48 protein-coding genes and 1 pseudogene (2 of these 49 cut by a window edge) are annotated in these 56,795 nt (G+C 62.4%); 31 read left to right on the forward strand and 18 right to left on the reverse strand.

All coding sequences use genetic code 11. The annotated features are described in order from the left end of the window. Both sucD and brnQ read left to right on the forward strand, forming a co-directional pair. A protein-coding gene (gene sucD / locus ACIOAU_RS03820) for a succinate--CoA ligase subunit alpha (protein WP_101318141.1) crosses the window boundary here: on the forward strand, nt 1-831 show its 3' portion. The gene continues 54 nt to the left of window position 1, outside the view; the window shows 831 of its 885 coding nt (coding positions 55-885); its start codon lies off the left edge, out of view; it ends in the stop codon at nt 829-831. Between the two features lie 310 nt (nt 832-1,141). Next, on the forward strand, nt 1,142-2,455 hold the full coding sequence (gene brnQ, locus ACIOAU_RS03825; protein WP_401180036.1) for a branched-chain amino acid transport system II carrier protein: 1,314 nt from the start codon (nt 1,142-1,144) through the stop codon (nt 2,453-2,455). A gap of 122 nt (nt 2,456-2,577) precedes the next feature. Here brnQ and soxR read toward each other — a convergent pair whose 3' ends face one another. Next, nucleotides 2,578-3,042 carry a redox-sensitive transcriptional activator SoxR gene (gene soxR / locus ACIOAU_RS03830; protein WP_401180039.1) on the reverse strand — a complete coding sequence of 155 codons (465 nt, stop codon included), beginning with the start codon at nt 3,040-3,042 and terminating at the stop codon, nt 2,578-2,580. Between the two features lie 167 nt (nt 3,043-3,209). Here soxR and ACIOAU_RS03835 point away from each other — a divergent pair, with 167 nt between their 5' ends. The 5 genes from ACIOAU_RS03835 to ACIOAU_RS03855 all read left to right on the forward strand — a co-directional run bounded on the left by ACIOAU_RS03835 (nt 3,210) and on the right by ACIOAU_RS03855 (nt 10,280). Further along, nucleotides 3,210-3,695: a DUF2165 family protein gene (locus tag ACIOAU_RS03835; RefSeq protein ID WP_150573383.1), complete on the forward strand. Its 486-nt coding sequence runs from the start codon at nt 3,210-3,212 to the stop codon at nt 3,693-3,695. 35 nt (nt 3,696-3,730) lie between these two features. After that, nucleotides 3,731-4,852 (forward strand): efflux RND transporter periplasmic adaptor subunit, encoded by a 1,122-nt coding sequence (locus ACIOAU_RS03840; RefSeq protein ID WP_401180043.1) that lies wholly within the window; start codon nt 3,731-3,733, stop codon nt 4,850-4,852. Beyond that, nucleotides 4,849-7,902: a MexW/MexI family multidrug efflux RND transporter permease subunit gene (locus tag ACIOAU_RS03845; protein WP_401180046.1), complete on the forward strand. Its 3,054-nt coding sequence runs from the start codon at nt 4,849-4,851 to the stop codon at nt 7,900-7,902. The genes ACIOAU_RS03840 and ACIOAU_RS03845 overlap by 4 nt, the downstream gene beginning before the upstream one ends. A gap of 50 nt (nt 7,903-7,952) precedes the next feature. Beyond that, nucleotides 7,953-9,389: an efflux transporter outer membrane subunit gene (locus tag ACIOAU_RS03850; RefSeq protein ID WP_401180049.1), complete on the forward strand. Its 1,437-nt coding sequence runs from the start codon at nt 7,953-7,955 to the stop codon at nt 9,387-9,389. Between the two features lie 126 nt (nt 9,390-9,515). Continuing rightward, on the forward strand, nt 9,516-10,280 hold the full coding sequence (locus ACIOAU_RS03855; protein WP_401180052.1) for a DUF599 domain-containing protein: 765 nt from the start codon (nt 9,516-9,518) through the stop codon (nt 10,278-10,280). Nucleotides 10,281-10,331: 51 nt separating this feature from the next. Here the strand turns inward: ACIOAU_RS03855 and ACIOAU_RS03860 are convergent, their stop codons facing one another. Then, nucleotides 10,332-10,598 (reverse strand): hypothetical protein, encoded by a 267-nt coding sequence (locus ACIOAU_RS03860; protein WP_101318157.1) that lies wholly within the window; start codon nt 10,596-10,598, stop codon nt 10,332-10,334. Between the two features lie 149 nt (nt 10,599-10,747). On the opposite strand from ACIOAU_RS03860, the gene ACIOAU_RS03865 reads away from it, so the two are divergent. From ACIOAU_RS03865 to ACIOAU_RS03880, 4 genes are all read left to right on the forward strand, one after another. After that, nucleotides 10,748-11,224, forward strand: coding sequence for a PaaI family thioesterase (locus ACIOAU_RS03865; RefSeq protein ID WP_150569693.1), 477 nt, complete (start codon nt 10,748-10,750; stop codon nt 11,222-11,224). Continuing rightward, a complete protein-coding gene (locus ACIOAU_RS03870; RefSeq protein WP_101318160.1) occupies nt 11,224-11,682 on the forward strand; it encodes a PaaI family thioesterase in 459 nt (152 codons plus the stop codon). The genes ACIOAU_RS03865 and ACIOAU_RS03870 overlap by 1 nt, the downstream gene beginning before the upstream one ends. Nucleotides 11,683-11,778: 96 nt before the next feature. Then, nucleotides 11,779-13,686 (forward strand): molecular chaperone HtpG, encoded by a 1,908-nt coding sequence (htpG, locus tag ACIOAU_RS03875; RefSeq protein WP_101318162.1) that lies wholly within the window; start codon nt 11,779-11,781, stop codon nt 13,684-13,686. 74 nt (nt 13,687-13,760) lie between these two features. Next, nucleotides 13,761-14,507, forward strand: a complete 747-nt coding sequence (locus ACIOAU_RS03880; RefSeq protein WP_101318164.1) for a dienelactone hydrolase family protein — start codon at nt 13,761-13,763, stop codon at nt 14,505-14,507. Here ACIOAU_RS03880 and ACIOAU_RS03885 read toward each other — a convergent pair. After that, the gene (locus ACIOAU_RS03885) at nt 14,496-15,359 is read right to left on the reverse strand and encodes a pirin family protein (protein WP_401180058.1); all 864 of its coding nucleotides are present in this window, start codon (nt 15,357-15,359) and stop codon (nt 14,496-14,498) included. The two genes, ACIOAU_RS03880 and ACIOAU_RS03885, sit on opposite strands and share 12 nt — an antisense overlap. Before the next feature lie 114 nt (nt 15,360-15,473). On the opposite strand from ACIOAU_RS03885, the gene ACIOAU_RS03890 reads away from it, so the two are divergent. Beyond that, complete coding sequence (locus ACIOAU_RS03890; protein ID WP_401180061.1) at nt 15,474-16,478, forward strand: amidohydrolase family protein; 1,005 nt, start codon at nt 15,474-15,476, stop codon at nt 16,476-16,478. Nucleotides 16,479-16,555: 77 nt separating this feature from the next. Here the strand turns inward: ACIOAU_RS03890 and fabB are convergent, their stop codons facing one another. From fabB to ACIOAU_RS03915, 5 genes and pseudogenes are all read right to left on the reverse strand, one after another. Beyond that, complete coding sequence (gene fabB, locus ACIOAU_RS03895) at nt 16,556-17,776, reverse strand: beta-ketoacyl-ACP synthase I (RefSeq protein WP_101318171.1); 1,221 nt, start codon at nt 17,774-17,776, stop codon at nt 16,556-16,558. 11 nt (nt 17,777-17,787) lie between these two features. Next, nucleotides 17,788-18,303, reverse strand: coding sequence for a 3-hydroxyacyl-[acyl-carrier-protein] dehydratase FabA (gene fabA / locus ACIOAU_RS03900; RefSeq protein ID WP_101318173.1), 516 nt, complete (start codon nt 18,301-18,303; stop codon nt 17,788-17,790). A gap of 227 nt (nt 18,304-18,530) precedes the next feature. Then, a pseudogene (locus ACIOAU_RS03905) lies at nt 18,531-20,039 on the reverse strand (ATP-binding protein); the annotation flags it as partial. Continuing rightward, nucleotides 20,036-20,926, reverse strand: a complete 891-nt coding sequence (locus ACIOAU_RS03910) for an ABC transporter substrate-binding protein (RefSeq protein WP_188035669.1) — start codon at nt 20,924-20,926, stop codon at nt 20,036-20,038. The pseudogene ACIOAU_RS03905 and the gene ACIOAU_RS03910, both read right to left, overlap by 4 nt. Continuing rightward, a complete protein-coding gene (locus ACIOAU_RS03915) occupies nt 20,926-23,040 on the reverse strand; it encodes a TonB-dependent receptor plug domain-containing protein (RefSeq protein WP_401180064.1) in 2,115 nt (704 codons plus the stop codon). The genes ACIOAU_RS03910 and ACIOAU_RS03915 overlap by 1 nt, the downstream gene beginning before the upstream one ends. Before the next feature lie 186 nt (nt 23,041-23,226). On the opposite strand from ACIOAU_RS03915, the gene ACIOAU_RS03920 reads away from it, so the two are divergent. From ACIOAU_RS03920 to ACIOAU_RS03985, 14 genes are all read left to right on the forward strand, one after another. Further along, nucleotides 23,227-24,252, forward strand: coding sequence for an NAD(P)H-dependent glycerol-3-phosphate dehydrogenase (locus tag ACIOAU_RS03920; protein WP_150569687.1), 1,026 nt, complete (start codon nt 23,227-23,229; stop codon nt 24,250-24,252). A gap of 26 nt (nt 24,253-24,278) precedes the next feature. Further along, on the forward strand, nt 24,279-24,626 hold the full coding sequence (locus ACIOAU_RS03925; RefSeq protein ID WP_401180067.1) for a DUF4389 domain-containing protein: 348 nt from the start codon (nt 24,279-24,281) through the stop codon (nt 24,624-24,626). Next, nucleotides 24,623-25,081 (forward strand): phosphohistidine phosphatase SixA, encoded by a 459-nt coding sequence (sixA, locus tag ACIOAU_RS03930; protein ID WP_220633346.1) that lies wholly within the window; start codon nt 24,623-24,625, stop codon nt 25,079-25,081. The genes ACIOAU_RS03925 and sixA overlap by 4 nt, the downstream gene beginning before the upstream one ends. A 96-nt stretch (nt 25,082-25,177) precedes the next feature. Further along, nucleotides 25,178-25,519, forward strand: coding sequence for a hypothetical protein (locus ACIOAU_RS03935; RefSeq protein WP_101318185.1), 342 nt, complete (start codon nt 25,178-25,180; stop codon nt 25,517-25,519). A gap of 102 nt (nt 25,520-25,621) precedes the next feature. After that, nucleotides 25,622-26,410 (forward strand): alpha/beta fold hydrolase, encoded by a 789-nt coding sequence (locus tag ACIOAU_RS03940; RefSeq protein WP_188035672.1) that lies wholly within the window; start codon nt 25,622-25,624, stop codon nt 26,408-26,410. After that, nucleotides 26,407-27,261, forward strand: coding sequence for an alpha/beta hydrolase (locus tag ACIOAU_RS03945; protein WP_401180072.1), 855 nt, complete (start codon nt 26,407-26,409; stop codon nt 27,259-27,261). The genes ACIOAU_RS03940 and ACIOAU_RS03945 overlap by 4 nt, the downstream gene beginning before the upstream one ends. A gap of 109 nt (nt 27,262-27,370) precedes the next feature. Beyond that, nucleotides 27,371-28,153, forward strand: a complete 783-nt coding sequence (locus ACIOAU_RS03950; protein ID WP_101318191.1) for a DUF4892 domain-containing protein — start codon at nt 27,371-27,373, stop codon at nt 28,151-28,153. 12 nt (nt 28,154-28,165) lie between these two features. Further along, nucleotides 28,166-29,215: an AI-2E family transporter gene (locus tag ACIOAU_RS03955; RefSeq protein WP_101322976.1), complete on the forward strand. Its 1,050-nt coding sequence runs from the start codon at nt 28,166-28,168 to the stop codon at nt 29,213-29,215. 114 nt (nt 29,216-29,329) lie between these two features. Beyond that, nucleotides 29,330-29,419, forward strand: coding sequence for a K(+)-transporting ATPase subunit F (gene kdpF / locus ACIOAU_RS03960; RefSeq protein WP_101318193.1), 90 nt, complete (start codon nt 29,330-29,332; stop codon nt 29,417-29,419). Nucleotides 29,420-29,428: 9 nt separating this feature from the next. Further along, the gene (gene kdpA / locus ACIOAU_RS03965; protein WP_401180076.1) at nt 29,429-31,123 is read left to right on the forward strand and encodes a potassium-transporting ATPase subunit KdpA; all 1,695 of its coding nucleotides are present in this window, start codon (nt 29,429-29,431) and stop codon (nt 31,121-31,123) included. 9 nt (nt 31,124-31,132) lie between these two features. Further along, nucleotides 31,133-33,187 (forward strand): potassium-transporting ATPase subunit KdpB, encoded by a 2,055-nt coding sequence (gene kdpB / locus ACIOAU_RS03970; RefSeq protein WP_401180079.1) that lies wholly within the window; start codon nt 31,133-31,135, stop codon nt 33,185-33,187. Nucleotides 33,188-33,197: 10 nt separating this feature from the next. Beyond that, on the forward strand, nt 33,198-33,776 hold the full coding sequence (gene kdpC, locus ACIOAU_RS03975) for a potassium-transporting ATPase subunit KdpC (RefSeq protein ID WP_150569681.1): 579 nt from the start codon (nt 33,198-33,200) through the stop codon (nt 33,774-33,776). 3 nt (nt 33,777-33,779) lie between these two features. After that, entirely contained in the window at nt 33,780-36,434 is a 2,655-nt protein-coding gene (locus tag ACIOAU_RS03980; protein WP_401180083.1) for a DUF4118 domain-containing protein, read from the forward strand. After that, on the forward strand, nt 36,431-37,120 hold the full coding sequence (locus tag ACIOAU_RS03985; protein ID WP_188035676.1) for a response regulator: 690 nt from the start codon (nt 36,431-36,433) through the stop codon (nt 37,118-37,120). The genes ACIOAU_RS03980 and ACIOAU_RS03985 overlap by 4 nt, the downstream gene beginning before the upstream one ends. Before the next feature lie 126 nt (nt 37,121-37,246). Here the strand turns inward: ACIOAU_RS03985 and ACIOAU_RS03990 are convergent, their stop codons facing one another. From ACIOAU_RS03990 to ACIOAU_RS04000, 3 genes are all read right to left on the reverse strand, one after another. Then, the gene (locus ACIOAU_RS03990) at nt 37,247-39,307 is read right to left on the reverse strand and encodes a TonB-dependent receptor (protein ID WP_150569678.1); all 2,061 of its coding nucleotides are present in this window, start codon (nt 39,305-39,307) and stop codon (nt 37,247-37,249) included. 79 nt (nt 39,308-39,386) lie between these two features. Then, complete coding sequence (locus ACIOAU_RS03995) at nt 39,387-39,791, reverse strand: DUF2946 family protein (RefSeq protein ID WP_150573066.1); 405 nt, start codon at nt 39,789-39,791, stop codon at nt 39,387-39,389. 265 nt (nt 39,792-40,056) lie between these two features. After that, complete coding sequence (locus tag ACIOAU_RS04000; RefSeq protein WP_401180088.1) at nt 40,057-41,979, reverse strand: ATP-binding protein; 1,923 nt, start codon at nt 41,977-41,979, stop codon at nt 40,057-40,059. Nucleotides 41,980-42,207: 228 nt separating this feature from the next. On the opposite strand from ACIOAU_RS04000, the gene ACIOAU_RS04005 reads away from it, so the two are divergent. Continuing rightward, nucleotides 42,208-43,992: a GGDEF and EAL domain-containing protein gene (locus tag ACIOAU_RS04005; RefSeq protein WP_224785559.1), complete on the forward strand. Its 1,785-nt coding sequence runs from the start codon at nt 42,208-42,210 to the stop codon at nt 43,990-43,992. A 90-nt stretch (nt 43,993-44,082) separates the two neighbouring features. Beyond that, nucleotides 44,083-45,411 carry a PAS domain-containing methyl-accepting chemotaxis protein gene (locus tag ACIOAU_RS04010; protein WP_310504241.1) on the forward strand — a complete coding sequence of 443 codons (1,329 nt, stop codon included), beginning with the start codon at nt 44,083-44,085 and terminating at the stop codon, nt 45,409-45,411. A gap of 28 nt (nt 45,412-45,439) precedes the next feature. Here the strand turns inward: ACIOAU_RS04010 and ACIOAU_RS04015 are convergent, their stop codons facing one another. The 7 genes from ACIOAU_RS04015 to gloB form a co-directional block, all read right to left on the reverse strand. Further along, the gene (locus ACIOAU_RS04015) at nt 45,440-47,050 is read right to left on the reverse strand and encodes an ABC transporter ATP-binding protein (RefSeq protein ID WP_101318214.1); all 1,611 of its coding nucleotides are present in this window, start codon (nt 47,048-47,050) and stop codon (nt 45,440-45,442) included. Between the two features lies 1 nt (nt 47,051). Further along, nucleotides 47,052-48,071: an ABC transporter permease gene (locus ACIOAU_RS04020; RefSeq protein WP_401180092.1), complete on the reverse strand. Its 1,020-nt coding sequence runs from the start codon at nt 48,069-48,071 to the stop codon at nt 47,052-47,054. A 3-nt stretch (nt 48,072-48,074) separates the two neighbouring features. Beyond that, on the reverse strand, nt 48,075-49,148 hold the full coding sequence (locus tag ACIOAU_RS04025) for a microcin C ABC transporter permease YejB (protein ID WP_101318219.1): 1,074 nt from the start codon (nt 49,146-49,148) through the stop codon (nt 48,075-48,077). Nucleotide 49,149: 1 nt separating this feature from the next. Next, complete coding sequence (locus ACIOAU_RS04030; RefSeq protein ID WP_401180095.1) at nt 49,150-50,997, reverse strand: extracellular solute-binding protein; 1,848 nt, start codon at nt 50,995-50,997, stop codon at nt 49,150-49,152. Further along, the gene (locus ACIOAU_RS04035) at nt 50,994-52,823 is read right to left on the reverse strand and encodes an extracellular solute-binding protein (RefSeq protein ID WP_150569672.1); all 1,830 of its coding nucleotides are present in this window, start codon (nt 52,821-52,823) and stop codon (nt 50,994-50,996) included. The genes ACIOAU_RS04030 and ACIOAU_RS04035 overlap by 4 nt, the downstream gene beginning before the upstream one ends. 122 nt (nt 52,824-52,945) lie before the next feature. Then, nucleotides 52,946-54,376, reverse strand: coding sequence for a lytic transglycosylase domain-containing protein (locus ACIOAU_RS04040; RefSeq protein WP_101318225.1), 1,431 nt, complete (start codon nt 54,374-54,376; stop codon nt 52,946-52,948). Between the two features lie 100 nt (nt 54,377-54,476). Continuing rightward, a complete protein-coding gene (gene gloB / locus ACIOAU_RS04045; protein ID WP_150569670.1) occupies nt 54,477-55,256 on the reverse strand; it encodes a hydroxyacylglutathione hydrolase in 780 nt (259 codons plus the stop codon). An 84-nt stretch (nt 55,257-55,340) separates the two neighbouring features. On the opposite strand from gloB, the gene ACIOAU_RS04050 reads away from it, so the two are divergent. The 3 genes in view from ACIOAU_RS04050 to dnaQ are tightly spaced (at most 58 nt apart) and all read left to right on the forward strand, a layout consistent with a single transcriptional unit that may run on beyond the window. Next, nucleotides 55,341-56,117 (forward strand): class I SAM-dependent methyltransferase, encoded by a 777-nt coding sequence (locus ACIOAU_RS04050; protein ID WP_101318228.1) that lies wholly within the window; start codon nt 55,341-55,343, stop codon nt 56,115-56,117. Between the two features lie 23 nt (nt 56,118-56,140). Then, nucleotides 56,141-56,593, forward strand: a complete 453-nt coding sequence (gene rnhA / locus ACIOAU_RS04055) for a ribonuclease HI (protein WP_101318230.1) — start codon at nt 56,141-56,143, stop codon at nt 56,591-56,593. A 58-nt stretch (nt 56,594-56,651) separates the two neighbouring features. Continuing rightward, nucleotides 56,652-56,795, forward strand: the 5' portion of a protein-coding gene (dnaQ, locus tag ACIOAU_RS04060) for a DNA polymerase III subunit epsilon (RefSeq protein WP_224785558.1). The gene runs 600 nt beyond the window's last position; only the first 144 of its 744 coding nucleotides appear in the window; the start codon lies at nt 56,652-56,654; its stop codon lies beyond the right edge, outside the window.

Here is a 56,795-nt window from a genome sequence, read left to right on the forward strand (position 1 = left end):
TCGCAGGGCACTTTCCACTCCGAGCAAGCCATCGCCTACGGCACCAAGATGGTTGGCGGCGTGACTCCGGGCAAGGGCGGCACCACTCACCTGGGCCTGCCAGTGTTCAACACTGTGAAAGAAGCTGTAGAAGCTACCGGCGCTGACGCTTCGGTCATCTACGTTCCAGCTCCTTTCTGCAAGGACTCGATCCTTGAAGCAGCCCTGGGCGGCATCAAGCTGATCGTCTGCATCACCGAAGGCATTCCTACCCTGGACATGCTGGATGCCAAGGTCAAGTGCGACGAACTGGGTGTTACCCTGATCGGCCCTAACTGCCCAGGCGTGATCACTCCGGGCGAGTGCAAGATCGGCATCATGCCAGGTCACATCCACTTGCCAGGCAAGGTCGGTATCGTGTCGCGTTCCGGCACCCTGACCTACGAAGCTGTCAAGCAGACCACCGACGCCGGCTTCGGCCAGTCGACCTGCGTCGGCATCGGCGGTGACCCGATCCCAGGCTCGAACTTCATCGACATCCTGAAGCTGTTCCAGGAAGACCCGCAGACCGAAGCGATCGTCATGATCGGCGAGATCGGCGGTTCGGCTGAAGAAGAAGCCGCTGCCTACATCAAAGCCAACGTGACCAAGCCGGTCGTTTCCTACATCGCTGGTGTTACCGCTCCTGCGGGCAAGCGTATGGGTCACGCTGGTGCAATCATCTCTGGCGGCAAAGGCACTGCAGACGAGAAGTTTGCAGCGCTGCAGGACGCAGGTGTTAAAACCGTGCGTTCGCTGGCCGACATCGGCAAGGCCCTGGCCGAGCTGACTGGCTGGGAAGCCAAGAAGTAATACGCTAGACCCCCCACGCGCACAGAGGCCACCTTCGGGTGGCCTTTGTCGTTTCAGCAGTACCGCAAGTCAGCTCACTGGGGCTGTCGTTCATAACCGCGACAGCCAATTGCATTGGCGAGACACCTCGTCAGCCAGCCGTGCAGTCGGGGTGCAACTTGGTTACACTGTCGCCCACTTTCGTGTCGGCGCCCCAAAAGGGTGCGGGTATGTCAAAAAGGTCTGTCCCACCCGGACGGTCCCATATTTCCCTCATCCAAGGGGAAATCCCTCTCTAAATCCCGATTTCAGTAGTGTGGTATTTCCTTAAATGAAAGTTCTCAAAGGCCAGGATATTCTGGCGCTTGGCTTTATGACGTTTGCGCTGTTCGTCGGCGCCGGCAACATCATCTTCCCGCCGATCGTTGGCTTGCAGTCAGGCCCGCACGTGTGGATGGCAGCCTTGGGCTTCCTCGTCACTGCGGTAGGCCTGCCGGTCATCACCGTGGTTGCCCTGGCCAAGGTCGGCGGCGGCATGGACGCGTTGAGCAGCCCGATCGGCAAGTTCTTCGGTGGCCTGCTGGCGGCGGTCTGCTACCTGTCGGTCGGCCCGCTGTTCGCTACCCCACGTACGGCGACGGTGTCGTTCGAAGTGGGCGTAGCGCCGTTGACCGGTGAAAGCCCGCTGGCGTTGTTCATCTACAGCCTGGTGTACTTCATCATCGTGCTGGCAGTGTCCATGTACCCCGGCAAGCTGCTCGATACCGTGGGCCGCTTCCTTGCACCGCTGAAGATCCTCGCCCTGGCGGCCCTGGGTATCGCTGCGTTTGCGCTGCCTGCCGGGACCATCGGCGAAGCACAGCCGGCTTACGTTGCCGCGCCGTTCTCGCAGGGTTTCATCAATGGCTACCTGACCATGGACACCCTCGGGGCGCTGGTCTTCGGTATCGTCATCGTCAACGCGATCCGCTCGCGTGGCGTCGAGTCGCCAAAGCTGATCACCCGCTATGCAGTCATCGCTGGCCTGATCGCCGGGTTAGGGCTGGCACTGGTGTACATCAGCCTGTTCCGCCTCGGTGCCGGCAGCCATGACATCGCCGCTGAAGCTACCAACGGCGCGGCCGTGCTGCATGCCTACGTGCAACACACCTTTGGCTCGCTTGGTAGCGGCTTCCTGGCGGTTTTGATCGCGTTGGCCTGCCTGGTGACTGCGGTTGGCCTGACCTGCGCCTGTGCCGAGTACTTCAGCCAGATTCTGCCGCTGTCGTACCGCACGCTGGTGGTGATCCTGGCCGGTTTCTCGCTGGTGGTTTCCAACCTTGGCCTGACCAAGCTGATCATGTTCTCGATCCCGTTGCTGACGGCAATCTATCCACCATGCATCGTGCTGGTGGCGCTGAGCTTCTGCAAAGGGATCTGGAACTCGCCGGTGCGTATCATGGGTCCGGTGATGGCGGTGTCGTTGTTGTTCGGCATGGTCGACGCGATCAAAGGCACTTCGCTCGCGCACATGCTGCCGGATGCCGTAGCGCATCTGCCGCTGAGCGAACAAGGCCTGGCGTGGTTGGTGCCTTCGGCGCTGACCCTCGGCGCGGCGATGCTTTGCGACTGGATGCTGGGCAAGCCGCGCGAGGTCCTGGCGTGAGGCACTGACAGCTTCTGGCGAGCGCTGGCCACAAGCCGCTTGGGCGTTTGCTGCAGCTGAATGACAAAACCCCGTGTCCGTCAGGATCCGGGGTTTTTTTATGCGTGGCTTACAATGTGCAACTAGGAGCGTTCCAGAATCTGCGGGCCAGGGCCTGCTTCACCGAGTACATCACCTGGGTTGCGCAACGGGCAGTCATCCAGCGATAGACACCCGCAACCTATGCAACTGTCCAGTTCGTTCCGCAATCTCGTCAGCCGTTCAATGCGCTCATCGAGGTTGGCCTTCCACTGCGACGACATCACCTTCCACTGCGCCGCGGTGAGTTTGCTGCCGACCGGGTACTGGCTGAACGCTGCGCGGATGGACTCCAGGGAAATCCCGGTGCGCTGTGCCACTTTGATGATGGCGATATAGCGCAACATGATCGCCGAGTAGCGGCGCTGATTACCTTCTCTGCGCGTGCTCGTGATCAACCCTTTGGACTCATAGAAGTGCAGGGTAGAGACCGCTACGCCGCTGCGCCTGGCCACCTCGCCGACGCTCAATGTCCGGTAGGGACCGGTCGATTCCAGTTCTTTGTCCATGGTGCTTGACCTCAAGATAACTTGAGGTATTAGAGTGCCTCGCGCTGCATTTGGCAAATCTGCGCGCGCGCCGTGGGATCGGCGCGTGCTCCCGTGCGGGCTGGCTGCAATGGCAGCCGTCTGCAGCGGCAACGGGTAATAGCGCTTCTACGGATAAAGGCACTTCTATGAGTTTGGATAGTTCTGTGTGGCTGTTTCAGTCGCTGTACGCAGTCGGCCTGGCCATTTGGCTGACGATCGCTGTGATCGATAACCTGCGCGGGTTTCGTGAGTTGGTCCACGCGGTGGGGGTGACGATGTCGATGACGTCGCTGCAACAACCTCCCGCTATCCATTCGATCCTGTCGGAGCGTGCGCTGACCTCCGTGCGCTGGCATCGCCTGGCCGTGTCCGTGCTGCTGGTGCTGAAGTGCGTTGCTTTGCTTGCGTGCTGGATCGGGTGTTACCTGTTGCTTATCGGCGGCGGCCTGGAGCAAGCCCGTCCTTGGCTCAACGTTGCCCTGAGTGCTTTCACTGGCTGCCTGTTGGCCATGCATCTGGGCGGCCTTTGGTTCGCTTACTGGATTCGCGAAGACGACCTGCAACGCGGTCACCTGGCGTTACTGATCTGGACGTTGGGCAGCTTTTTCCTGTTCAACGGCCGCTGGGCATGAACCGAACCAAGTCCGAGACCAAGAGCCTCTTCGCCATGCATACAAAAACGACCCGTGCCCTCGCCATCGCAGCGTGTGCCCTCATCCTGTGCGCTGCGCTCTATGCAGCGGGTAATTTCAAAGACACTGCAGACACAGCTGGAGTGACTGCATTGACCAAGGTCGCGCTCGCTACCGTCGAGCACGGCAACGCTTCGAGTAGCATCTCCGCAATCGCCGGGCTGGAAGCCGCTCGCCAGGTGCAGGTGCCGGCGGAGGTCGGTGGTCGGGTGACCATGATCTCGTTCACCTCGGGGCAGGCGGTTGCCGCGGGTCAGTTACTGCTGCAACTCAATGACGCACCCGAGCAAGCCGAGCGCATACGCCTTCAGGCACAGCTGCGTAATGCGCAGACAGCGCTCGCACGCACCCGCAGCCTGGTCGCGCAAAACGCCGCGACCCAGGAGCAGCTCGACGACGCAAGGGCGGCACATGACATGGCCCTCGGCGCGCTACGGCAGAATGAGGCGTTGATCGCACAAAAGGCTATTCGTGCGCCATTCTCCGGGGTGGTTGGCATCCGCCGTGTGCATGAAGGCCAGTACCTGAACGCTGGTGATGCAATTGTCAGCCTGGTCGACGCGCGCACGCTTCACGCCAACTTCTCGCTCGCCGAGCAAAGCAGCCCAGGCCTCTACGTCGGGCAGCCGGTCGAGCTACTGGTCGATGCTTATCCTGGTCGCAGTTTCCAGGCAAAGGTAAGCGCGATTGATCCGTTGATCGACCGCTCGCGTACGGTCCAGGTGCAAGCCACGCTGACCAACCCCGACAGCCTGCTCAAGGCCGGTATGTACGCGAGCATCCAGGTGGCGCTCGCCGAGACGCAGCCGGTGCTCACCATTCCGGAAACGGCGGTGACTTACACAGCCTATGGCGACACGGTATTCGTGGCGGAACGCAACGACCAGCAGATGCTGGTGGTCAAGCGTGTCGCCGTCGAGGCCGGCGAGCGGCGCGATGGTCGCGTGGAGATCGACAAGGGCCTGCGCGAAGGAGATCGGGTGGTCACCTCAGGGCAGCTCAAGCTCAGCGATGGCATGGCCGTCGACGAGGTCACGCATGACACCTTGGCCGCACCAGATCCGCTTGCCAGCGATATCGCACAGGTGTCGCCATGAAATTTACCGATGTTTTCGTGCGCCGCCCGGTGCTCGCCTTGGTGGTCAGCACGCTGATTCTGCTGCTGGGCTTGCTCGCAGTGGGCAAGCTGCCGATCCGCCAATACCCCATGCTGGAAAGCTCGACCATCACGGTCATGACCGAGTATCCGGGAGCATCGTCGGAGCTGATGCAAGGCTTCGTTACCCAGCCGATTGCGCAAGCGGTGTCGTCCGTCGAGGGCATTGACTATCTATCGTCCTCCTCGGTGCAGGGGCGCAGCCTGGTCACCCTCAGGATGGAGCTCAACCGCGACTCGACCCAGGCGCTGACCGAGGTCATGGCCAAGGTCAATCAGGTTCGCTACAAGCTGCCGGCGCAGGCCTATGACCCGGTGATCGAACGCTCGTCCGGCGACTCCACCGCCGTCGCTTATGTTGGTTTCTCCAGCGCATCGCTCGCTACGCCAGCGATGACCGACTACCTGGCGCGGGTGGTGGAGCCGATGTTCTCCACCATCGAAGGGGTTGCCAAGGTCGAGGTATTCGGCGGGCAACGGCTCGCGATGCGGTTGTGGCTGGACGCCGACCGCTTGGCTGCACGCGGGTTGACCGCTGCCGATGTCGCGCAGGCTGTGCGGCGCAACAACTTTCAGGCCGCACCCGGCAAGGTCAAGGGCCAGTACGTGGTGTCGAGCGTGCGGGTCAATACCGATCTTGCCAGCGTCGCCGAATTTCGCGAGCTGGTAATTCACAACGACGGCAACCGCCTGGTGAAGTTGAAGGACGTCGGCACGGTCGAGCTGGGAGCAGCAGCGTCGGAAACCAGCGGCTTGATGGATGGCACGCCCGCGGTACACCTGGGGCTGTTTCCGACCCCGGCTGGCAACCCGCTGGTGATCGTCGCAGGGATCAAGGAGCTGCTGCCGCAGATCCGCCAGACCCTGCCGCCCGGCGTGCAGGTCGAACTGGCCTTCGAGACTTCGCGGTTCATCGAGGCGTCGATCGATGAGGTCATTCACACCTTGCTCGAAGCCTTGCTCGTGGTCGTGGTGGTGATCTATCTGTGCCTTGGCTCGTTGCGCACCGTGTTGATCCCGGTGGCGACCATTCCGCTGTCGATGCTGGGCGCCGCAGGTTTAATGCTGGCCTTCGGCTTCAGCATCAACTTGCTGACGCTGCTGGCCATGGTGCTGGCCATCGGGCTGGTGGTGGACGATGCCATCGTGGTGGTCGAAAACGTCCATCGGCACATCGCGGCGGGCAAGTCACCGGTCGCCGCTGCGTTGATCGGCGCGCGTGAGGTGGCCGGGCCGGTGATCGCCATGACCATTACCCTCGCGGCGGTGTATGCGCCGATTGGGCTGATGGCCGGCCTGACGGGCGCATTGTTCAAGGAGTTTGCTTTGACCCTGGCCGGCGCGGTGGTGGTGTCGGGCGTGGTTGCCCTGACCCTGTCGCCGGTCATGAGCTCGTTGCTGTTGCCAGCCAGACAGCAGGAAGGGCGCATGGCGCATGCCGCCGAGCAGTTCTTTGCTGGTTTGACGCGACACTATGGCCAGCTGTTGAGTATTTCGCTGAGCCACCGCTGGGCCACTGCCGGGTTCGCGCTGCTGGTGTGCGTGAGCCTGCCCCTGCTGTATCAGTTGCCGCAGCGCGAGCTGGCACCCGCTGAGGATCAGGCCAACGTGCTGACCGCGATCAAGGCGCCGCAGCATGCAAATCTGGACTATGTGGAACGTTTTGCCCATAAACTCGATGCCGTCTACGCAAGCATCCCGGAGACCGTCAGCACCTGGATCATCAACGGCAGCGACGGCGTGGCCTCCAGCATCGGTGGCATCAACCTGTCGACCTGGGGCGAGCGCGAGCGATCAGCCGCGCAGATCCAGGCGCAACTGCAGGGCGCCGTCAATGAAGTCGAAGGCACCAGTATCTTTGCCTTCCAGTTAGCGGCGTTGCCCGGTTCTACCGGCGGCCTGCCGGTGCAGATGGTGCTGCGCAGTCCACAGGGCCATGCGCTGCTTTACCAGACAATGGAGGAGATCAAACAGCGCGCACGAGACAGCGGCCTGTTTGCCGTCGTCGACAGTGACCTCGATTACAACAGTCCGGTGGTGCAGGTGCGCATTGATCGCGCCAAGGCCAACAGCCTTGGTATAAGCATGCAGGACATCGGTGAATCGCTGGCGGTGCTGGTCGGTGAGAACTACGTCAACCGTTTCGGCCTGGAGGGCCGCTCCTATGATGTAATTCCGCAGAGCGTGGGCGATCAGCGCCTTACTCCGCAGGGGTTGGCGCGCCAGTTCGTGCGCACACAGGATCAAACGCTGGTGCCGCTGTCGACCGTCGTGCAGGTAGCGATGCAGGTAGAGCCCAACAAGTTGACGCAGTTCAACCAGCAAAATGCTGCTACCTTGCAGGCCATCCCTGCGGCGGGTGTATCACTTGGCGAGGCCGTGGCCTTTCTTGAGGGGGTGGCGAGCAGCCTGCCGGCCGGCTTCAGCCATGACTGGCAATCCGATGCCCGCCAGTACGTGCATGAAGGCAGCGCGCTGGTGTTCGCGTTCCTCGCGGCGCTGGTGATCATTTACCTGGTGCTGGCCGCACAGTACGAAAGCCTGATCGACCCGTTGATCATCCTGATCACCGTGCCGCTATCGCTTTGCGGCGCATTGCTGCCGTTGGCGCTGGGCTTTGCCACCTTGAACATCTATACCCAAATCGGCCTGGTGACCCTGATTGGTCTGATCAGCAAGCACGGCATCCTCATGGTCGAGTTCGCCAATGAGCTGCAGGCGCGTGAAGGGCTGAACCGGCACACGGCCATTCTGCGTGCGGCACAGATTCGCCTGCGGCCGGTGCTGATGACCACTGCGGCAATGGTGGTCGGGCTGGTGCCGTTGTTGTTCGCCAGCGGTGCGGGTGCCAACAGCCGCTTCGGGTTGGGTGTGGTGATCGTGTCGGGGATGCTGGTCGGTACGCTCTTCACCTTGTTCGTGTTGCCCACGGTGTACACGCTGCTGGCCCGCAACCACTCGGCCAGCGCCACGACCCTTCGCGCACGATAACTTGCCGAAGTCGATACTTGTGAGGGCGCAGCGGAGCAGGGGAGCGCATCATGAAAAAACTGTACCCATGGGTCTTGATGGCCAGTGTCAGCGCGGTGCTCGGCTGCGCGGTAGGACCGCAATACGTTCAACCTGTCACGCCGCCGATTGCAGTGCAGAGCAAGCAGGCGAGCCAGTTCAATGCGGCGCTGAGTCAGGCGCCGTGGTGGACGTTCTTCGATGAACAGCGGCTCACTCAGCTTATCTCCACGGCACTGACGCACAACCATGACATTCGCCAGGCCCAGGCCAACCTGCAGGCTTCTCGCGCGGTGTCCGATGAACGCCGCCTGGATCGACTGCCCACCGTCACCGCGCAAGCTGGCTATCTGCGCAGCATCGCGCAACAAGCCGACGCTGACGGTAAGGTCGAACGCAGGCTGAGCGAAAGCTGGCGGACAGGTTTCGATGCTCAGTGGGAGATCGATTTGTTCGGGCGTCTGAACCGCCTGAGCCAGTCGGCACAAGCTCGTTCGCAGGCAATGCAGGCAGAATTGGACTTGATCCAACTGACCATTGCCGCCGAAGTTGCGCGTGCCTATTACGAGGGCCAAGGCGCGCAGCACAGACTGCAACTGGCTCGAGCGCAGGCACAGAGCTGGCAAGAAACGCTGCAGTTGGTCCAGGCCCGCGTAATGTCGGGCAGCGGCTCCCCGGAGGATCTGGAGAACGCCCGCGCCAACCTGTTGCGCAGCGAGGCCGCCATTCCGCCGCTGGCAGTAATGCTTGAGCAAATGCGCTTACGGCTCGATGTGCTGACGGGTTATCGGCCAGGCCACCATTCAGTCAACTTCGACGCGCCATCATCGCCACCTCTGGTCAGGCAATTGCCGCTGGGCGACGTCGATCGCCTGCTCCGCGCCAGGCCCGACGTGGTGCGTGCCGAGCGCTTGCTGGCAGCGAGCACTGAAGACGTCGGCGCTGCGACTGCCGAACTGTACCCGCGTGTGGACCTGGGTGGCTTCATCGGGTTCATCGCCCTGGGCGGCAACACCATCGGCAGCGCATCACGCGCATTCGAGGTTGCGCCTGGCGTCAGCTGGCCTGCACTGCGCCTGGGCAGCGCGCGTGCGCGCTTGCGCGGGGCGCAGGCGCTATCGGAGGGCGCCCTGGCAGGCTACGAGCAGTCCTTGCTGCAGGCTCAGGAGGAGGTTGAGCACGCTGTTACCCAGCTCACCCAGCAACAAACGCGTGTGGCCAGGATGCTGCAATCGGCCACTCATGGCCAGGCAGCACTCGACATCGCGATGGCGCGCTATCGCGCGGGCTCGGGCAGCTACTTGGCAGTGCTGGAAAATCAACGCGCCCTGTTCGAGATCCAGCAGGAGCTTGCCCAGGCGGAGACAGCCTCGTATGTCCACGTCATCGCCCTTTACAAGGCACTGGGTTGGGGTGCAGCAGGCCCTGGTCATGCGCCGCAGGCGCTCACTGCAGGTGCAGGCGTGTGAGCCGAAGCGTGGCAACCTGGGTGGTTGGCGAGGGGGCGCAGCTTTTGTAGTTCAACGCGTGTCTTTTGCCACATTCGGGCGTCGAAACCGATATCCTTTTGTGCACCTGAACGGTCGAGAACCTGCATGAGCTTTATCCAAAGCAACCTGAGCAACCTGTTGGCAGTCTGCTGGTTTGCCCTGTGCTGGGGTGGTTACACCCGCTACGCAATCTGGAAGGGCCGCGATACGGCCTGCCTGGCCAGCGTTCTGCACCTCTATCGGGAAGACTGGATGCGGCGCATGCTGCTGCGCGACAACCGCATTGCCGATGCCAGTGTGATCGGCAACCTTGAGCGCAATGCATCGTTCTTCGCTTCCAGCACGTTGATCATCCTTGCCGGTATCCTCACGGTGCTGGGGGCGTCGGACCGCGCCGTATCGCTGCTGGCCGACCTGCCGTATGTGCAGGTGGCTTCGCAGGGCATGTCGGAAGTGAAGCTGTTAGGCCTGGCGGCGGTGTTCGTCTACGCCTTCTTCACCTTCAGCTGGTGCATGCGCCAGTACAACTTTGCAGCGGTGCTGGTGGGCTCGGCGCCGATGATCGGCGAGCGCCTGGTCAACGAGCTTGAGCGCAAGGCATTTGCCGCGCGGGCAGCACGGGTGCTGTCACTTGCGGCCAACCAGTTCAACTTGGGCTTGCGCGCCTATTACTTCGGCATGGCCATGTTGACCTGGTTCATCAACCCGTGGCTGTTCATGGTCGTCAGCCTGGGCGTAGTGCTGATTCTTTATCGCCGCGAGTTCCACTCCGATGTATTGGAAGTGATGGTGTTCACGCCGACTGAAAGTGTCCCTCCTGACGCGCCGAAAGAGCCGACCGCGGTGTTGACTGAAACGGTTAATCGTTAAACTTCAGGCATAAAAAAACCCGACAATGTCGGGTTTTTTAATGTGCTGCGATTACGGCTTGACTGGTGCAGTCGGGGCCGGCTCGCCTTTGTCAGCAGCTTCTTCAGCTGCTTTTTGCTGCGCTTCAGCCTGGTCTTTGGCAGCTTCGGCGTTTTCCTTGGCAGCTTCATTCATCTTATCCTGAGCTTCGCCCGCTTTTTCCTGGGCTTGCTCAGCGTGTTCCTGTGCATCTTGAGCCTTGTTTTCGCTTGCCTTGTCGCAAGCAGCCAGGCCCATGGCAGCAGCCAGCATCAGAGCAAAAGCAAAAGGTTTACGCATGGGGTGTCTCTCCTTGGGTGGAATAACTTACTTGAACCTTCGAGTTCAAGTGCGCGAAATTAGTTCCACAGAGATTACAGATATATAAGTGCGCGTCCACTCTGGAATTTTCAACGCGCTTGTGCTGTCACGCCAACGAGGGCTTAACGGTGATCGATTCGTCTCTGACGGCCATGGCTGAGCGCTTTCTGTCGGCACTCCGGCATTGCCAGTTATTGAACATGCGCGTGCATCAAGCTGATGCTGGCGGCATGACCCTGGTGCTGCCTTGGTCGCCGCTGCTGGTTGGCAATCCACAGACCGGTGCGGTCCATGGCGGCGCGCTGACCACGTTGATGGACACCACCTGCGGCATGGCCACTTTGTGTTCGTTGGCGCAGTTCGAAGTGTGCCCGACCCTGGACCTGCGCATCGACTATATGCACCCCGCCGAGGCCGGCAAGGATATCTACGGCCACGCACACTGTTATCGTGTTACCCGCGATGTGATTTTCACCCGTGGCATGGCGTATCAGGATGACCCCGAGCAACCTATCTGCCAGGTGGTGGGGACTTTCATGCGCCTGGGTCAGCAGGCCAGGGGTGGTATCCGCTTTGCTGGCAAGCTTGATGGAGGGCAGGGCTGATGATTCCGGCAGACGTTCGCCAGCGCCTCAATCAGGCCCACGCTGTGGGTGATTACGCACCACTGCTGTCATTGATTCCTTATGCAGGGCTCATCGGTATCGAGTGCGAGCGCCAGGGCGAGCAGCTGTTGTTCCGCTTGCCAGCCAGTGCCGACAATGTCGGCAATCCGCTGTTGCCGGCCATTCATGGTGGTGTCATCGCAGGTTTCATGGAGCTCTCGGCAGCGCTCTACCTGCTGGTCTATAGCGAAAGCGCGAGCATTCCGAAAATCATCGATTTCTCCATCGACTACCTGCGTGCCGGCTATCTGCGCGACACCTACGCCAGCTGCCAGCTCTGGCGCCAGGGGCGGCGGGTGACCAATGTCGCGATCAGTGCCTGGCAGGACGATCGCAACCTGCCGATCGCCATGGCCCGTGCTCATTTCAAGATCGAACCGGAAAAGCCCTTGAAATAGTCCGCCATGCCCCCATCTGTTGGACATCCCGCCGTAAACGCCGGCCACCGCGGCCTGCCAGGCGACCATTGCCATCAGATCGGAGTTTTGAAGACCATGAGTGTGGAGACACAAAAAGAAACCCTGGGCTTCCAGACCGAGGTAAAGCAACTGCTGCACCTCATGATCCACTCGCTGTACTCGAACAAGGAAATTTTCCTTCGCGAGCTGATTTCCAACGCCTCCGACGCCGCTGACAAGCTGCGTTTTGAAGCCCTGGCCAAGCCAGAGCTGCTCGAGGGCGACGCCGACCTGAAAATCCGCGTCAGCTTCGATGCCGAGGCCGGCACCGTGACCCTGGAAGACAACGGCATCGGCATGAGCCGTGAAGATGTCATTGCGCACCTGGGCACCATTGCCAAGTCGGGCACTGCCGATTTCATGAAAAACCTCAGCGGCGACCAGAAAAAGGATTCGCACCTGATCGGTCAGTTCGGCGTGGGCTTCTATTCGGCGTTCATCGTCGCCGACCAGGTCGACGTCTACAGCCGTCGTGCTGGTCAGCCAGCTGCTGAAGGCGTGCACTGGTCGTCGAAAGGCGAGGGCGAGTTCGAAGTTGCCACCATCGACAAGCCACAACGCGGCACGCGCATCGTTCTGCACCTGAAGAAGGAAGAACAGGAGTTTGCTGACGGCTGGCGCCTGCGCAACGTCGTGAAGAAGTACTCCGACCACATTGCCCTGCCAATCCAGCTGCCTAAAGAGCAGGCCGAAGCCGCTGAAGGCGAAGCCGCACCGGCGCAGGAATGGGAAACCGTCAACCGCGCCAGCGCCCTGTGGACCCGTCCGCGTACCGAGGTCAAGGACGAGGAATACCAAGAGTTCTACAAGCACATCGGCCATGACTTCGAAAACCCGCTGGCCTGGAGCCACAACAAGGTCGAAGGCAAGCTCGAATACAACTCGCTGCTGTACGTCCCGGCCCGCGCGCCGTTCGACCTGTACCAGCGCGAAGCGCCGCGTGGCCTGAAGCTGTACGTGCAGCGTGTGTTCATCATGGACCAGGCCGAGTCGTTCCTGCCGTTGTACCTGCGTTTCATCAAGGGCGTGGTTGACTCCAATGACCTGTCGCTGAACGTTTCGCGCGAGATCCTGCAGAAAGACCCGATCATCGACTCGATGAAAACCGCGCTGACCAAGCGTGTGCTGGACATGCTCGAGAAGCTGGCGAAGAACGAACCCGAGCAATACAAGGGCTTCTGGAAGAACTTCGGCCAGGTCCTCAAGGAAGGCCCGGCAGAAGATTTCGCCAACAAAGAGAAGATCGCCGGCCTGCTGCGCTTTGCTTCAACCCACGACGACAGCGGCGAGCAAAGTGTGTCGCTGGCTGACTACCTGGCCCGTGCCAAAGAAGGCCAGGACAAGATCTACTACCTCACCGGCGAAACCTACGCGCAGGTCAAGAACAGCCCGCACCTTGAGGTCTTCCGCAAGAAAGGCATCGAAGTGCTGCTGCTGACCGATCGTATCGACGAGTGGCTGATGAGCTACCTGAGCGACTTCGACGGCAAGAGCTTTGTCGATGTTGCCCGCGGTGACCTTGACCTGGGCAAGCTGGATTCGGAAGAAGACAAGAAAGCCCAGGAAGAAGTCGCCAAGGAAAAAGAAGGTCTGGTCGAGCGTCTGAAAGCTGCGCTGGGTGACAGTGTTGCTGAAGTGCGTGTTTCCCATCGCCTGACCGACTCGCCAGCCATCCTGGCCATCGGTGAGCAGGACCTGGGCCTGCAGATGCGTCAGATTCTCGAGGCCAGCGGGCAGAAAGTGCCGGATTCGAAGCCTATCTTCGAATTCAACCCGGCTCACCCGCTGATCGAGAAACTCGATCACGAGCAGAGCGAGGATCGTTTCGGCGAGCTTTCGCACATCCTCTTCGATCAGGCTGCCTTGGCCGCTGGCGACAGCCTCAAGGACCCTGCGGCGTATGTGCGTCGCCTGAACAAGCTGCTGGTCGAGCTGTCTGCTTGAGATAAGCGCTGAATAAGCCCGCTTCGGCGGGCTTTTTTATTACGGTCTTTTGTACCAGGACAAGGAGAAGCTTGATGAGCAAAGCAATCGTCGAATCGTTGGTCTATCACCACGCCGGCAAGGCTTACGAGAGCCGCTTGGTATACGCCCCAGGCGCAGAAGCAAAACCTGCTCTGCTGATGGCGCCGAACTGGATGGGCATCGGCGAAGGTGCCGAGCGCATTGCCAGGGAAGTCGCCGAGAAGGGCTATGTGGTGCTGATCGCCGACCTCTATGGACAGTCGGTGCGGCCGACCAATGCAGATGAAGCGGGCGCCGCCATGATGCCGCTGAAAAACGATCGTGGTGAGCTGCGCAAGCGCATGCATGCCGCCCTGGCCCAGTTGCTGGGGCAGTCCAGGGCGCTGCTGGCGCCGGGCAAGGTGGCGGCGTTCGGCTTCTGTTTTGGTGGTTGCTGTGCACTGGAGCTGGCCCGCAGTGGCGCTGATCTGAAAGCCACTGTCTCCTTCCACGGCACCCTCGACACACCTGATAGCGCCGATGCCGGCAACATCAAAGGTTCGGTACTGGTGCTGCACGGCGCCAGCGATCCACTGGTACCCCGCGAGCAGCTACCTGCCTTCGAGCAGGAAATGAACGCGGCCAAGGTCGATTGGCAACTGGTCAGCTACGGCGGTGCGGTGCATTCGTTCACCGACCCGGCGGCAAACGTACCGGGCAAGATGCAGTTTGACTGGCGCACCTCGCAGCGCGCGTTCAAGGCCATGCACAATCTGCTCGAAGAAGTGTTCAAACCGGATCCTGCTTCGCTAGCGGGGTAACTCGATCCGCTGGGTTTCTCCGGCTACCACTGGCCATTGCCCGGCTGCCCAGTTGGCCCGCGCCTGTTCGATCAGTGCCGGGTCGCTGGCAACAAAGTTCCAGTTCATCCGCCGCGGCCCATCCAGCGGCGCGCCGCCGATCAGTGCCAGTTGGCATTCACCTTGCGCGTACAGCGTCAGTTCCTCGCCTTCTGGCAGCACCAGCAAGCTGTGCGGCTCGACCGGCTCATCATCGAGTAACACCTCGCCCTCCAGCAGATACAGCGCACGCTGGGTATGTTCAGTGGGGATCAGCAGGCTGGTTGCCGGTTGCATGCCGATGTGCGCGTACAGGGTAGGGGAAAGCACCGGTACCGGCGATTCAAGGCAAAAGCCTTGACCGGCAATCAGACAGATACGCACCCCCAGGGTGTCGCTGACCGGCAAGCTCGCTGCGCAGTGATGGCTGTAACTGGGCAGTGCCTGCTCGTGTTCACGCGGCGCAGCCAGCCACACCTGCAGCCCATGCAGGCGTGAGCCGCTTGCGACCAGCTCGGCCGGCGTGCGCTCGACATGGGCCACGCCACGACCGGCGCTCATCCAGCTGACCTCGCCAGGCCGCACACGTTGATCAGAGCCAATGCTGTCCTTGTGCAGCAGTTCGCCTTCGAACAGGTAGGTCAGGGTCGCCAGGCCGATGTGTGGATGTTGGTGGATGTCCATGCCACTGCCCGCAGCGTAGTCGGTTGCCAGCATATGGTCGAAGAACACGAACGGGCCGACGCTGCGGCACTGCGCCGAGGGTAGCGGCCGCAGAATGGGCTGGCCTGCGATGGCTTCGGCGCGTGGGCGGATGATCAACGGGCGGCTCATGCATGGCTCCAGGCACAGGGCTGAGGCTGCAAGCATAGCGGTTTGCCAGCCATTGCTGAACCGTGGCCACCAGGCGCGGGTCTACTCTGTTCGAATCAGCTCAAGGAAACTGCCATGATCGCCAGAGCACTGGCTGCGGTGCTGGTCTCGGGCCTGCTGTGCCACGCGGCGCAGGCGCGCGACTACCGCTACAGCGATGCCCATCTGCATTACGTCGACTTTTTCCAGGAATCCGAGGGCATGCCGGCCCTGCTTGCGGCGATGGACGATGCCGGTATCGACCAGTCGATGATTTCCGGGGTGTCAGTGGCGAAGAAGTGGCACGAGGACGAACCCAAGCGCCCGCGCTACTACGCCGGTGATGATGCCGATGCCTACTGGTACAGCGCCACTGACGTCTATGTGGCGGCCGCATTGGAAAAGCTGCCGGCCGAACAGCGCAAGCGCTTCCATCCATTCCTGACCGGCTTCAATCCGGTCGACAAGAATGCAGCCAGCCACATCGAGCGTATGCTCGAGCTGTACCCGGGAATGTGGCAGGGCATCGGCGAGGTGTTCACCCGCCATGACGACCTTACTGCGCTGACCAGCGGCGATACGCCGAGGGCCAACAACGAGGCCATGACACGGATTTATCACCTGGCCGCAGAACGTGACCTGCCCGTGCTGATCCACTCCAACATCACCTCCAAGCGCGAGCGCAACCCACTGTACCTGGCCGAGCTGGAAGAGCCCCTGCGCAACCATCCGCACACACGATTCATCTGGGCGCATGCCGGTACCAGCATGGAGATTCATCGCCATCAGACGCAGATGGACTTTCTCTTGCCGGTAGTAACGCGATTGTTGAAGGACTATCCGAACCTGTACATCGACTTGTCCTGGAGTGTGCTCGAGCCGTATCTGCTCGACGATGCAGGCAAGCCGCGCAAGGCCTGGGTCGAGTTGGTCGAGCAGTACCCTGACCGGTTCATGTTGGGTTCGGATGTGGTTGGTCGGTTCGACAGCCTGGGCAAGGAGCTGCATGGCTTCGATCCATTCCTGGATGCCTTGAGCGAAGAGGTGGCGCACAAGGTGGCGCGGGACAACTTCCTGGCGGTGCTGCCCAAGGAGCACTGAGCCGCGCCAGGCAACGCAAACGCCGAAAACAAAACGCCCCGAACCAGTCGGGGCGTTTTCAGTGCAGCAGTCAGGCTTTATTTGCCTTCCCAGCGCTTGAGCACCAGGGTGGCGTTGGTGCCGCCGAAGCCGAAGCTGTTGCTCATGACGGTGTCGATCTTCGCGTTTTCGATGGTTTCACGCTGGATCGGCAGGTCAGCAACTTCCGGGTCCAGCTCATCGATGTTGGCGGAGCCGGCGATGAAGTTGTTTTCCATCATCAGCAGGCAGTAGATCGCCTCGTGCACGCCAGCGGCGCCCAGCGAGTGGCCGGACAGGCTCTTGGTCGAGCTGATCTTCGGTGCCTTGTCCTTGAACACTTCACGCACACCTTTCATCTCGGCGACGTCGCCGACCGGAGTCGAGGTGCCGTGAGTGTTGAGGTAGTCGATTGGTGTATCAACGGTCGACAGCGCCTGCTGCATGCAGCGGATCGCGCCTTCGCCGCTCGGAGCGACCATGTCGTAACCGTCGGAGGTTGCACCGTAGCCGACGATTTCAGCGTAGATCTTGGCACCGCGGGCGAGGGCGTGTTCCAGCTCTTCGACCACGACCATGCCGCCGCCGCCAGCGATGACGAAACCGTCACGGTCAGCGTCGTAGGCGCGCGAAGCCAGCTCAGGCGTTTCGTTGCGCTTGGTCGACAGGGCGCCCATGGCATCGAACAGGAACGACTGGCTCCAGTGCTCTTCTTCACCGCCACCGGCAAAGACGATGTCCTGCTTGCCCCACTGGATCTGCTCCAGAGCGGTACCGATGCAGTGTGCACTGGTGGCGCAGGCCGACGAGATCGAGTAGTTGATACCCTTGATCTTGAACGGCGTGGCCAGGCACGCGGAAACGGTGCTGCCCATGGTGCGGGTAACCCGGTACGGACCGACGCGCTTGACGCCTTTCTCGCGCAGGGTGTCCAGCGCTTCCATCTGGTTCAGGGTCGATGCGCCGCCGGAGCCTGCTACCAGGCCGGTGCGTGGGTTGGAAACCTGCTCTTCGCTCAACCCCGAATCCTTGATCGCGTCCTGCATCGCCAGGTAGGCGTAGGCAGCGGCGTGACCGACGAAGCGGAACACCTTGCGGTCGATCAGTTCTTCGAGGTTCAGGTCGATGGAGCCGGAAACCTGGCTGCGCAGCCCCATTTCCTTGTATTCCGGGTTGAAACGAATGCCCGGACGGCTCTTGCGCAGGTTTTCGGTGACGGTCTCTTTGTCATTGCCCAGGCACGATACGATGCCCAGACCAGTGATAACGACGCGGCGCATGCGAATAACCCTTAGAAATTGTCAGTGGAGGTGAACACGCCGACCCGGAGGGCTTCGGCCGTGTAGATCTCGCGGCCGTCGACACTGACCGAGCCATCGGCGATGGCCATGTTCAGCTTGCCTTTCAGGACGCGCTTGATATGAATGTTGTAGGTGACTTTCTTCGCAGTAGGCAACACCTGGCCGAAGAATTTCACTTCGCCAGAGCCCAGTGCGCGACCGCGACCCGGCAAGCCCTGCCAGCCGAGGAAGAAGCCGACCAGCTGCCACATGGCATCGAGGCCCAGGCAGCCCGGCATGACCGGATCACCTTCGAAGTGGCAGGCAAAGAACCACAGGTCTGGAGTGATATCCAGCTCAGCGACCAATTCACCTTTGCCGAACTTGCCGCCTTCCTCGCTGATATGCGTGATGCGATCAACCATCAACATGTTGGGGGCGGGCAGTTGCGCGTTACCTGGGCCGAACAGCTCACCGCGACTGCAGCGCAGCAGGTCTTCCCGAGTAAAGGCGTTTTGTTTGGTCATGCGAGCTCCTCAATAATCCCCATGCGGCAGGGGATGAATCTTCCCGGCCATCCCTGAGCACCAAAGGGCTCAAGGCGGCAGCCTACAGATAGACTATTGCGTTGTGGTGAAAGTCACAGTGATCCTGGTAAATGAGTACAGGTGTTCACTGAAACCGGTATTTTCAGGCCCAGCGGCGCGCCTGTCCAGCATTAAGACTGCCGCACTTTAACATTTATCGCCAGTCACGGCTGTCTGGCCGGGTGGCTCGCGGCCGCAAGCGTCAGCGGTATTTCCAGGGTGAACGTCGAGCCCCGCCCCGCGCGGCTCTGTGCGTGCAGGCGGCCGCCCATGCGCTCTGCCAGGGTTCGCGCGATGGCCAACCCCAACCCCGTGCCGCCGTAGCGGCGCGAGATCGAACTGTCGGCCTGCTGGAAGGCAACGAACATGCTTTCCAGATGCTGGTCGTCGATGCCGATGCCGGTGTCGCGAACCGCGCAGGTGAACCATAGCCCACCCGTATCGGCCAATTGCCAGCGCGGCTCGATTTCGACCCTGCCTTGCTCGGTAAATTTCAATGCATTGCCAATCAGGTTGAGCAGGATTTGGCGAATCCGCGTCGGGTCGCCATAGACGCGCATGTGCTCGGCGCCAGCGGGCAACTGCAGGTGCAAGCCCAGGCCACGCTGCTGGGCGCTGTGCTGGAAGGCTTGCACACTGCTGGTGATCAGTTCGCCAAGGCTGAATTCGATGTGTTCCAGCTCAAGCTGGGTGCGCTCGATACGCGAGAAATCGAGGATGTCGTTGATGACTTTGAGCAGATGCCCGGTCGATTCACTGGCGACAGAGGTGTACTCGGCCTGCTCGACGGTCATCTGGGTGGTTTCCAGTAACTGCAACATGCCGAGCACGCCGTTCATCGGTGTGCGCAACTCGTGGCTCATCATCGCTAGAAAGTCCGACTTGGCGCGGTTGGCCTGTTCGGCTTCCTCGCGCGCCTGGGTCAGTTGCGCGATTGCCTGACGCTGCTCCTGGCTGGCCTGCTCAAGGGCGCTGGCGAGGTTGTTGATGTGCCGCGCCAGGTTGCCCAGTTCGTTGTCATCGACCACCGGCACCGGGGTATTGAAGGTGCCTTGCTGAATCGCCTTGACGGCAAGCCCCATGTCGCTGATCGGCTCGGCCAGGCTGCGTGCCAGGCGCCGCGCCACCAGGAACGTGAAGAGCAGGGCAAACAGGGCGAGGATGCCGGCCTTGATCACAATCTCCTGCTGGCGCTGGTTGAAGGCATCGTCCGACATGCCGACGATGACCCGGCCCAGGTAATCATCGGTGATGCCCGGCAAGGTGGTCTTGGTGGGTGGCAGGAAGTCACTGTCCAGGCGGATCTGCTGCAGACGGATCGGCGCCTGGAACACCTCGACCCGCTGTGCGCGGTTGGCGCTCTCATCGGCCTGCTCGACATACACCAGAATATTGTTGCGGCCATCCTGAACCTCGAGGAAGCGCACATGGGGGATGCTCAAAGTGGCGCGCATCAGGCTGTCGAGCACTTCATTGTTGCCTGAGATAACCCCGTATTCGGAAGCCGGGGCCAGCTGATTGGCGATCAGTTGCCCGGTGTGATTTAGCTCCTGACGCAAATCCTGAATGCGCACGAAGGTGAAGAAGCTGATCAGCAGCAGCGTCAGCAGCAGGGCCGGCCCCAGGCTGATGATCTGGGTGCGGGTATGGATATCCCAGCTCAGGCGTTTACTCATGGGGTGGACTCTCCTGCGGCCAGGGCCAGTGCGGCGGCCTGCGGGTCGATCGGTTCGAGGCCCAGCGCGCGCGCCACCTGTTGGTTGCCGCTGACGCCGAAATGGACAGGGTACAAGCTGCGTGGCCAGCGAGCTGGCGGCTGATCGAGCAATTGGTCGAGCACTGCCAGCCAGTCGTCCTGGTCGCTATAGGTGCTGGCCAAGGCGCCGGCACGGACAAAACCGGCGTTGGGGCCGATCAGCGCCATTTGCCGGCCGTAGCTACTGAGCAAGACGTTTTTCGCGGTCTTGGCGTTATACAGATCAGGGTCATCCAGGCCGAGCAGTACGTCGCTGTCAGCCAGCACTTGCTGTAGCGGGCGGCTGTCGCGCAGGTCTGGCCAGGGCTGGGCAACGATCTCAAGCCCCAGCGGCCGTGCGGCCTGGCGCAACTCATTGAGCAAAAAGTGGCTGTGCTGGCCATAGAGCACGCCGATTCGTCGTGCCTGCGGCATCAGCAAGCGGGTCAGGCGCAACTGCCGGGCCAACGGCGGATCGTTCCAGAGCAGGCTCAGGTAGCCCGGGCGATCTGCCCCCAGCAGATGTTCGGCCTCGACGCGGCTGACCCGCATGAGCAATGCGCGCGGCCCGGCGGATTCGCTCATGCGCCATTGCAGCGCGGCGCGGTCGAGCAGGATCAGGCGCAGGTCACGCGGCAGTTGGCTGGGGGGCGGCAAGCTTGAGACGGGTTGGAAGTGCACCTGATCATTGCCACGGCGAACTTGCAGTGCCTGGGCGAAGCTGCGCATTCCAGCCTGGTCGCTGGCGCCGACCACCAGCACCTCATTGGCCGACAGTGTCGCCAGTGGCCACAGGCAGATCAGCAGCAGACCGAGCAAGCGCGCCATCAGAACTCCAGCTCCGCGCTGACGCTCAGGCGCTGACGACTGTCGTAGCGGTTCTGCGCGAGGGTGATCGGTTCATCGTCCAGACGCTGCTGCCACAGCGCGGCCAGCTCAAGGTTGCTGCGCCGAATGCGCAAGCGCTTGGCCAGGCGCAGGTCAACCCGCTCATAGCGATACTGGTTAAGCGCGTCATCGCCGTAGTAGAACAGCGCACTCGACCAGCCATCGCCCCAGTCGCGCAACCAGCCGGCAGAGCCGCTATTGCGCGCACTGGCTTCGCTGTCGTTGCGGTTGCTGGCCCAGGCGTCGACATAAGCGTAGGTCAGGCGCAGCCGGTCACGCTGGCCAAGGTGCCAATCGAGTTGCAGCTCACTGCCGCTGAAACGGGCCTTGTTGCTGTTGCTGGCGATGTACTGGTTATTGCGCAGCGGCTCGCTGATCATGCCGCTGATTTCGTCGTAGAAGACCTTCAGGTCAAGGTTCAGACCGATTTCGCTGAAGCTGCCGTTGTAGCCCAGTTCACGCGAGCGCATCCGCTCCTGATCGAGATCGCCCGGGCCGCGGGTCTTGACGAAGTACTCGCCCCTGCCCAGGCCAGGCTGATAGGGGCTGAGGTTATTGACCGTATAGCTCCAGTTGACGTTGTTCTCGAACATGTCGGGTGAGCGCACTGCTTCGGAATACACCGCGCGCAGGCCATGACGCGGGGTGATCAGGTAGTTGACCGCCAGGCGCGGCGTCAGCGAGCTGCCGGACAGGCGGCTGTCCTCGAACATGGTTCCGCCCTGGATGATCCAGTGCTCGTCGGCGCGCCATTCCAGCTGGCCGAACAGGCGCCAGGTGTGGTCGCTCAGGGTGCCATTGAAATAGGTCTGCGAGTCAGCCTGGTCATAGCGAAAGTTGGCGCCGCTGAGCAGGCGCAGGTTGTCGGTCAGGCTCAGGGTGTCCTGGATTTCCAGGTCGTAGCGGGTTTCCCGGGTGCTTTGGTCGACATCACCGCACACGACCTGGCTGCCGCCCTGGCTGTCCCACTGGGTCTTGACCTGATCGCGCAGTGCCTGCAGCGCAGGATTGTTGTTGGCCGGCGGGTTGACGATGTTGCGGGCGACCTGCTCGGCGTAGTTCGAGTCGAGCTGCCACAGTCGAGTCAGGGCTGGGCTGAACGACAATGCCGCATCGCAGGCACGCCACACTTGCTGGCGGTCGAAGTGCTGCGCCGAGCCCTGTACATAGAGACTGTGCTGGTCATTGAAATCAATGTTCCAGCGCAGCGAGCCAGCGTAGTCCTTGGCCTTGACGTCTGCATTGTTGCCACGGGCGGTGACGTAGGGAAACACCGGCTGATAGGTGTAGGGGCGCTGATTGCTGCCTTCCTTGGCCGCCAGTTGCCACTCCAGCGTCTGGTTGCTCGCCAACTGCTGCAGCACGCTCAGGTTGATCCGGTTGAGCCGGCGGCTGTCGCGGTAGTCAGCGCCCGACTGGTCGTGATCGAAGCCGTCATCCTCCTGGCCGGACATTGACAGACGCAGGTCGCCGCCCTCCCAGCCCAAGCCCTGGCTGGCGTAAAAGTCGTTGACGCCATCCGCCCCGCGGCTCAGCTTGAGGCGCGTGCCCTGGCTGTCGGCAGGGCTTCGGGTGAGGATGTTGACCACCGCCATCAGGGCATTGGCGCCATAACTGACCGTGTTTGGCCCGCGAAACACCTCGATCCGCTCAATATCCTCAAGTGCTACCGGGATATCGCTCCAGTCGACGGTGGCCAGGCCTGCGCGGTACACCGAGCGGCCGTCGATCAGCACCTGCATGCGCCGCGCCTCGCTGACGTTGCTGCCATGGTAGTTGACCGTCGGCTGGTTGCTGGCGCCGTAGCCGATCATCATGCCCGGCACCAGCCGCAACAGCTCGGGGATGTCGCGGGCGCCGCTGGCGCGGATCAACTGGCTGTCGAGCACAGTCATGCTGCCCGGTACGCCGGCTGCAGATTGTTTAAGTCGGGTGGCGGTGAGAACTTGCGGCAGGTCCTGGTTGTCAATAAACAGGTCGTCGGCCACAGCTGGCCCGCCAAGCAGGGCAGTCAGTAATAGCAGGCGAGGGAAGGGCGGCGTGCCAGACAACACGTTACAGCCTTGTTTCAGCAGGAAACGCGCATGTTAACCGACCGCAGAGGTTTTTCCAGCAGCCCCATCCATGCTGGCTACGCCGTCGAGCGAGTAACAGGCTGACACCGCGTGCCTCTGGTTATGCCGCATCTGGCCCGTATAATGCGCCCGTCGCCACTCAACTTTGGCTTTAACGGACTGGATATGACTGAACAGCAACCTGTTGCAGTTCTTGGAGGCGGCAGCTTCGGCACCGCCGTGGCCAACCTGCTGGCCGAAAACGGCAACCCTGTGCGCCAGTGGATGCGCGATCCGGACCAGGCGCAGGCGATGCGCGTCAACCGCGAAAACCCGCGCTACCTCAAAGGTATCCGCTTGCAGGACGGCGTCGAGCCGGTCAATGACCTGCTGGCCACCCTGCAAGCTGCACAACTGATTTTTGTTGCGCTGCCATCCAGCGCCTTGCGCAGCGTCCTGGCGCCGCATGCCGAGCTGCTGCGCGGCAAGTGCCTGGTGAGCCTGACCAAGGGCATCGAGGCGCAGAGCTTCAAGCTGATGAGCCAGATTCTCGAAGAAATCGCCCCCGAGGCGCGTATTGGGGTGCTCTCCGGGCCCAACCTTGCGCGCGAAATCGCCGAACACGCACTGACCGCCACGGTGGTCGCCAGCGAAGACGAAGCGCTGTGCCTGAGCGTGCAAGAGGTACTGCATGGGCGCACCTTCCGCGTCTATGCCAGTGCCGACCGCTTCGGTGTCGAACTGGGCGGCGCACTGAAAAACGTCTACGCGATCATTGCCGGTATGGCCGTGGCGCTGGGCATGGGTGAAAACACCAAGAGCATGCTGATCACACGCGCGCTGGCCGAAATGACTCGGTTCGCCGTCAGCCTGGGCGCCAACCCGATGACCTTCCTCGGCCTTGCCGGGGTCGGTGACCTGATCGTCACCTGCTCGTCGCCGAAAAGCCGCAACTACCAGGTCGGCTATGCGCTGGGCCAGGGTTTGTCGCTGGAAGAAGCGGTGAGCCGGCTGGGCGAAGTGGCCGAGGGCGTGAACACCATCAAGGTGCTCAAGGCCAAGGCCGATGACGCCCAGGTGTACATGCCACTGGTAGCCGGGCTGCATGCGATCCTGTTCGAAGGGCGCACCTTGAATCAGGTCATCGAACACCTGATGCGCGCGGAACCGAAAACCGACGTCGACTTCATTTCCACCAGCGGCTTCAACTAAACGCTGAGCACAGCAAGGAGCAATACATGAGCGATACCCCCGAGCGCGTGGAGCGCGAATCGATCATCCTGCGGGTGCTGTGGATGCTCGTGTTCCTGGTGGTCTGGCAGTTGGCCGAATTGCTGCTGGCCGGCCTGGTGCTGGTGCAGCTGATCTACCGTCTGGTCTACGGCGCGCCGAGTGCCAGCCTGATGAACTTTGGCGACAGCCTGAGCCAGTTTCTGGCGCAGATCGGTCGCTTTGGCACCTTTCACAGCGATCGCAAGCCGTGGCCGTTTTCCGATTGGCCAACCCCACGCGCACCCGAGGGTGAGGCGCCACACGTTGTAGAGGCCGCGCCCCATCCGGTGCGTGATGAGGAGCCCAAGCTGTGAAACTGTGGATCCTGCGTCACGGCGAAGCCGAGCCACGTGCTAATAGCGATGCCGAACGGCGCCTGACCAGCCACGGCCGCGAGCAGGTCCTGTACAGCGCAGCGCGGCTGCTGGGGCAACCACTGCAGGCGATTCTGGTGAGCCCTTACGTGCGTGCTCAGCAAACCGCTGCATTGGTGCAGGAAACCCTCGATTTTCCTCAGCCGCTGCGTACGGTGGCCTGGCTCACCCCAGAAAGCAGCGTGCGTGAAGCCATCACCGAGCTTGAACAATTGGGCTTTGAGCACGTCTTGCTGGTCAGCCACCAGCCGCTGGTAGGCGCATTGGTCGGCATGCTTGAGCACGGCCATTTGCAACAGCCGGCAGCCATGAGCACCGCCAGCCTGGCCGAGCTGGAAGGGGACTGGCCGTTGCCTGGTTTGATGTCACTGAAAGCCTTGAGTCATCCCGGCTAGCCTGCGGCAACTGGCATTTCTGCCAGTTGCCTGGGCGTTCGGCTGATTGCTAGCGTTGATCGCGTGAGAGTCGAACCGTGTAACAGGGAGTAGTGGATGAGTAGTCGACGTCTTGAATTGGTGAGCTCGGTGAGCCCACAGCGGGTGCTGGACAAACTGAACGAGCATGGCGTGCCGGACTTTGCCGAGCACCGTTTGCTGCAGGATTGCGCGGATGCCAGCTTCAATCGCCTGCTGGGCAAGTGCGAAGGCCAATATGAGCTTGAGCAACTGCGCCAGGCGAGCATTCGTATGGCGCATCTGCTGCAGACCAGCTGCCTTGCGCTGCGCCGCTCCAAGCTCGAAGAAGCGGACAAGGCCCAGGCTCGCGAGGCACTCGAGTATCAATTGGCCTACATGCAGGCGTGCCTGCGCCGGTCGATGGCCAGCTTCGATTGAACCGGCGATGACCTGAACGCCCTTGGCGATGACCTATCCGGACGTTGCCGCGGCCGCTGCGCTTGCCGACAATGGGCACTCTATTCGTGAGAGCAGGCGGCCATGTCGCAGCAAATCTTCTTCGCCCACGCCAATGGCTTCCCCTCGGCCACCTACGGCAAGCTGTTTGCTGCGCTCGCGCCGGACTATCAGGTTCAGCATCTGCTCCAGCACGGCCACGACCCGCGCTTCCCGGTCGATGACAACTGGCTAAACCTAGTCGATGAACTGCTCCACCACCTGGCACAGCAGCCAGGGCCGGTGTGGGGTGTTGGCCATTCTCTGGGCGGGGTATTGCACCTGCACGCGGCGCTGCGCTGCCCGCACTATTACCGCGGCGTGGTCATGCTCGATTCGCCAGTGTTGACCCGCGCCGATCAGTGGCTGCTGCGCACGGCCAAACGTTTTGGCTTCATCGACCGCATTACCCCGGCCGGGCGTACCCTGAACCGCCGCGCTGTGTTTGCTGATCGGGACAGTGCGCGGGGCTACTTCACTGGCAAGACGCTGTTCCGTCATTTTGACCCAGACTGCCTCGAGGCCTATCTGGAGCATGGCTTGGAAGCAGCTGAGGGCGGCCTGCGCCTGCGCTTCGATCCCGCCACCGAGATCAGCATCTATCGCAGTATCCCGCACTTGAGCCCGGCACCGGCGCGCCAACTGCAGGTGCCGCTGGCCATGGTTCGCGGCGATCGCAGCCGGGTGATCCGCCGTCATCACGCCTTTGCCGTGCGCAGCATGCCGCTGGGCGAATACCACAGCGTGCCGGGCGGGCATATGTTCCCGCTGGAGCGCCCCGCTGATACCGCCAGCTTGATCAAAGGACTGTTTGATCGTTGGGGGCAGCCATGAGCGCGCAGGTCGAGGAAATCCGGCTCAATCTGGGCCACATCGAATTGGCGGCTCATCTGTTTGGCCCGGAGAATGGCGAGCCGGTGATCGCGCTGCACGGCTGGCTGGACAATGCCAACAGCTTCGCCCGGCTGGCGCCGCTGCTGCGCGGGTTGCGTATCGTTGCGCTGGACCTGGCTGGCCATGGCTATTCAGAGCATCGCCCGGCGGGTGCCAGCTATGCGCTGGCCGATTATGCCCACGATGTCGTGCGGGTTGCCGAGCAGCTCGGCTGGCAGCGCTTTGGCCTGCTCGGCCATTCGCTGGGCGCAATCATTTCGGCGCAGCTGGCCGGAGCGCTGCCAGAGCGGATCAGTCGTTTGCTGCTGATCGACGGCGTGCTGCCGCCTACCGGCGCCGAGCAGGATGCTGCGCAGCGGCTGGGCATGGCCCTGCAGGCGCAGTTACGCCTGGACAGCAAACGCAAGTCGATCTATCCGAGCCTCGAACAAGGCATCGAGGCGCGTATGAAGGGTATGGTCGCGGTCAGCCGTGAAGCTGCCGAACTGCTCGCTCAACGCGGCCTGATGCCGGTGCCGGGCGGCTATAGCTGGCGCAGCGACAGTCGTCTGACCCTGCCGTCGCCAGCGCGCTTGAGTGAGGCGCAGGCCATGGCCTTTGTTCAGCGCATCGAATGCCCGACCTGCCTGGTGGTTGCGGCGGATGGCATGCTCGCGCGCCACACGGCGCTGCTGGAGCAGCTACCCTTCGAGCAGGTGCGCCTGCCTGGCGGTCATCACTTGCACCTGAACGACGAGCAGGGCGCGACCATTGTCGCAGACTGTATCAATCGCTTCTGCGGGTTTTCTTGACTTGCTCCGGACAAGTGCCGAGGCTTGGCAGGTTGAACAGGGAGACAACCATGGACATGCCTGACATTTACCCCCTCGCCACCCACGCCGCCAGCGGCAAGGGAGGCCGATGAGTATTCGAATTCTGGTTGCCGGCTGCCTGGGTCTTGCCAGCCCGCTGCTGTGGGCCGGCAGCCTGCCAGTGCCGCTGGACGCCAAGATAGTCGATCAGCGCCCGGCGCTGGAGCAGGAGCGGGTTTACCCCCTCGGCCCGTTGCGCAAGATCAGCGGCCGGCTGCGAGTTGACGACAAGGTCGAGAGCCGCGGCCAGGTCAGCTCCGTGACCTACCAGCTGCCCGCCGAACGCACCGCACGCGAAGCGTTTACCAGCGCCCGCGAAGCACTGCAGGAGGAGGGCGGTTATCCGCTGTTCTGGTGTGAAAAACGCGACTGCGGCGAAGCCAGCCTGTGGGCCAACGAGGTGTTCAAGAACGCCAGGCTCAACGGTGGCGATGAGCAGCAGGCGTTTATCCTGCTGCGCCGCTCGGCCGAGGAAGCCGATACGCTGGTTGCCTTGTACAGCGTCACTGCGGGTAACAAGCGGGTTTACCTGCATGTCGAGGAATTTATTGCCGAGTCGCCGCTGGGCGAGCTGCTGCCGACCTCGGCCACGGTCATGCGTGAGCTGCGCGACACCGGCAAGCTTGACTATCCTGACCTGACGGCACCGTTGCCGGCCTGGGTGACCCTGCTCGGTCGCAGCCTGAATCTGGACAGCACTTTGCGCGTCAGCCTGAGTGGCGAGCAGGCTGAAGATTGGCGCGAGCAGTTGGTCAAGATGGGCGTACGCGCTGCACGGCTGGAGGTCGGCACTGCCGAGACCGAGGGGTTGCATCTGGAATTGATTCGTTAAGTGAGTGCACCTGTGGCCAACAATGATCGCCTGCTGGTACAGATTCTGCTGTTGGCGCTGCTGGGCGCCGGCTTGTGGGTAATGGCGCCGTTCATCTCGGCACTGCTGTGGGGCGCAATCCTGGCGTTTGCCAGCTGGCCGCTGATGCGCCTGCTCACCCGTTGGCTGGGCGGACGTGAAACCCTGGCTGCGGCAGTGCTGACCACCCTGTGGATTCTGATCGTGGCGCTGCCACTGGTGTGGCTCGGCTTCAACCTGGCTGACCATATTCGCGATGCCACGGCGTTTATTCGCGATGTGCAGGTCGATGGCCTGCCCGAGGCACCGGCCTGGCTGGGCAGTATTCCGCTGGTCGGTGAGCGCCTGCTGACCTGGTGGAACTCCCTTGACCAGCAGGGTGCGGCGCTGCTGGCATCGGCCAAACCTTACTTCGGCCAGGTCGGCAACTGGCTGCTGGCGCGCAGCGCGCAAATTGGCGGCGGCGTGCTCGAGCTGTCGTTGAGCCTGGTCTTTGTATTCTTCTTCTACCGCGACGGCCCGCGGCTGGCGGCATTTGTCCTGCGCCTGCTGCAGCGGCTGATCGGCGAGCGCGCCGAGTACTACCTGGAACTGGTCGCCGGCACCGTGCAGCGCGTAGTCAACGGCGTGATCGGCACGGCGGCGGCGCAAGGCCTGCTGGCGATGATCGGTTTCCTCATCGCTGGCGTGCCGGGGGCGATTGTGCTCGGTCTGGTGACCTTCATGCTCAGCCTGATTCCGATGGGGCCGCCGCTGGCGTGGCTGCCCGCCACCGCGTGGCTGGTGTGGCAGGGGCACTACGGCATGGCAGTGTTTCTCGGTATCTGGGGCACCTTCGTCATCAGCGGCGTGGACAACGTGCTCAAACCGTACCTGATCAGCCGTGGCGGCAATCTGCCGCTGGTGATCGTGCTGCTCGGGGTATTCGGCGGCCTGATCGCGTTTGGCTTCATCGGCCTGTTCATCGGCCCGACCCTGCTCGCCGTGGCCTACAGCCTGTTGCTGGACTGGAGCCGCAGCACTCAGCCGAGCGTGCAACCCTAGCAGGCTTTACGCTTTCTTTATGCGCTGAACCAGCGCTCGCTCTCGTTCCTTTACGGCCATCCCCCGGACAATCCTTGCAAAGCGGCCCACGCCGCATTCCGGGGAGATTGGCTCATGTACATGCTTGAAGGCGTGTCACTGCTCTTGGCAGTGGCGTTGGCGGTTTACCTGCTGGTCGCGCTGTTGCGCGCCGACCACAGCTAGGGAGCGGCCATGCACAGTTATGATTTCGCCTTGCTGCTGGCGTTTTTTGCCATCGTGCTGCTGCCCGCGCCTCGGCTCGGGCGCTTCTACTACAAGGTCATGGAAGGCCAGCGCACCTGGCTGTCGCCGGCGCTCGGCCCGCTGGAGCGCGGCTGCTACCGGCTGGCGGGCGTCCAGGCCGAGCAGGAGCAGAGCTGGAAGCAGTACGCGCTGGCCCTGCTGACGTTCAACCTGGCCGGGTTTGTCCTGCTGTTCGCCGTGTTGATGCTGCAGGGTTACCTGCCACTCAATCCGCAACGGTTGCCGGGCCAGGACTGGTCATTGGCATTGAACACGGCGGTGAGCTTTGTCACCAACACCAACTGGCAGGCCTACAGTGGCGAAGCGTCGCTTAGTTACCTGAGCCAGATGCTCGGCCTGACCGTGCAGAACTTCGTCAGCGCCGCGACCGGCCTGGCCGTGCTGGTCGCGCTGTGCCGCGGGATTGCCCGGCGTTCGGCGACAACGGTCGGCAACTTCTGGGTCGACATGACCCGCGCCACCCTCTACGGCCTGTTGCCGCTGTGCCTGCTGCTGGCGCTGTTGCTGGTGTGGCAGGGCGTGCCACAGACCTTTGCCGATTACGCCCATGCCGTGACCCTGCAAGGCGCTGACCAGACTATCCCGCTCGGGCCGGCCGCAAGCCAGATCGCAATCAAGCAACTGGGCACCAATGGCGGCGGCTTCTTTGGTGTCAACTCGGCCCATCCGTTCGAAAACCCCACGGCCTGGAGCAACCTGTTCGAGCTGGCGTCGATCATCCTGATCCCGGTGGCGCTGGTGTTCACCTTCGGCCACTACGTCAAGGACCTGCGCCAGAGCCGGGCGATTCTCGCCTGCATGCTGGCGCTGTTCCTGATCGGCGGGGCTACTGCGCTGTGGGCCGAGTACCAGCCCAATCCAGCGCTGATCAGTGAGCAGGTGCAGCAGTCGGCACCGATGGAGGGCAAGGAAAGCCGCTTCGGCACCACCGGCTCGGTGCTCTGGACAGTCACCACTACCGCCGCTTCCAACGGCTCGGTCAACGCCATGCACGACAGCCTCAACCCGCTGACCGGGATGGTCGCGATGCTCAACATGATGGTCGGCGAGGTAATCTTCGGCGGCGTGGGTGCGGGCCTCTACGGCATGCTCCTGTTCGTCTTGATTGCAGTGTTTCTGGCGGGGCTGATGATCGGTCGCACGCCTGAATATCTGGGCAAGAAGCTGCAAGCGCGGGAAGTCCAACTGCTGGTGGCGACCTTGCTGGTGATGCCGCTTGGTGTGCTGGTGCTCGGCGCCCTCGCAGCCAGCCTGCCAGGCCCTGCCGGTGCTGTCAGCAACCCCGGCGCGCACGGCTTCAGTCAGCTGCTCTACGCCTACACCTCTGGCACCGCCAACAACGGTTCGGCCTTCGCCGGCTTTGGCGCCAACACGGTGTACCACAACGTCATGATCGCTTTGGCCATGCTCATTGGCCGCTTCGGCTACATCCTGCCGGTGCTGGCCCTGGCCGGCAGCCTGGCGGCGAAGAACCGCGCACCGCAAGGGCAGAACAGCTTCCCCACCCACGGCCCGCTGTTCACCGGTTTGCTGCTGGTGATCATCCTGCTGATGGGCGGCCTGACCTTCCTGCCAAGCCTGGCCCTGGGGCCGATTGCCGAACAACTGAGCCTGGGTTTCTGAGGAATCAACATGAACATGCCTATTGCTCAAGTCCAGGCGCCACGCCCTGGCACTGATCAGACCCGCTTCGCCGCACTGTGGCGGCCCGCCCTGATACAGGCGCTGGTCAAGCTCGACCCGCGTCAGCTCAAGCGTTCCCCGGTGATGCTGGTGGTGGCGCTGACGGCGCTGCTGACTACGGCGCTGTGTTTTGCGCCAGAGAGCGGTGTCAGCACTGCGGTAGCGATCCAGATCGCGCTGTGGCTGTGGTTCACCGTGCTGTTCGCCAACTTTGCCGAAGCGCTGGCCGAGGGTCGCGGCAAGGCACGCGCCGACAGCCTCAAGGCCGGCAGCCAGGGCTTGAATGCGCAGCGCCGGCGTGGCGATGGCAGCTTCGAAACGGTTGCCGCCAGCGCGCTACGCAAAGACGATGTGGTCAAGGTGGTGGCCGGCGAGCTGATTCCTGGCGACGGCGAGGTGCTCGAAGGCATCGCGGCGGTCAATGAGGCGGCCATCACTGGCGAATCGGCGCCGGTCATCCGCGAGTCCGGTGGGGACCGCTCCGCCGTCACCGGCAACACCCGGCTGGTCTCCGACTGGCTGCTCATACGCATCACCAGCAACCCGGGCGAATCGACCCTGGACCGCATGATCGCCCTGGTCGAAGGCGCCAAGCGACAGAAGACCCCGAACGAGATTGCCCTCGACATCCTGCTGATCGGCCTGACCCTGATCTTCTTGATCGTAGTGGTGACCTTGCAGCCTTTCGCCCGCTTTGCCGGCGGCAGCCTGCCGTTGATCTTCCTCGCCGCGCTGCTGGTGACGCTGATCCCGACCACCATTGGTGGCCTGCTTTCGGCTATCGGCATCGCCGGCATGGACCGGCTGGTGCGGCTCAACGTGATTGCTCGCTCCGGGCGAGCAGTGGAGGCGGCCGGTGACGTGCATACGCTGATGCTCGACAAGACCGGCACCATCACCTTCGGCAACCGCCGCTGCAGCGCGCTGCACACAGCGCCGGCGGTAACGGCCAAGGAGCTGGGCGAGGGCGCCTTGCTGGCGTCGCTTGCCGACGACACCGCCGAGGGCAAGTCGATTGTCGAATACCTGCGCCAGTTGCACGACTTCAACGAGCCGGGCGCCGATCAATTCAGCCCGGTGGCGTTCAGCGCCGAGACACGGTTGTCGGGCGTCGACTTCGAGCAGCGCCGCTACCGCAAGGGCGCCGTCGATGCGGTGCTGGGCTTTGTCGGTATCGAGCGCTTGCAGATGCCATCGGCGCTGGCCAAGGAAGTCGAGCGCATTGCCCAGAGTGGCGGCACGCCGCTGCTGGTGTGCGTCGACCAGCGCCTGCTCGGCGTGATCCACCTCAAGGACGTGGTCAAGCCAGGCATCCGCGAGCGCTTCGCCGAACTGCGCAAGCTTGGCATCCGCACGGTGATGGTGACCGGCGACAACCCGCTGACCGCTGCTGCCATCGCCGCCGAGGCCGGCGTCGATGATGTACTGGCCGAAGCCACCCCGGAGAAAAAGCTGGCGCGCATTCGCCAAGAGCAAAACGACGGCCGCTTGGTCGCCATGTGCGGCGACGGTGCCAACGATGCGCCGGCGCTGGCCCAGGCCGATGTCGGCATGGCCATGAACGACGGCACCCAGGCCGCGCGTGAGGCGGCCAACATGGTCGACCTCGACAGCGACCCGACCAAGCTGCTCGACGTGGTCCAGGTCGGCAAGGAGTTGCTGGTCACCCGCGGTGCGTTGACCACCTTCTCGATCGCCAACGACGTGGCCAAGTACTTCGCCATCCTGCCGGCGCTGTTTGCCGCGATTTACCCGCAACTGGGCGTGCTCAACCTGATGCAGCTGGCCAGCCCGCAGAGCGCGATCCTCTCGGCGATCGTGTTCAACGCGCTGATCATTGTCGCGCTGATCCCCTTGGCACTGCGTGGGGTGAGGGTGCAGGCAGCGAGTGCCGCCCATCTGCTACGGCGCAATTTGCTGATCTACGGTGTCGGCGGCCTGATCGTGCCGTTTGCCGGGATCAAGCTGATCGACATGCTGCTCAATGCCCTGCACCTGGTCTGAGGAGGCCGTTATGACTACTTACCTTCGCCCGGCCCTGAGCCTGGTTGTATTGATGACAGTGATCACCGGCGCGCTTTATCCGCTGGCGGTGACGGCGGTTGCGCAAGTGGCCTTCCCCACGCAGGCCAACGGCAGCCTGGTGCACGACGAGCAGGGCCAGGTGCGCGGCTCGGCGCTGATCGCCCAACCGTTCACTGGCGATGGCTGGTTCCACCCACGTCCGTCTGCGGCGGCGTATGCCACCGTGGCCAGTGGCGCGAGCAATCTGGCGCCGAGCAATCCGGCTCTGGCCGAGCGAGTCAAGGCAGACGCAGGCACGCTGTATCGCGCCGAGTTGGGACCGGTACCGCAAGCCCTGCTGACCACCTCGGCCAGCGGTCTCGACCCGCACCTGTCGCCGCAAGCGCTGGCGTATCAGATCCCCAGAGTGGCGGCGGCGCGCAAACTGCCGGTAGAGCGCTTGCAAGGGCTGATCGAAGAGGCCACCCTGCAGCCATTGATCGGCCCACCGGTGGTCAACGTGCTGGCGCTGAATCAGGCGCTGGAGCAATTGACCCGCTGTGCTGATCACCGCAACTGTGAAGGATGAAACATGAGTGACTCTGCCCGCGCCGACGCGCTGTTGGCCAACCTGCCGCGCGCCGGGCGTGGCCGGCTCAAGGTATTTCTCGGTGCAGCGCCCGGCGTGGGCAAGACCTACGCCATGCTCCAGGCCGCCCACGCCCAGCAGCGCCAAGGGGTGCAGGTGGTGGCCGGGGTGGTCGAAACCCACGGCCGGGCCGAGACCGAGGCGCTGCTCGGCGGCTTGCTCCAGCAGCCGCTGCTGCGCAGCCAATACCGGGGAGTCACTCTTGAGGAAATGGACCTCGACGGCTTGCTGCGCGCCAGTCCCGAGCTGGCTCTGGTCGACGAACTGGCCCACAGCAACGCCCCCAACAGCCGCCATGCCAAGCGCTGGCAGGATGTGCAGGAGCTGCTCGCGGCCGGCATCGATGTCTACACCACGGTCAACGTGCAGCATCTTGAAAGCCTTAACGACAAGGTTCGCGACATCACCGGTGTGCAGGTCCGCGAAACCCTGCCCGACTGGGTGCTGCAGGAAGCCTTCGAACTGGTGCTGATCGACCTGCCACCGCGCGAACTGCTGCAGCGCCTGCGCGAAGGTAAGGTCTACGTGCCCGAGCAGGCCCGCGCCGCCATCGATGCGTTCTTCTCGCAGACCAACCTCAGTGCCCTGCGGGAGCTGGCCATGCACACCGCCGCGGCGCAGGTGGATGCCGACCTGGCCCACGGCTATCGCCAGCTTGGCCAGGAAGCGCCGGCCCTGCGTGGTCGCTTGCTGGTCGGCGTCGACGGCGATCAGCAAGCCGAGCGGCTGGTCCGCCACGCCTGCCGCGTGGCCCAGCGCCGGCATTTGCCGTGGAGCCTGGTGCATGTCGACAACGGCAAGCTGCGCGACGAAAGCGCCCGCCAGCGTCTGCAAAGCGCGCAGCAACTGGCTGAGCGGCTGGGCGGCGAGGTAGTGCTGTTGCGCGCCGGCGAAGTCGCGAGGACCTTGCTCCAGCATGCCGCCGAGCGCCGTGCCAGCCTGGTGCTGGTGGGGCAGTCGCGTGATCGTCTGCGCCGGCGCCTGTTCGGTGCCGGTGTCGCTGCGCGGCTGCTGCGCGAAAACCACGGCCTGGAAATCAACGTGCTCGACCGCGAGGCGCAGCCACCCGCACCGCGCACGGCGGCGAAGCGGGTGTGGATCTGGCGGCACTATCTGCTGGCGCTGCTCGCCACTGCGCTTGCCGCAGGGCTGGCCTGGGCGGTGTCCAGCGTGCTGGCGTTGCCGAATATCTCGCTGGTATTTCTCGCCGCCGTGCTGCTGGTGGCGGTGCGCAGCAGCCTCGGCCCGGCGCTGGCGTGCGCGGTGCTGTCGTTTGTCAGCTATGACTTTCTGTTCATCCCGCCCAACTTCTCTCTGAGCATTCAGCGCGAAGAGGATGTGCTGACGCTGGTGTTCTTCCTGCTGATGGCCGCGCTCACCGGCAACCTCGCCGCGCGCCAGCGGCGCCAGTTGCAGGCCTTGCGCGAGACCCAGGCGCAGACCAGTCAACTGCTCGACCTGTCACGCAAGCTCACCGTCGCCACCGACCGCCAGGCAGTATTCAGCGCCGCCAGCCAGCACCTCGACGGCTGGCAGGATCTGCACGTATGTCTGCTCGAGCGAGGTAGCGAAGGCCTGCTGCAAGCTGCCAACGGCCAGTTGCCCGACTTGAGCGACACCGAGCGCGCTGCCGCTGACTGGGCCTGGCAGCACGGCCAGGCCGCTGGCCACGGCAGCGACACCTTGCCCAATGGTCGCTGGTGGTGGTGGCCGCTGTTGGTCGATGAGCAACCGCTGGCCCTGCTCGGCGTACGCCCACGTGACAACGCGGCCCTCACAGCCCAGCGCCGACGCCTGCTGATGGCGCTGGCCCAGCCGCTGGCGCAGGCTCTGGCCCGTGCGCGCCTCGGCGAACAACTCGAAGCTGCGCGGCTGCACGGCGAAACCGAACAGCTGCGCAGCGCCTTGCTGGCCTCGGTGTCACACGACCTGCGCACACCGCTGACCGCTATGCGCGGCGGCATCGATAGCCTGCTTGCGCTCGGCGATGCGATCCCGCCCGACGACCGCCGCGAATTGCTCGAAGGCACCCGCGATGAAGCCGAGCGCCTCGACCGCTACATCCAGAATCTGCTCGACATGACCCGCCTCGGTCACGGCAGTCTCAAGCTTGCGCGTGACTGGGTGGCCCCGGCCGATATCGTCGCCAGCGCCCTGCAGCGTCTGCGCGCGGTGCTGGCGCCGCTGCGGGTCAGCACCGATGTGCCGAGCGAGCTGCCGCTGCTGTTCGTGCACGCTGCCTTGATCGAACAGGCGCTGGTCAACGTGCTGGAAAACGCCGCGCGCTTTTCACCCCCAGCTGGCCGCCTGCAACTGCAGGTCGACGTGCGTGATGAGCAGCTGTGCCTGGCCGTCAGCGATCAAGGCCCCGGCATCCCCGAAGCTGAACGCGAAAAGATCTTCGACATGTTCTACACCGCCGCCCGCGGCGACCGCGGCGGGCAGGGCACAGGCCTCGGCCTGGCCATCTGCCAGGGCATGATCGGCGCCCACGGCGGCAGCATCCAGGTGGCTGACGGCATCGATGGCCACGGCACCTGCATCACACTATGCTTGCCATTGCCACCTCAGCCCACCGCCGAAAGCCAGGACTCATGAGCCAAACTGCCACCTTGCTGGTCATCGACGACGAACCGCAGATTCGCAAGTTCCTGCGCATCAGCCTGAGCTCGCAAGGCTACAAGGTCATCGAAGCCGCCACCGGCGGCGAAGGCCTGGCCCAGGCGGCCTTGGCCAAACCCGACCTGATCGTGCTCGACCTCGGCCTGCCAGACATGGATGGCCAGCAGGTGCTGCGCGAATTGCGCGAGTGGAGCTCGGTGCCGGTGATGGTGCTGTCGGTGCGGGCCAGCGAGCTGCAAAAGGTCGATGCCCTGGATGGCGGCGCCAACGACTACGTCACCAAACCGTTCGGCATTCAGGAGTTTCTCGCCCGCATTCGCGCCCTGTTGCGCCAGGTGCCACAGGGTAGCGCCGCGCTGGCCAGTGCCAGCTTCGGGCCGCTGCTGGTGGACTTCGCCTACCGCCGCGTGACCCTCGATGGCAGCGAAATAGCGCTGACCCGCAAGGAGTACGCACTGTTGGCGCAACTGGCCGGGCACCCCGGGCGAGTGATCACCCAGCAGCAACTGCTCAAGGATATCTGGGGGCCGAGCCACGTCGACGATACGCACTACCTGCGGATCGTGGTTGCGCATGTGCGGCAGAAGCTGGGCGATGACCCTACTGCGCCACGGTTTATCGTGACTGAGCCTGGGGTGGGGTATCGGTTGTTGGTGCCGTAAGCCCGTACTTTGCAACACCGCTTCGGCGCTTGATCGCGATTGAGTAATACGAGTTGTGGATACTCGTGAACCGCATTTGCATGCGGTCCCGAGCATTCCGATTCAATTGTGGCGAAGATGTGCAGCCTAGAAGTCGACCGTCAACCCCGCATACAACGCTCGCCCATCACCAGGCGAGTGCAGTGAGTCTTTAGCCCCATCCGGGTCATACCAGGCATATTCGTAATAACGGTCGGTGAGGTTCTTGAGCTGCAGGTCAACGCTCAACGTCTCGGTGAACGTGTAAGTCGCTCCGATATTCATCAACACATAACCGCCATACGTACCTTGAGTGTTTTCCCGCTCAAGATAGTAGTTGGTCTGCCCATTCATCCACGCAGTCAACTGCAATGCTTGCGTCGCCTGGTAACTGATACCGGTATTCCACAAATGATGCGGAACATGGTCAATTTCCTTGCCTTTACTCTGTGGCAAGGCGCTACTCGGCTCGAGGATTTTCGAGTATTGCCATGAATACGAAGCCCACACTTCGGTACGTTCGTCCGGGTGCAGGTTGACCTGCAGGTCGTAACCCCAGCGCCGCGTCTCACCGACGTTGTCGGACTCCCCGCTGGGGTCGTTGAGGCGGCGGCTGACTTCGCCGGTGGCGTCCTGGCGCCAGTAGGCGACGCGGCCATCAACCCAGCTGGCGGGGGTGAACTTTATGCCGGTTTCCCAGCCTTCGTTGATCGACGGTTGCAGGTCTTCATTGCGCGGCGGCACCTTGTAGGCTGCAGCGCCGCTGCCGACCTGGAACGTGCGGCCCCAGTTGGCGTAGACGCTGGCATACTGCCAGGGCGAATAGACCACACTGAGCTTGGGTTGCTTGATCAGCCCGTAGTCGTTGATGTCGGAGGTTTGCCCGGTGAGTTGGTTGGTGAAGTCGCCGCTGATCTTGTCGACGCGATAGGCCGGCACGATCTTCAGCGACTCGATCGGTTCGATCTCGGCCTGTACGTAAGCGCCGACCGTGTTGAAATCGAAGGCCTGGTCGCGGGTCTGTGCCTGGCGTACGCGCTGGACGGTGCGATAGCGCTCGCTGCGGTTGTCCTGCTTCTGCACGTCGCTGCCGCCTTCCAGGGCAAAGCCGTGCAGCCAATCTACTTCTGGCCGCCAGGTCAGCGAGGTGAGGGCGCCGTACTGGGTTTCATAGGCATCGCGCTCTTGCTGCGCGCTGGTGCGCCAGTACTGGGTCCAGCGCCGATCATCGAAGGTATTCAGGTAGGTCTTGGCCGACCAAGCGAGGGTCTCGGCCAGGTCGGTGTCGAAGTGCACGCTGAGCTGGTTCATGCGCCGGGTGCCTTTGTCGCTGGCGTTGAAGTCGTTGCTCATGCGCGGGTGCTGGCGGGCATCGGCTTCGCTCAAGTAACCCGCTTCCTGTGCGTCGGCTTCGTAATGGCGGGCGCTAAGGCCGAGACGGTAGCTGCCGTCGTCGGGGGTATAGAACCACTTGCCGCTGAAGCTGTAGCGCTCGGTATCTGCATGCTCGCGATAGCCGTCGACCTGCTGGCGGGCGAAGAAGTAGTTCTGCGTCCAGTTACTGGTTTCGATGCCCTTGGCCAGTTGCACTTCACGGGTGTTGAAGCTGCCGTAGCGCAGGCGTGCCTTGTTGTAGTTGCCGCCACTGCGGGTATTGATATTGACGTTGCCGGCGATGTTGTTGAGGCCATAGCGCGGATCGCTGGTACCGCGCACGACCTCGACGCTGTCGATGTCCAGCGGGAACACCGAGTCGATGAAGGGCATGTTGCCGTCATTGGTATTGCTCGGGATGCCGTCGATCAGCAGCTTTACGGCGTTGACTTCGCCTTCCCCATTGAAGCCGCGAAACGACAACTTGCCCGAGGTGGTGCCTTGGTTGAAACCGGTGAGCATCACGCCCGGTGCACGGTTGAACAGCTCCCAGCTGTAGGCAACGGGCATCTTCTCGAGAATGTCGCCGCCAAGAATATCTACTGAACTGAGCACACTGCTGGTCGCCAGCGGCCCGCTACCGGTGCCGGAGACGGTAACGGCGCCGAGGGTCAGGGTGGAATTGTCGGCAGGCACAGCCTGAGCAATGGCTTGGGACAGTGGGCAGAGCGTGGCGGCACAGGTAATGGCAAGCACGGGCACGACGCTACGTGCAGTACGAAGGTACGCAGGCATGAATAAAGGTTCCTGACAGAAAAGCCGGAGACGACTGTGCTGCGCAGTTCGCGCGCACGATCATTTGCTTGGCGACGATTCAGGTCAGCGGCGGGGCGCGTGGGGTGAGGTTCGGCCACTGCTGGCGCGGCAGCGGCAACTCCGGGCGCTGGCCGAGCAACAGGGCGTCTGGCCAGAAGCGCGGCAACAGGTGTTTGAAGTAGGCGCCTGGCAGCGCCGCTTGGCCGGTATGGCCACAGCAGCAATCACCGGCCTGGGGCTTGATCTCGCCGTGCCCGGAGAAGTCTGGCAACTCCAGCTTGAGTTGCGCCAGCACCGATTTGGGCAAACTCTGCCCGCCATGCAGGCTGCAGAAGCTGCCGAAGATCAGCGATTCATCCAGGGCGGGCTCACGCAGGGCACGGTCGAGCGGCATCGCCAGCAGGTTGAACAACACTGCGCAACAGGCGAGTAGCAAGAGGTAAGGGTGCAGGCGTGACCGCATCGGCGTTACCAGAAAAGTAGGCGCGCATTAAGCCGCATTTGGCTGGGCCTGTAAAAGTGTCTTGATGCGCTATGTTGTCACGGGTGAGCGCGATTGGTGCCGGCTGCTCCAGGCAAAGCCAGGCGTCGAGCGCTCGACACAGGCGACCACTGCGCAGACAATCATGCCTGCCGGCATCGGCTGCGCCCTGCAAACGCCAGGTGCCCAAAGCGGCCGTCAACCACGCCTCTCGCAAGGTTTCGCTAGCTCGACAGCTGCGAACAGGCTAAGCGCCAGCCGGTGAGTTGAGCAAATCCTCAACGCTGGCCCTAAGCTGCTCGATGGTGAACGGTTTGGCCAGCAACTGCGACTGATCCTGCCGCTCAGCGCTGCCGTTCGCGGTATCGACGCAGCCTGAGATGAACAGCACCTTGAGTGTTGGCCGTACTGCCCAGGCGGCTTCGGCGATTTTGTGACCACTGCTGCCGCCGGGCAAGATCAGGTCAGTAACGATCAGCTTCAGATCAGGCAACTCGGCGATACGCTGCACGACCTGATCAGCGCTGGGCATTTCAGCCACTTCAAAACCTGCCTCGTGAAGCGTTTCCGCAACCAGCTCACGAATAGCGGCTTCGTCGTCGATAACCATTGCCGATCCGCGGCTGCCGCCAGGCGTTGCTTGCAGCAGGTCTGCCTGCTGCTTTTCCGCTACACGGGCGCTGCCTTGGTAGACCGGCAGGAACAGGCACACCGCGGTGCCTTTGCCCAGCTCTGACTCAATACGAACAGCCCCGCCGGCCTGGCGTGCGAAGTCCTCGACCATCGACAGCCCCAGCCCGGTCCCGGAGCCCAGCGGTTTGGTGGTGAAAAACGGCTCCAGCGCGCGCTCGACAATGCTCGCCGGCATGCCCATACCGGTGTCCGCCACGCAGATCCGTACATAGTCACCCGCCTGCACATGCAGAGTGCCCGGGTCGGTCACCGCCAGCGTACTGACCTCGATTCGCAGCCTGCCGCCTTGAGGCATTGCGTCACGCGCGTTGATGCACAGGTTGAGCAGGGCGTTCTCGAGTTGGTGGGCATCGCAGTGGCACAGCGTGGGTGCGCCAGGGGCGAGCAGTTCGATGTTGATCAGCGGCGTCAGCGTGCGTGCAATCAACTCTTCCATGTTCTTTATCAACACCGCCGGATCGACGCTAGCTGCAACCAAAGGCTGTTTTCTGGCATACGCCAGCAGCCGATGGGTCAGTGAACTGGCTCGTTGCGTGGCGTTTCGGGCGAGGGTGACATAGCGCTCGATCCCTGCCAGGCGGCCTTGGGCGATGCGTTGTTCGATCATGTCCTGGCTACCGCTGATGATCGTCAAGAGGTTGTTGAAGTCATGGGCTAAGCCTCCGGTCAGTTGCCCCAGCGACTCCATTTTCTGACTCTGCTGCAGCTGCGAACGGACTTGATCGAAGGCCAGCTGGCGCTCGCGGTACAATGTGACATCGCGGGCCACGGCAAAAAACCGACCCTGGCTGCCGGTGATACGCCAGTTCAGCAGCAGAGGCTGGCCGTTGTTGCGTACGCTTTGCGTGTCGAGCTCGGCAATCTGCCGATCATGCAGGTTGCGCACGGAGTCGGATAATTGCGCAGGCGAAATATAGCTGTAGAACGCGCCATCTTTGAGCTGCTGCTCGGTCCAGCCGGTCTCGGCCTGCCAGGCCGGGTTCATCGCCAGCACTTCACCCTGTGCCGACAAGGTGCAGATCAGGTCGGGTGACAGTTTCCAGATGTCATCGCGCTCATCGGTACGCCGCTCGACTTCGTCCTCAAGGTTTTGATTGAGCCGGTCCAGTGCCCTGATGCTGCGCCGAAACAGCGCGCACACCACTGCCATTGCCAACGTCACCAGGCCAAAACTCAGGCTGTTGATCCAGTCGGTCCAGTCGGCGCCAAAGCCGACCGGCCCGATGAAGAAATATTGTGCCGTCAGCACCGCCATGATGCATCCCAGTACCGCTGGCCCCGCGCCGAACCAGAAGCCGATGAACATCAGCCCCGGAATGAAGAACAGGTAGGGCAAGGCTGTAGCGGGCAGTTGCGCTCGCGCGAAAGCGCACGCCACGACCACCACTACGGTGCCCAGATAGCGCAATGCAGGCGAGAGCTGCTTGCGCTCCAGGCGCAGCAGGGCAGCGGCGGTCAATCTAGGCAAACGGGTCAAAAAACACTCCGAACAGTGGTAGCCAGGCATGCAGGTACAGGGCGTATATAGCGCTAAAGCACTGCTTTAGGCGCTTTCCCGGACTGATAGGCTAGTTACGCCTGGTCGTCCAATAGTTTTTTTTACGGTCGGCCGGTGCGAGGTTTGATTGTCCTCGCGCGCTCGGGCTGACTAAGCTGGCAATGTGCCTCATAGGTAAGTCTTTTGGATAGTGCTACAGGAGTTACGGTGGGTAATTCGTCAATTATGCACGATGAGCGGTTGCGTCTGGCCGAGGTCGATCGGCTGACGTCCAACCTGGTCAGTGGCTCGGACCCGGTGCTGAACAGTGTCGTGGCGATGCTCTGTGCCCATTTTCAAGTGCCTACCGCGCTGGTCAGCATCATCGACCGCAACTATCAAGTGTTCAAGGCGCGGGTAGGCATGGTCGCCGAGCGCACGCCCAGAGAGATGTCGTTCTGCGCCCTTGAACTTGAGCAGGATACTGTACTGGAAATCTGCGACGCCTTGACCGATGCGCGCACTGTCGATAACCCGCTGGTGCAGGGTGACCCCTACATTCGCTACTACGCTGGCGCACCGCTGGTGATCAAGCCAGGACTGAACCTGGGGCGGCTGTGCATCATCGACCAGGCGGCACGTCCGTCGTTGTCCGAGCGCGACCAGGCGCTGTTGCGCAGCGCGGCGCAGATTGTTGTATCGCGGTTGCAGTCGATCCATGATCAATATTTCTACGACAGTATGACCGGCTTGCCCAACCGGCGCCGTTTCGAAGCCGACTTCGCCGACTGCGCCAGCGTCGCTGGCCAGGTCGCAGTGTTCATCGAGCCTATTTCAGCAGCCGGCATGGACCGCCTGGTGAAGGCACTGGGCATCGAGTTTTTCGCAAGCTTCATGCTGGCCGTGAAAGAGGCCTTGCTGGCAGCCCTGCCGCCGGGGTCGCGCCTGTACCGCCCGAGCACGCTGGGTTTTCTGACCCTGATCGAATGCAATGACGTGGCCTCATCGCCGGCCAGGCTTGACGCTATCGTTGCGGCGCTGAGTGGGCCGTTGCACAGCGGCAATGTGCCGGTGTTCGCCGATGTCGGCATGAGCGTGCTCGAGCCGGATGCAGACACCGATGCATCGCTGGATACCCTGCGTTTGATGGCGAGCATGACCGATGCGGCGCGCCGTAGCGAGCGACGCTGGCTGGTCTATGACCCGCTGGTCGATACCAGCCAGCGCCGCAGTACGGCCTTGCTCATCGCTCTGGAACCGGCGCTGGTAGCTGCCGACCAACTTCGTCTGGTCTATCAGCCAAGGGTTGATCTCAACAGCAAACGCTGCGTGGCAGTAGAAGCGCTGTTGCGCTGGAAGCATCCGACCATGGGCGAAATCAGCCCGGCTGAATTCATCCCATTGGCTGAAACCACTGCTTCGATTCGCGGCATCACCCGGTGGGTGATCTGGCATGTCTGTCAGCAAATGCGCAGGTGGCGGGCGCAGGGGCTGCAGATGACCGTGTCGCTGAACATCTCCGCGCTGGATCTCGCCGATGGGCACCTGTTCGAGTACCTGAGCCGTACGCTGGGCGAGTTCGGCGTGGACCCGCGGCGCATCGAGCTTGAGTTTACCGAAAGCGCTCTGGTCACTGACTTCGACCAGGTGCAGCAACAGCTTCAGCGTTTTCGCACACTCGGGGTGGCGATTGGCATCGATGACTTCGGCAGCGGCTACAGCAACTGGGTGTACCTGCGCATCATCCCGGCCACCAGCGTCAAGCTTGATCGCTCGCTGCTGGCCAACCTGCAGCCGGGCAACAACGATTGGCACATCATTCGCGGGCTGGTCAGCCTGCTGCGCGACCTACGCCTGACGGTGGTGGCCGAAGGTATCGAGACCGACCTGCACCACCATTTGTTGAGTGGCTGGGGCTGTGAGCAGGGCCAGGGCTATTTTTACGCGAAGCCGATGCCGCCCGCAGAACTTGAAACCTGGCTGCAGAAGGACTGCTGCGTGCCGATGACCTGACAAGGACGATGTTCAATCTCATAGCTGCACCTGCAAGATTGTCGACAACCTCCTGCCATTTCGGCCGCGTCGCTAACCACCGAGAACACCATGTTCAATTCAAAGCTAAAAAACCAGCTACAGCGACTGCAGGACGAAATAGACGCGCTGCAGCGCGCGCAGGCCGCAAGAACTCACGAGATGCTGGAAATAACGGTTGATCGGAACCTGCTGATCACCGCGGTCAATCGCAACTTTGCTCGATGGGTTGGGCGTGAACAGTCGCAATTGCTTGGGCAATCGCTGGCTAGCATCGCGCCCAGCTATGTCAAAGAGTTGCCATGCTTCAAGGATTTTCAGCAGGCCATGAGCACTGGCACCGGGGTCAGCGACGAGTATCGCTATATCACCGCCGACGGCAGGATGGTCTGGATGAGAGCGGCCTGGTGCCCGGTCAAGTCAGCAGCGGGTGCAGTCACCCATATGTCGGCCTACGGCACCGATGTCACCGCGAGCATCGATAAAGCGCGTGAAAACGACGAGTTCATCAAGGCGCTGTACCGCTCGACCGCGGTCATCGAGTTTGAGCTGGACGGTACTATCGTTGCTGCCAACGACAACTTCTTGAGGACGGTGAACTATTCGCTGGCAGAGATCGTGGGCAAACATCACCGTATTTTCTGTGACCCCAACTATGTCAATTCGCCTGCCTACGAGCAGCTATGGCGTAGCCTCAACGAGGGGCAGTTCGTCGCCGAGCGCTTCCTGCGCTTTGACAAGTCAGGGCGCGAGCTCTGGCTGGAAGCATCCTACAACCCGGTGCGCGACACCCGTGGCCAGCTCTACAAGATCGTCAAATTCGCGGTCGATATCAGCGAGCAGGTCAAGCATGAGCAGGAAGTCAGCGCGGCCGCTGGGGTTGCCTATGACGTTTCTCGCAAAACCGATGACTCGGCGAGAAGGGGGGCGGTGGCCGTAAAGGATACCGTCGAGACGATGAACCGTATCGTCTCGCAGGTCTCCACGGCCTCCGCCGGGGTCGAGGCGCTGGGGCAGCAGTCGCAGTTGATCACATCGATTGTTTCCACCATCGGCGGCATTGCCCAGCAGACCAACCTGCTCGCCCTCAACGCGGCTATCGAAGCCGCGCGCGCAGGCGAGCAAGGTCGGGGTTTTGCCGTGGTGGCCGATGAGGTGAGGAAGCTGGCCGGCCGCACCAGTGCCGCCACTCAGGAAATCGTAGAAGTGGTGCAGAAGAACAACACCCTTGTAGAGGCCGCAGTGGTCAGCATGGGTGAAAGCACGCATCAGGCTGAAATCGGCTTGGCGCTGGCCAGCCAGGCCGGCCATGTCATCACTGAAATTCAGTCGGGTGCGCAGGAAGTGGTTACAGCGGTCGGCCGATTCTCATCGCAGATTGCCGGTCAGTCACACCCGTGAAAGTGTGACCGGTAGCGCCGGCACGCCATCAGGCAGCCGGCTCGACCTCCAGAAACGCCGCTTCCAGCAGCTGCCGGGTGTAGGGATGCTGCGGCGCATGGAAGATTTCCCGCGCGTCACCTTGTTCCACCACCTGCCCCTGTTTGATCACCATCAGCTGATGACTCAGCGCTTTGACCACCGCTAGGTCATGACTGATGAACAGGTAGGTCAGGTTGTATTTGAGCTGCAACGAACGCAACAGCTCCACTACCTGCCGCTGCACGGTGCGGTCAAGCGCAGAGGTTGGCTCGTCGAGCAGAATCAACGCCGGTTTGAGCACCAGCGCGCGAGCGATGGCGATGCGTTGACGCTGGCCCCCGGAGAACTCATGGGGATAGCGGTGGCGGGTGGCCGGATCGAGGCCTACTTCCTGCAGCGCGGCAATGATCGCCGCCTCTTGCTCCTGGGCGGTGCCGATGCGATGAATGCGCAGGCCTTCGCCGACGATATCGGCGACACTCATGCGCGGGCTGAGGCTGCCGAACGGGTCCTGAAACACCACCTGCATTTCTCGCCGCAGCGGCCGTACCTCCTGCTGGTTCATGCCCTGCAGGTTTTGCCCGTGAAAACGGATGTCGCCCTGGCTCGAGATCAGCCGCAGGATCGCCAGGCCCAAGGTCGATTTGCCCGAGCCGCTTTCGCCAACGATGCCCAGGGTCTGCCCTTGGGGCAGGCTGAAATTGATCCCGTCGACTGCCTTGACGTGGTCTACCGTACGCCGCAGCAGGCCTTTCTTGATCGGGAACCAGACGCGCAGATCATCCACCTCCAGCAGCGGCGCCCCAAGCGGGTTGGCCGCAGGCTGGCCGCTGGGTTCGGCGTTGATCAACATCTGCGTATAGGGATGCTGCGGGGCGGTGAACAGCGTCGTGCACTCGGCCTGCTCGACGATCTTGCCTTGCTGCATCACGCAAACACGGTGGGCGATGCGCCTTACCAGGTTGAGGTCATGGCTGATCAGCAGCAGGGCCATGCCCAGTCGTGCCTGCAGCTCTTTGAGCAGATCAAGAATCTTCAGCTGTACGGTGACGTCGAGCGCAGTGGTCGGTTCATCGGCGATCAGCAGTTCCGGCTCGTTGGCCAGGGCCATGGCAATCATCACCCGCTGGCGCTGGCCGCCGGACAGCTCATGCGGCAGCGCCTTGAGGCGCTTGTGCGGTTCAGGGATGCCGACCAGGTCGAGCAGTTCCAAGGTGCGCGCCGTCGCCTGCTTGCCGGTTAAACCCTTGTGCAGGAGCAGGATCTCGTTGATCTGCTTCTCGATACAGTGCAGCGGGTTGAGCGAGGTCATCGGCTCCTGGAAGATCATTGCGATGCGGTTGCCACGGATGCGCTGCATTGGCTTTTCGCCAAGCTTGAGCATGTCCTTGCCGCCATACTCGATGCTGCCACTGGGGTGGCGCGCAAGTGGGTAGGGCAACAGGCGCAGGATCGAGTGGGCAGTGACCGACTTGCCCGAGCCGCTCTCGCCGACCAGGGCCAGGGTCTCGCCCTTGCGGATGTCGAAACTGATGCCATCGACAACGCGGTTGACCTGGTCACCGCTGAGGAACTCGACCGCAAGATCACGGACTTCGATCAGGTTAGGTTCGCTCATGTCATTTCCTCGGGTCGAAGGCGTCGCGGGCGGATTCGCCGATAAACACCAGCAGGCTGAGCATCACGGCCAGCACGGCGAAGGCACTGATGCCCAGCCATGGTGCCTGCAGGTTGGATTTGCCCTGGGCAACCAGCTCACCCAACGACGGTGAACCGGCGGGCAGGCCAAAGCCGAGGAAGTCCAGCGCGGTCAGGGTACCGATGGCGCCGGTGAGGATGAACGGCATGAAGGTCATGGTCGAGATCATTGCGTTGGGCAGAATGTGCCGGTACATGATCGCGCCGTTGCGCATACCCAGGGCGCGCGCCGCGCGCACATACTCCAGGTTACGCCCACGCAGGAATTCGGCGCGGACTACATCGACCAGGCTCATCCACGAGAACAGCAACATGATCCCCAGCAGCCACCAGAAGTTGGGCTGGACGAAACTGGCCAGAATGATCAGCAGGTAAAGCACCGGCAAGCCTGACCAGATCTCCAGGAAGCGCTGGCCGGCAAGGTCGACCCAGCCACCATAAAAGCCCTGCAGAGCCCCGGCAATCACGCCGATGATCGAGCTGAGGATGGTCAGGGTCAGGGCAAACAATACCGAAACGCGGAAGCCGTAGATCACCCGCGCCATGACATCGCGGCCCTGGTCATCGGTGCCCAGCCAGTTGTCTGCCGAGGGCGGCGCGGGTGCTGGCACCTTCAAGTCGTAGTTGATGCTCTGGTAGCTGAACGGGATCGGCGCCCACAGCACAAAGCTGTCTTTCTTCTCCAGAAGATCGCGGATGTAAGGGCTCTTGTAGTTGGCTTCGAGCGGGAATTCACCGCCAAAGGTGGTCTCGGGGTAGCGCTTGAACGCCGGGAAGTACCACTCGCCGTCGTAGCGCACGGCAATCGGTTTGTCGTTGGCGATCAGCTCGGCGCCAATGCTCAGGCCGAACAGGATCAGGAACAGCCACAGCGACCACCAGCCTCGGCGGTTGGCCTTGAAGCGCTCGAAGCGCCGTCGATTGAGCGGGGACAGGGCCATTGGTCAATTCTCCCGGCTGGCGAAGTCGATGCGCGGATCGACCAGGGTGTAGGTCAGGTCGCCGATCAGTTTCACCACCAGCCCGAGCAGGGTGAAGATGAACAGGGTGCCGAAGACCACCGGATAATCGCGGTTGATCGCCGCTTCGAAACTCATCAGGCCAAGGCCGTCGAGGGAGAAGATCACCTCGATCAGCAACGAGCCGGTGAAGAAGATGCCGATGAATGCCGAAGGGAAGCCGGCGATCACCAGCAGCATGGCGTTACGGAACACATGCCCGTAGAGCACCCGCTGCCGGCTCAGGCCTTTGGCTTTGGCGGTGACCACATACTGCTTGTTGATCTCATCGAGGAAGCTGTTTTTGGTCAGCAGGGTCATGGTGGCGAAGTTGCCGATCACCAGTGCAGTGATCGGCAGCACCAGGTGCCAGAAGTAATCGAGGATCTTGCCAGTGGTGGACAGCTCGTCGAAGTTGTTCGAGGTCAGCCCGCGTAACGGGAACCAGTCGAAGTAACTGCCGCCGGCGAACAGCACGATCAGCAGAATGGCGAACAGAAACGCCGGGATGGCATAGCCGACCACGATCGCCGAGCTGGTCCAGACATCGAAGTGGCTGCCGTGGCGCACCGCCTTGGCGATCCCCAGCGGGATCGACACCAAGTACATGATCAGCGTGCTCCACAGCCCGAGCGAGATCGACACCGGCATCTTTTCGGCAATTAGGTCGATGACCTTGGCATCACGAAAGAAGCTGTCGCCGAAGTCGAGCTGGGCATAGTTCTTGACCATGATCCACAAGCGCTCCGGGGCGGACTTGTCGAAGCCATACATGTGTTCGATTTCAGCGATCAGCGCCGGGTCCAGGCCCTGTGCGCCGCGGTAGTTGGAACCGGCCACCGAGACTTCGGCGCCGCCGCCGGCGATGCGGCTGGTGGCGCCGTCAAAGCCTTCGAGTTTGGCGATCATCTGCTCGACCGGGCCGCCGGGCGCGGCCTGGACGATGATGAAGTTGATCACCAGGATGCCGAACAGGGTCGGGATGATCAGCAGCAAGCGCCGCAGGATATAGGCGAGCATGTCAGTTGGCCTCGCTCGGCGTGGTCTCTGGCGCAGGCTGCGTGGTCACGGCCGGTTTCACATCAGGCTTGATCCACCAGGTGTCGATGCCGACATCGTACTTGGGCGAGACCTTGGGGTGGCCGATGTGGTTCCAGTAGGCCACCCGCCAGGTCTTGATGTGCCAGTTGGGGATCACGTAGTAGCCCCACTGCAACACGCGGTCGAGGGCGCGGGCGTGGTTGATCAGGCTCTGACGTGAGTCGGCGTTGATCAGTTGCTCGACCAGTTGGTCAATGGCCGGGTCGCGCAGGCCTATGAAGTTGCGGCTACCGGGGTTGTCGGCGGCGCCCGAAGTCCAGAACTCGCGCTGTTCGTTACCCGGCGAGCTGGACTGGGGGAAGCCGCTGACGATCATGTCGAAGTCGCGCGAGCGCAGACGGTTGATGTACTGCGGCACCTCGACCCGGCGCAGGGTCAGCTCGATGCCGAGGTCTGCCAGGTTGCGTTTGAACGGCAACAGCACGCGTTCAAACTCCGTCTGTGCGAGCAGAAACTCGATCACCACCGGCTTGCCCTGGGCGTCGACCATCTTGTCGTCGACGATTTTCCAGCCCGCTTCCTGCAGCAGCTTGTAGGCCTGACGTTGCTGCTCGCGGATCATGCCGCTGCCGTCGCTGACCGGGTTCTTGAACACCTCGGTAAAGGCCTGCTCGGGAATCTTGCCGCGCAGCGGCTCGAGGATTTTCAGTTCATCCGGCGTGGCCGGCTGCGTGGCCGCCATGTCGGAGTTCTCGAAGTAACTGCTGGTGCGAGTGTAGGCACCGTTGAACAGCTGCTTGTTGGTCCACTCGTAGTCGAGCAGCAGGCTCAGCGCCTTGCGCACGCGCACGTCCTGGAACATTGGCTTGCGCAGGTTGAAGACAAAGCCCTGCATACCGGTCGGGTTGCCGTTGGGCAGCTCTTCCTTGATCAGGCGGCCTTCGCGTACGGCGGGCACGTTGTAGGCGTTTGCCCAGTTCTTTGCCGCCATCTCCAGGTTGTAGTCGAACTGGCCGGCCTTGAGCGCTTCAAGGGCAACGGTGCTGTCGCGGTAATAGTCAAAGGTCATGACGTCGAAATTGAACATGCCGCGGTTGATCGGCAGGTCCTTGGCCCAATAGTCCTTGACCCGCTCGAAACGCACCGAACGACCGGCCTTGACCTCGGCAACCCGGTAGGGACCGCTGCCCAAAGGAATTTCCAGGTTGCCACGGTTGAAGTCGCGGTTTTCGTACCAGTGCTTTGGCAGTACCGGCAGTTGGCCAAGGATCAGCGGCAACTCACGGTTGTTCTTGTGCTTGAACTTGAACAGCACTTTCAGCGGGTCTTCGGCAATGACCTCGGCGACGTCACCGTAGTACACCTTGTACAGCGGGGCGCCTTGGCTGACCAACGTGTTGAAGGTCCAGACCACGTCATCGGCACGCATGGGGTGGCCGTCATGGAAACGTGCTTCCGGGCGCAGGTAGAAGCGCACCCAGCTGTTGTCCGGGGCCTTCTCTATCTTGCCGGCAACCAGGCCGTACTCGGTAAACGGCTCGTCCAGGCTCTGGCGCATCAGCGTGTCGTAGATGCTGCCGATGTTTTCTGCAGCCACGCCTTTGTTGATGAACGGGTTGAGGCTGTCGAAACCGCCAAAGCCGGACTGGCGGAAGGTGCCGCCTTTGGGCGCATCTGGGTTGACGTAGTCGAAGTGTTTGAAGCTGGCCGGATACTTGGGCGGCTCGTCATACAGGGTCAAGGCGTGCTGCGGGGCAGCCAGCACGGGAAGGCTCAGGCAGGCTAGCAGCAGGCTGCCGGCCAGTTGGCGCAGGCGGTGCGGCATCATTTGGCTTTCTCCGAAGTCTTGAGCCACCAGCTGTTCAGGCCCAGGGTGTAGGGCGGCGTGGTGACGAAGGCGAACCGATTGCGGTAGGCCAGGCGATGATTGTCCAGATACCAGTTGGGGATCATGTAGTAATGCCACGACAGCACCCGGTCCAGCGCACGCGCGGCGGCGACCTGGTCATCGCGGGTGCGGGCAGCGAGCAGGGTGTCGAGCAGGTGGTCGACCACCGGATCTTTTACCCCCGCATAGTTCTTGCTGCCCTTGGTCGAAGCCTGGCTGGAATGGAAGTACAGCCATTGCTCGAGGCCTGGGCTGAGGGTCTGGTTCAGGGTCATCAGGATCATGTCGAAATCAAACTGGTCCAGCCGTTGTTTGTACTGGGCGCGGTCTACCGTGCGCAAGCGCGCATCGATGCCAATGCTCGCCAGATTTTCGACATAAGGTTGCAGGATCCGTTCTAGATTGGGGTTCACCAGCAACAACTCCATCTGGAACTGCTTGCCCTTGGCGTCCACCAGGCGTTGGCCGTCCAGCTTCCAGCCGGCTTTGCCCAGCAGGGCAAGGGCCTCGCGCAAGGTCTGGCGGCTGACGCCGCTGCCGTCGGTATGGCTGACCTGGTAGGGCTCGGTGTACAGCTTGGCCGGCAGTTCGTCGCGGAACGGCGCCAGCAGCAGCCACTCCTTGCCGGTCGGCAGGCCGCTGGCAGCAAACTCGCTATTTGGGTAATAACTGGTCGAGCGCCGATAGGCGCTGCTGAACAGGGCGCGGTTGGTCCACTCGAAATCCAGCATCAAACCCAGCGCCTGGCGTACTTGCGGGTCGCTGAACGTGGCGCGGCGGCTGTTCATGAACAGCCCTTGGGTCTGGGTCGGGATGCGGTGCGGGATCTGCGCCTTGATCACCTCGCCACGGCGCACTGCAGGGAAGTTGTAGCTGTTGGCCCAGTTCTTCGCCTGATGTTCGATGTAGATGTCGAACTCGCCGGCCTTGAACGCTTCGAAGGCGACCGTGGCGTCGCGGTAGAACTCATATTCGACGCGGTTGTAGTTGTACTTGCCGCGATTGACCGCCAGGTCCTTGCCCCAGTAATCCTTGACCCGCTTGAATACCAGGCGCCGCCCCGGCTGCACCTCGGTGATGCGATAGGGCCCGCTGCCCAGCGGTGGCTCGAAGGTGGTGGCCTTGAAGTCGCGCTTCTGCCAGTAATGCTTGGGCAGTACCGGCATCTCACCCAGACGCAGGATCAACAACGGGTTGCCGGCACGCTTGAACACGAAGCGAATGCGCAACGGCCCGAGAATGTCGACTCGCTGCACTTCCTGCAGGTTGGTGCGGTACAGCGGGTGGCCGTCCTTGAGCAGGGTGCGATAGGAGAACGCCACGTCCGCCGAGGTGATCGGCTTACCGTCGTGAAAGCGTGCCTCTGGGCGCAGGTTGAACACCACCCAGCTGCGGTCTTCGCTGTACTCGACCGAGCGCGCAATCAGGCCGTAGCTTGAGGTTGGCTCATCGCCGGACGGATCGTACATCCCCGTACCGACCATAAGCGTCTCGTTCAGCTCGCTGACACCGTATTGCAGGAAGTTTGGCGTTGTGACCGGGCTCGACCCTTTGAAGGTGTAGGGGTTGAGCGTGTCGAACGTGCCAAATGCCATGGCCCGCAAGGTTCCGCCCTTGGGCGCTTGCGGGTTGACCCAATCGAAGTGGGTGAATGTGGCTGGGTATTTGAGCGTGCCGAACTGCGCGTAACCGTGGCTCTCGCTGACGGTGGCGGCGGCGGGGAAGCTCAAGGCCAGGCTGAAGGACAGCAGGAGGGGACGTATCAAATCGGCATCCGATCCAGAAGGCGTTGGGCTTTGGTCGGGCTACAGTAACAGCTTGGCGGGATTGGAAAAAGAGTGATGCGAGAGGGGGCTGCAAGCGGGGCTGGGTGACAGCCCCGGGAGGATCAATGGCCGAGGTAGACGGTCAGGGTCTGGCCTGGTTTGAGGGCATGCCCGCTGCGCGGATTCCAGCGCTTGAGGTGCTGCATTTCGACGTTGAAACGCTTGGCCACCAGGTACAGTGAATCGCCCTTGCGGACCTTGTACTGAGTCGAGCGCTGCTTGGCCGAAGCAACCCGGTTGGCGGCTGCAGAGGGCGCATTGCCACCGCGCATGGCCAGGACCTGGCCGGCCTTGAGGCGATTGCCGGAGATCTTGTTCCAGCGCTGGATATCCTTGACCGAAACCCGGTTGGCCTTGGCGATGCTGCCCAGGTTGTCACCGCGCTTGACTCGGTAGCTGCGCGTGGCCGGTGCGCTGGCTTCGGCGACAGCGGCTTCGAACACGGCCTTGCGTGGTTGCAGGCTGAGCAACTGTTCAGGGTTCAGGTTGGACAGGCTGGCCGAGAGCAACTGCGCCTTGGCAGTCGGCACCAGCAGTTGTTGCGGGCCATCGACCGTCATGCGCTTCTTGAATGCCGGGTTGAGCTGGATCAGCTCGTCTTCATCGATATCGGCAAAGGCTGCGACCCGCGACAGGTCGAGGCGGTCATTGATGGCGACGGCGGCAAAGTACGGTTCGTTGGCGATCGGGTTGAGGTTGACGCCATACGATTCAGGCGTTGATACCACCTGCGACAGGGCCAGCAGCTTGGGCACGTAGTCGCGGGTTTCCTGCGGCAGCGGCAGGTTCCAGTAATCAGTCGGCAGGCCGAGTTTTTCGTTGCGTTCGATAGCGCGGCTGACGGTGCCTTCACCGGCGTTGTAGGCCGCCAGGGCCAGCAGCCAGTCGCCGTTGAACATGTCGTGCAGACGGCTCAGATAATCCAGTGCGGCGTTGGTCGATGCTGTGACGTCGCGGCGGCCATCGTAGAAGTTGGTCTGGCGCAGATTGAAGTGGCGCCCGGTCGAGGGGATGAACTGCCACATGCCGGCCGCATGGGCTCGGGAATACGCCATCGGGTTGTAGGCGCTCTCGATCGCTGGCAGCAGGGCCAGCTCCAGCGGCATGTCACGTTCTTCGAGGCGCTCGACGATGTAATGCAGGTACAGGCTGCCGCGCTCGCCGGCGGTTTCAACGAAACGCGGGTTGCTGGCGAACCACAGGCGCTGTTGCTCGATGCGCGGATTGACGTCGATGGTGTCCTGCAGCGCGAAGCCCTGGCGCATGCGTTCCCAGACATCCTGGGGCGCCTGCTGCTTGGGCTTGGCCATGATCAACGGGGCCGGCTTGTGCTTGATCCGGGCCTGATAGTTGTGCGCGCGAACGCTTTCGGATTCATCTACCTGACGGGTGCTCTGGCAGCCCACCAAAGTGGCAGCCAGGGCCAGCGCACTGATCTGTGCGAGGCGCGTCAAAGCGACGGATTGCGAGGTTCTGCGGCTACTGGAAGGCATCGGCTGGGGCAGGTATCCGGGTGAAAAAGTTGGGCGATTCTAGGAACCGCTTTTGCCCGGGTCAACCTTTGCCCCTCAATTACGATATATCTTGAGGTTATCAGAAGCCGTCTTTCCAAGACCTCAAGGCAGCAAAAACAGCAGCTTGGCCTTCGTTTGAATGTCCCTTCCATTCGTCTGCTTTTTGTTTAACGGATGTTTCTGCGGTACGCAAAAAAGGGTTGGTGAGGCGTTCCAAGCCAATGCTGGAAGGCAGCGTTATGCGCTCATCTGCGCGCAGTCTGGTCACCTCCTCAAAGCGCGCGAGCACATCCGAATTGCTCGGCTCGACGGCCTTGGCGAAGCGCAGGTTGCTCAGGGTGTATTCATGGGCGCAGTAGACCTCGGTGGCGTCAGGCAGGGCGGCGAGGCGCTCAAGCGAGTTGTGCATCTGCGCTGGCGTGCCCTCGAACAAACGGCCGCAACCGCCGGCAAACAGCGTGTCGCCACTGAACAGCACGGGTGTCGGCGTCTGTGCGGTATAAAAGGCGATGTGGCCAAGGGTGTGCCCGGGCATCGCCAGCACCTCGAAGGTCAGCCCCAGCGCGGTGACCTGGGCATTGTCCTCGAGCGCCAGGTCACGGCCTGGGATCTGCTCGCTGGCCGGGCCGCTGACCCGCGCCCCGGTGGCTCGCTTGAGCTTGGCAACGCCGCCGACATGATCGTGGTGATGGTGGGTGATGAGGATATCCTTCAGCTCCCAGCCTGGGTTGGCCTCAAGCCAGTCCAGCACCGGTTGGGCGTCACCAGGATCGACCACCGCACACTGGCGTTTGGCAGTATCCTGTAACAACCAGATGTAGTTATCAGAGAAAGCGGGTAGTGCATCGATCTGTATCATGTGCGGATCCGAATCATCTGCCGTGGGACATAAGGGCATCTTAGCCGCGATGGTGCGGCGGGAGAACCTTGGAGGGAAGACGCAATGACCGACCAAGCCTTTGCCCAGGCCGACCCTGAATGGGTCGAGCTGATCAGCCTGGCCCGCGAATGGTTTCAAGGCCCTGTTGGGCAGTTGATGCTGCGCGAAGAAGAAAAGTTGCTTGAAACTGAACTCGCGCGTTTTTTTGGTGGATATCTGGTGCATTACGGGCCAGGGGCGGAGGCGCCGCCGCATGCCAAGCAGGTGCATCGCAATGTGCGCCTCGGTGCGCCGTTGCCAGGGGTTGAAATCGTCTGCGAAGAACAGGCCTGGCCGCTCGCCGAACATGCGGCGGACGTCGTGGTGCTGCAGCACGGGCTGGACTTCAGCCTGTCGCCTCACGGCCTGCTGCGCCAGGCCGCCAGTGCGGTGCGTCCGGGTGGCCATCTGCTGATCGTCGGTATCAACCCATGGAGCAGTTGGGGCATGCGCCACCTGTTCAGCAAAGGCGCCTTGCGCAAGGCACGTTGCATCCCGCCGTCGCGGGTCGGTGACTGGCTCAACCTGCTCGGCTTTGCGCTGGAGAAACGCCGCTTCGGCTGTTATCGTCCGCCGCTTGCTTCACCGGCCTGGCAGCAGCGCCTCACCGGGTGGGAGCGGGTAGCCGGTGGCTGGCAGATGTCAGGTGGCGGCGTCTACCTGCTGATAGCGCGCAAGATGGTAGTCGGCCTGCGGCCACTGCAACCGGCCCGGCGTGAGCCGATGGGCAAACTGCTGCCGCTGCCCCTGGCCAAGGTCAATCGCGACCCGGCCAACCGCGACCATCATCCGGGTCGATAAATTACAGCGAATTAAGGCAGTACATGAGCGAAGAAAGCATCGAGATGTTTACCGACGGCGCCTGCAAGGGCAATCCGGGCCCTGGCGGCTGGGGCGTGCTGATGGTGTACAAGGGCGTCGAAAAGGAACTCTGGGGTGGCGAGCTGGAGACCACCAACAACCGCATGGAGCTGATGGCGGCCATCGAGGGCCTCAAGGCGCTCAAGCGTGAATGCGAGGTTGTGCTGACCACCGACTCGCAGTACGTCATGAAAGGTATCAACGAGTGGATGGCCAACTGGAAGAAGCGCGGCTGGAAGACCGCGGCCAAGGAGCCGGTGAAAAACGCCGACCTGTGGCGCGAGCTAGACGAGCAGGTCAACCGGCACAAGGTCACCTGGAAGTGGGTGCGCGGGCATATCGGCCATCATGGCAACGAACGCGCCGACCAGTTGGCCAACCGCGGCGTCGACGAAGTTCGCGCGCGTCACAAGTAATCCGACGCTGGGGTATACTCCCGGCTCTTTTTTGTCGTAGCAGTTGGAGCCACCGCCCGTGGAGCAGCAGAACACCCGATACGTCGTCCTCGATACCGAAACTACCGGCATGCCGGTTGGCGAGGGTCATCGGATCATCGAAATCGGTTGCGTCGAAGTGCTGGGCCGGCGCCTGACCGGGCGCCATTTCCATGTTTATCTG

Source organism: Pseudomonas sp. NPDC088322 (genome assembly GCF_044740745.1).
Classification (GTDB): Bacteria; Pseudomonadota; Gammaproteobacteria; order Pseudomonadales; family Pseudomonadaceae; genus Aquipseudomonas; species Aquipseudomonas shirazensis.

Excerpts from the sequence above, each read along its gene's own strand:
- brnQ (WP_401180036.1), top strand. The coding sequence starts at position 1,142 with ATGAAAGTTCTCAAAGGCCAGGATATTCTGGCGCTTGGCTTTATGACG.
- soxR (WP_401180039.1), bottom strand. The coding sequence starts at position 3,042 with ATGGACAAAGAACTGGAATCGACCGGTCCCTACCGGACATTGAGCGTC.
- ACIOAU_RS03835 (WP_150573383.1), top strand. The coding sequence starts at position 3,210 with ATGAGTTTGGATAGTTCTGTGTGGCTGTTTCAGTCGCTGTACGCAGTC.
- ACIOAU_RS03840 (WP_401180043.1), top strand. The coding sequence starts at position 3,731 with ATGCATACAAAAACGACCCGTGCCCTCGCCATCGCAGCGTGTGCCCTC.
- ACIOAU_RS03845 (WP_401180046.1), top strand. The coding sequence starts at position 4,849 with ATGAAATTTACCGATGTTTTCGTGCGCCGCCCGGTGCTCGCCTTGGTG.
- ACIOAU_RS03850 (WP_401180049.1), top strand. The coding sequence starts at position 7,953 with ATGAAAAAACTGTACCCATGGGTCTTGATGGCCAGTGTCAGCGCGGTG.
- ACIOAU_RS03855 (WP_401180052.1), top strand. The coding sequence starts at position 9,516 with ATGAGCTTTATCCAAAGCAACCTGAGCAACCTGTTGGCAGTCTGCTGG.
- ACIOAU_RS03860 (WP_101318157.1), bottom strand. The coding sequence starts at position 10,598 with ATGCGTAAACCTTTTGCTTTTGCTCTGATGCTGGCTGCTGCCATGGGC.
- ACIOAU_RS03870 (WP_101318160.1), top strand. The coding sequence starts at position 11,224 with ATGATTCCGGCAGACGTTCGCCAGCGCCTCAATCAGGCCCACGCTGTG.
- htpG (WP_101318162.1), top strand. The coding sequence starts at position 11,779 with ATGAGTGTGGAGACACAAAAAGAAACCCTGGGCTTCCAGACCGAGGTA.
- ACIOAU_RS03880 (WP_101318164.1), top strand. The coding sequence starts at position 13,761 with ATGAGCAAAGCAATCGTCGAATCGTTGGTCTATCACCACGCCGGCAAG.
- ACIOAU_RS03885 (WP_401180058.1), bottom strand. The coding sequence starts at position 15,359 with ATGAGCCGCCCGTTGATCATCCGCCCACGCGCCGAAGCCATCGCAGGC.
- ACIOAU_RS03890 (WP_401180061.1), top strand. The coding sequence starts at position 15,474 with ATGATCGCCAGAGCACTGGCTGCGGTGCTGGTCTCGGGCCTGCTGTGC.
- fabB (WP_101318171.1), bottom strand. The coding sequence starts at position 17,776 with ATGCGCCGCGTCGTTATCACTGGTCTGGGCATCGTATCGTGCCTGGGC.
- fabA (WP_101318173.1), bottom strand. The coding sequence starts at position 18,303 with ATGACCAAACAAAACGCCTTTACTCGGGAAGACCTGCTGCGCTGCAGT.
- ACIOAU_RS03910 (WP_188035669.1), bottom strand. The coding sequence starts at position 20,926 with ATGGCGCGCTTGCTCGGTCTGCTGCTGATCTGCCTGTGGCCACTGGCG.
- ACIOAU_RS03920 (WP_150569687.1), top strand. The coding sequence starts at position 23,227 with ATGACTGAACAGCAACCTGTTGCAGTTCTTGGAGGCGGCAGCTTCGGC.
- ACIOAU_RS03925 (WP_401180067.1), top strand. The coding sequence starts at position 24,279 with ATGAGCGATACCCCCGAGCGCGTGGAGCGCGAATCGATCATCCTGCGG.
- ACIOAU_RS03935 (WP_101318185.1), top strand. The coding sequence starts at position 25,178 with ATGAGTAGTCGACGTCTTGAATTGGTGAGCTCGGTGAGCCCACAGCGG.
- ACIOAU_RS03940 (WP_188035672.1), top strand. The coding sequence starts at position 25,622 with ATGTCGCAGCAAATCTTCTTCGCCCACGCCAATGGCTTCCCCTCGGCC.
- ACIOAU_RS03945 (WP_401180072.1), top strand. The coding sequence starts at position 26,407 with ATGAGCGCGCAGGTCGAGGAAATCCGGCTCAATCTGGGCCACATCGAA.
- ACIOAU_RS03950 (WP_101318191.1), top strand. The coding sequence starts at position 27,371 with ATGAGTATTCGAATTCTGGTTGCCGGCTGCCTGGGTCTTGCCAGCCCG.
- kdpF (WP_101318193.1), top strand. The coding sequence starts at position 29,330 with ATGTACATGCTTGAAGGCGTGTCACTGCTCTTGGCAGTGGCGTTGGCG.
- kdpA (WP_401180076.1), top strand. The coding sequence starts at position 29,429 with ATGCACAGTTATGATTTCGCCTTGCTGCTGGCGTTTTTTGCCATCGTG.
- kdpB (WP_401180079.1), top strand. The coding sequence starts at position 31,133 with ATGAACATGCCTATTGCTCAAGTCCAGGCGCCACGCCCTGGCACTGAT.
- kdpC (WP_150569681.1), top strand. The coding sequence starts at position 33,198 with ATGACTACTTACCTTCGCCCGGCCCTGAGCCTGGTTGTATTGATGACA.
- ACIOAU_RS03980 (WP_401180083.1), top strand. The coding sequence starts at position 33,780 with ATGAGTGACTCTGCCCGCGCCGACGCGCTGTTGGCCAACCTGCCGCGC.
- ACIOAU_RS03985 (WP_188035676.1), top strand. The coding sequence starts at position 36,431 with ATGAGCCAAACTGCCACCTTGCTGGTCATCGACGACGAACCGCAGATT.
- ACIOAU_RS03990 (WP_150569678.1), bottom strand. The coding sequence starts at position 39,307 with ATGCCTGCGTACCTTCGTACTGCACGTAGCGTCGTGCCCGTGCTTGCC.
- ACIOAU_RS03995 (WP_150573066.1), bottom strand. The coding sequence starts at position 39,791 with ATGCGGTCACGCCTGCACCCTTACCTCTTGCTACTCGCCTGTTGCGCA.
- ACIOAU_RS04010 (WP_310504241.1), top strand. The coding sequence starts at position 44,083 with ATGTTCAATTCAAAGCTAAAAAACCAGCTACAGCGACTGCAGGACGAA.
- ACIOAU_RS04015 (WP_101318214.1), bottom strand. The coding sequence starts at position 47,050 with ATGAGCGAACCTAACCTGATCGAAGTCCGTGATCTTGCGGTCGAGTTC.
- ACIOAU_RS04020 (WP_401180092.1), bottom strand. The coding sequence starts at position 48,071 with ATGGCCCTGTCCCCGCTCAATCGACGGCGCTTCGAGCGCTTCAAGGCC.
- ACIOAU_RS04025 (WP_101318219.1), bottom strand. The coding sequence starts at position 49,148 with ATGCTCGCCTATATCCTGCGGCGCTTGCTGCTGATCATCCCGACCCTG.
- ACIOAU_RS04030 (WP_401180095.1), bottom strand. The coding sequence starts at position 50,997 with ATGATGCCGCACCGCCTGCGCCAACTGGCCGGCAGCCTGCTGCTAGCC.
- ACIOAU_RS04040 (WP_101318225.1), bottom strand. The coding sequence starts at position 54,376 with ATGCCTTCCAGTAGCCGCAGAACCTCGCAATCCGTCGCTTTGACGCGC.
- gloB (WP_150569670.1), bottom strand. The coding sequence starts at position 55,256 with ATGATACAGATCGATGCACTACCCGCTTTCTCTGATAACTACATCTGG.
- ACIOAU_RS04050 (WP_101318228.1), top strand. The coding sequence starts at position 55,341 with ATGACCGACCAAGCCTTTGCCCAGGCCGACCCTGAATGGGTCGAGCTG.
- rnhA (WP_101318230.1), top strand. The coding sequence starts at position 56,141 with ATGAGCGAAGAAAGCATCGAGATGTTTACCGACGGCGCCTGCAAGGGC.